The 57,671-nt window shown below is 71.8% G+C and carries 42 protein-coding genes (1 of these 42 running past the window's edge); 25 read left to right on the forward strand and 17 right to left on the reverse strand.

What is annotated here, in order from left to right:
• The first annotated feature begins 295 nt into the window (after positions 1–295).
• Together ACS04_RS01855 and glxA are read left to right on the forward strand one after the other, a co-directional pair.
• Positions 296–2,131 carry a glycosyltransferase family 2 protein gene (locus tag ACS04_RS01855; RefSeq protein ID WP_078864349.1) on the forward strand — a complete coding sequence of 612 codons (1,836 nt, stop codon included), beginning with the start codon at positions 296–298 and terminating at the stop codon, positions 2,129–2,131.
• A 3-nt stretch (positions 2,132–2,134) separates the two neighbouring features.
• Positions 2,135–4,174, forward strand: a complete 2,040-nt coding sequence (glxA, locus tag ACS04_RS01860) for a radical copper oxidase GlxA (RefSeq protein ID WP_078864350.1) — start codon at positions 2,135–2,137, stop codon at positions 4,172–4,174.
• 20 nt (positions 4,175–4,194) lie between these two features.
• On the opposite strand, the gene ACS04_RS01865 is transcribed toward glxA, so the two are convergent.
• Positions 4,195–5,217, reverse strand: a complete 1,023-nt coding sequence (locus ACS04_RS01865) for a glycoside hydrolase family 6 protein (protein ID WP_048474687.1) — start codon at positions 5,215–5,217, stop codon at positions 4,195–4,197.
• Between the two features lie 62 nt (positions 5,218–5,279).
• Positions 5,280–6,314: an ArsR/SmtB family transcription factor gene (locus tag ACS04_RS01870; protein WP_048474688.1), complete on the reverse strand. Its 1,035-nt coding sequence runs from the start codon at positions 6,312–6,314 to the stop codon at positions 5,280–5,282.
• A 129-nt stretch (positions 6,315–6,443) separates the two neighbouring features.
• Here ACS04_RS01870 and ACS04_RS01875 point away from each other — a divergent pair, with 129 nt between their 5' ends.
• The 4 genes from ACS04_RS01875 to icmA all read left to right on the forward strand — a co-directional run bounded on the left by ACS04_RS01875 (position 6,444) and on the right by icmA (position 10,412).
• A complete protein-coding gene (locus tag ACS04_RS01875) occupies positions 6,444–7,685 on the forward strand; it encodes an MFS transporter (RefSeq protein WP_048474689.1) in 1,242 nt (413 codons plus the stop codon).
• A 43-nt stretch (positions 7,686–7,728) separates the two neighbouring features.
• A complete protein-coding gene (locus ACS04_RS01880; protein ID WP_048474690.1) occupies positions 7,729–8,235 on the forward strand; it encodes a MarR family winged helix-turn-helix transcriptional regulator in 507 nt (168 codons plus the stop codon).
• A 60-nt stretch (positions 8,236–8,295) separates the two neighbouring features.
• Positions 8,296–8,625, forward strand: coding sequence for a DUF3817 domain-containing protein (locus ACS04_RS01885; protein WP_048474691.1), 330 nt, complete (start codon positions 8,296–8,298; stop codon positions 8,623–8,625).
• A gap of 86 nt (positions 8,626–8,711) precedes the next feature.
• Positions 8,712–10,412 carry a coenzyme B12-dependent isobutyryl-CoA mutase large subunit gene (gene icmA, locus ACS04_RS01890; RefSeq protein WP_030153820.1) on the forward strand — a complete coding sequence of 567 codons (1,701 nt, stop codon included), beginning with the start codon at positions 8,712–8,714 and terminating at the stop codon, positions 10,410–10,412.
• 60 nt (positions 10,413–10,472) lie between these two features.
• On the opposite strand, the gene ACS04_RS01895 is transcribed toward icmA, so the two are convergent.
• The gene (locus ACS04_RS01895; RefSeq protein ID WP_048474756.1) at positions 10,473–11,099 is read right to left on the reverse strand and encodes a TetR/AcrR family transcriptional regulator; all 627 of its coding nucleotides are present in this window, start codon (positions 11,097–11,099) and stop codon (positions 10,473–10,475) included.
• A gap of 242 nt (positions 11,100–11,341) precedes the next feature.
• Here ACS04_RS01895 and ACS04_RS01900 point away from each other — a divergent pair, with 242 nt between their 5' ends.
• From ACS04_RS01900 to ACS04_RS01925, 6 genes are all read left to right on the forward strand, one after another.
• Positions 11,342–12,349, forward strand: coding sequence for a tetratricopeptide repeat protein (locus ACS04_RS01900; RefSeq protein WP_078864351.1), 1,008 nt, complete (start codon positions 11,342–11,344; stop codon positions 12,347–12,349).
• A 571-nt stretch (positions 12,350–12,920) separates the two neighbouring features.
• On the forward strand, positions 12,921–13,571 hold the full coding sequence (locus ACS04_RS01905) for a DUF6230 family protein (RefSeq protein ID WP_048474692.1): 651 nt from the start codon (positions 12,921–12,923) through the stop codon (positions 13,569–13,571).
• Positions 13,572–13,678: 107 nt separating this feature from the next.
• Positions 13,679–14,218, forward strand: a complete 540-nt coding sequence (locus tag ACS04_RS01910; protein WP_048474693.1) for a DUF6114 domain-containing protein — start codon at positions 13,679–13,681, stop codon at positions 14,216–14,218.
• Positions 14,208–15,506: a hypothetical protein gene (locus ACS04_RS01915; RefSeq protein WP_048474694.1), complete on the forward strand. Its 1,299-nt coding sequence runs from the start codon at positions 14,208–14,210 to the stop codon at positions 15,504–15,506. Before ACS04_RS01910 ends, ACS04_RS01915 begins: the two co-directional genes overlap by 11 nt.
• Before the next feature lie 196 nt (positions 15,507–15,702).
• Entirely contained in the window at positions 15,703–16,452 is a 750-nt protein-coding gene (locus tag ACS04_RS01920; RefSeq protein ID WP_048474695.1) for an RNase A-like domain-containing protein, read from the forward strand.
• 5 nt (positions 16,453–16,457) lie between these two features.
• Positions 16,458–17,114 carry a hypothetical protein gene (locus tag ACS04_RS01925; RefSeq protein ID WP_048474696.1) on the forward strand — a complete coding sequence of 219 codons (657 nt, stop codon included), beginning with the start codon at positions 16,458–16,460 and terminating at the stop codon, positions 17,112–17,114.
• Positions 17,115–17,208: 94 nt separating this feature from the next.
• Here ACS04_RS01925 and pyk read toward each other — a convergent pair whose 3' ends face one another.
• From pyk to pta, 3 genes are all read right to left on the reverse strand, one after another.
• Positions 17,209–18,639, reverse strand: a complete 1,431-nt coding sequence (gene pyk, locus ACS04_RS01930) for a pyruvate kinase (protein WP_048474697.1) — start codon at positions 18,637–18,639, stop codon at positions 17,209–17,211.
• A gap of 62 nt (positions 18,640–18,701) precedes the next feature.
• Complete coding sequence (locus ACS04_RS01935) at positions 18,702–19,919, reverse strand: acetate kinase (protein ID WP_048474698.1); 1,218 nt, start codon at positions 19,917–19,919, stop codon at positions 18,702–18,704.
• 50 nt (positions 19,920–19,969) lie between these two features.
• Positions 19,970–22,081 (reverse strand): phosphate acetyltransferase, encoded by a 2,112-nt coding sequence (pta, locus tag ACS04_RS01940; RefSeq protein WP_048474699.1) that lies wholly within the window; start codon positions 22,079–22,081, stop codon positions 19,970–19,972.
• Positions 22,082–22,392: 311 nt separating this feature from the next.
• Between pta and ACS04_RS01945 the strand changes: the two genes are divergently transcribed.
• Both ACS04_RS01945 and ACS04_RS01950 read left to right on the forward strand, forming a co-directional pair.
• On the forward strand, positions 22,393–23,418 hold the full coding sequence (locus ACS04_RS01945; protein ID WP_048474700.1) for an ATP-dependent 6-phosphofructokinase: 1,026 nt from the start codon (positions 22,393–22,395) through the stop codon (positions 23,416–23,418).
• Between the two features lie 304 nt (positions 23,419–23,722).
• Positions 23,723–25,741, forward strand: coding sequence for a hypothetical protein (locus ACS04_RS01950; RefSeq protein WP_048474701.1), 2,019 nt, complete (start codon positions 23,723–23,725; stop codon positions 25,739–25,741).
• Between the two features lie 17 nt (positions 25,742–25,758).
• Here the strand turns inward: ACS04_RS01950 and ACS04_RS01955 are convergent, their stop codons facing one another.
• Positions 25,759–26,445 carry a helix-turn-helix domain-containing protein gene (locus ACS04_RS01955; protein WP_398023065.1) on the reverse strand — a complete coding sequence of 229 codons (687 nt, stop codon included), beginning with the start codon at positions 26,443–26,445 and terminating at the stop codon, positions 25,759–25,761.
• A gap of 426 nt (positions 26,446–26,871) precedes the next feature.
• Here ACS04_RS01955 and ACS04_RS01960 point away from each other — a divergent pair, with 426 nt between their 5' ends.
• The gene (locus tag ACS04_RS01960; protein ID WP_048474703.1) at positions 26,872–27,285 is read left to right on the forward strand and encodes a MerR family transcriptional regulator; all 414 of its coding nucleotides are present in this window, start codon (positions 26,872–26,874) and stop codon (positions 27,283–27,285) included.
• Positions 27,282–27,665, forward strand: coding sequence for a thioredoxin (gene trxA, locus ACS04_RS01965; RefSeq protein ID WP_048474704.1), 384 nt, complete (start codon positions 27,282–27,284; stop codon positions 27,663–27,665). The genes ACS04_RS01960 and trxA overlap by 4 nt, the downstream gene beginning before the upstream one ends.
• Here the strand turns inward: trxA and glgB are convergent.
• The 4 genes from glgB to ACS04_RS01985 all read right to left on the reverse strand — a co-directional run bounded on the left by glgB (position 27,655) and on the right by ACS04_RS01985 (position 35,266).
• The gene (gene glgB, locus ACS04_RS01970) at positions 27,655–29,964 is read right to left on the reverse strand and encodes a 1,4-alpha-glucan branching enzyme (RefSeq protein WP_078864353.1); all 2,310 of its coding nucleotides are present in this window, start codon (positions 29,962–29,964) and stop codon (positions 27,655–27,657) included. The two genes, trxA and glgB, sit on opposite strands and share 11 nt — an antisense overlap.
• On the reverse strand, positions 29,961–31,427 hold the full coding sequence (locus ACS04_RS01975) for a maltokinase N-terminal cap-like domain-containing protein (RefSeq protein ID WP_048474705.1): 1,467 nt from the start codon (positions 31,425–31,427) through the stop codon (positions 29,961–29,963). Before ACS04_RS01975 ends, glgB begins: the two co-directional genes overlap by 4 nt.
• Positions 31,428–31,580: 153 nt before the next feature.
• Positions 31,581–33,275, reverse strand: coding sequence for a maltose alpha-D-glucosyltransferase (gene treS, locus ACS04_RS01980; protein WP_048474706.1), 1,695 nt, complete (start codon positions 33,273–33,275; stop codon positions 31,581–31,583).
• On the reverse strand, positions 33,272–35,266 hold the full coding sequence (locus tag ACS04_RS01985) for an alpha-1,4-glucan--maltose-1-phosphate maltosyltransferase (RefSeq protein WP_048474707.1): 1,995 nt from the start codon (positions 35,264–35,266) through the stop codon (positions 33,272–33,274). Before ACS04_RS01985 ends, treS begins: the two co-directional genes overlap by 4 nt.
• Positions 35,267–36,128: 862 nt before the next feature.
• On the opposite strand from ACS04_RS01985, the gene glgP reads away from it, so the two are divergent.
• Complete coding sequence (glgP, locus tag ACS04_RS01990; RefSeq protein WP_048474708.1) at positions 36,129–38,783, forward strand: alpha-glucan family phosphorylase; 2,655 nt, start codon at positions 36,129–36,131, stop codon at positions 38,781–38,783.
• Between the two features lie 58 nt (positions 38,784–38,841).
• Here glgP and ACS04_RS01995 read toward each other — a convergent pair whose 3' ends face one another.
• Positions 38,842–39,864 (reverse strand): Lrp/AsnC family transcriptional regulator, encoded by a 1,023-nt coding sequence (locus ACS04_RS01995; protein ID WP_245236243.1) that lies wholly within the window; start codon positions 39,862–39,864, stop codon positions 38,842–38,844.
• 162 nt (positions 39,865–40,026) lie between these two features.
• On the opposite strand from ACS04_RS01995, the gene ACS04_RS02000 reads away from it, so the two are divergent.
• Both ACS04_RS02000 and ACS04_RS02005 read left to right on the forward strand, forming a co-directional pair.
• Complete coding sequence (locus tag ACS04_RS02000; RefSeq protein ID WP_078864354.1) at positions 40,027–41,604, forward strand: MFS transporter; 1,578 nt, start codon at positions 40,027–40,029, stop codon at positions 41,602–41,604.
• A 164-nt stretch (positions 41,605–41,768) separates the two neighbouring features.
• The gene (locus tag ACS04_RS02005) at positions 41,769–42,212 is read left to right on the forward strand and encodes a hypothetical protein (RefSeq protein ID WP_048474709.1); all 444 of its coding nucleotides are present in this window, start codon (positions 41,769–41,771) and stop codon (positions 42,210–42,212) included.
• Between the two features lie 923 nt (positions 42,213–43,135).
• On the opposite strand, the gene ACS04_RS02010 is transcribed toward ACS04_RS02005, so the two are convergent.
• The gene (locus ACS04_RS02010) at positions 43,136–45,403 is read right to left on the reverse strand and encodes a M4 family metallopeptidase (protein WP_048474710.1); all 2,268 of its coding nucleotides are present in this window, start codon (positions 45,401–45,403) and stop codon (positions 43,136–43,138) included.
• Between the two features lie 380 nt (positions 45,404–45,783).
• Here ACS04_RS02010 and ACS04_RS02015 point away from each other — a divergent pair, with 380 nt between their 5' ends.
• Positions 45,784–47,271, forward strand: coding sequence for a sugar transferase (locus tag ACS04_RS02015; protein WP_078864355.1), 1,488 nt, complete (start codon positions 45,784–45,786; stop codon positions 47,269–47,271).
• Between the two features lie 20 nt (positions 47,272–47,291).
• Here ACS04_RS02015 and ACS04_RS02020 read toward each other — a convergent pair whose 3' ends face one another.
• Positions 47,292–48,236 carry a GDP-L-fucose synthase family protein gene (locus ACS04_RS02020; protein WP_048474762.1) on the reverse strand — a complete coding sequence of 315 codons (945 nt, stop codon included), beginning with the start codon at positions 48,234–48,236 and terminating at the stop codon, positions 47,292–47,294.
• A gap of 217 nt (positions 48,237–48,453) precedes the next feature.
• On the opposite strand from ACS04_RS02020, the gene gmd reads away from it, so the two are divergent.
• The 4 genes from gmd to ACS04_RS02040 all read left to right on the forward strand — a co-directional run bounded on the left by gmd (position 48,454) and on the right by ACS04_RS02040 (position 53,607).
• Positions 48,454–49,467, forward strand: coding sequence for a GDP-mannose 4,6-dehydratase (gene gmd / locus ACS04_RS02025; RefSeq protein WP_048474711.1), 1,014 nt, complete (start codon positions 48,454–48,456; stop codon positions 49,465–49,467).
• Positions 49,468–49,712: 245 nt separating this feature from the next.
• Positions 49,713–52,490: a CBM96 family carbohydrate-binding protein gene (locus tag ACS04_RS02030; protein WP_048474712.1), complete on the forward strand. Its 2,778-nt coding sequence runs from the start codon at positions 49,713–49,715 to the stop codon at positions 52,488–52,490.
• Between the two features lie 104 nt (positions 52,491–52,594).
• Complete coding sequence (locus ACS04_RS02035; protein ID WP_048474713.1) at positions 52,595–53,272, forward strand: hypothetical protein; 678 nt, start codon at positions 52,595–52,597, stop codon at positions 53,270–53,272.
• A 122-nt stretch (positions 53,273–53,394) separates the two neighbouring features.
• Positions 53,395–53,607 (forward strand): DUF6458 family protein, encoded by a 213-nt coding sequence (locus ACS04_RS02040; RefSeq protein ID WP_048474714.1) that lies wholly within the window; start codon positions 53,395–53,397, stop codon positions 53,605–53,607.
• A 54-nt stretch (positions 53,608–53,661) separates the two neighbouring features.
• Here ACS04_RS02040 and ACS04_RS02045 read toward each other — a convergent pair whose 3' ends face one another.
• Positions 53,662–54,777 (reverse strand): glycosyltransferase, encoded by a 1,116-nt coding sequence (locus ACS04_RS02045; protein ID WP_048474715.1) that lies wholly within the window; start codon positions 54,775–54,777, stop codon positions 53,662–53,664.
• Positions 54,774–55,313: a WcaF family extracellular polysaccharide biosynthesis acetyltransferase gene (locus ACS04_RS02050; RefSeq protein ID WP_048474716.1), complete on the reverse strand. Its 540-nt coding sequence runs from the start codon at positions 55,311–55,313 to the stop codon at positions 54,774–54,776. The genes ACS04_RS02045 and ACS04_RS02050 overlap by 4 nt, the downstream gene beginning before the upstream one ends.
• 115 nt (positions 55,314–55,428) lie before the next feature.
• On the opposite strand from ACS04_RS02050, the gene ACS04_RS02055 reads away from it, so the two are divergent.
• Positions 55,429–56,949, forward strand: coding sequence for a hypothetical protein (locus ACS04_RS02055; RefSeq protein WP_398023054.1), 1,521 nt, complete (start codon positions 55,429–55,431; stop codon positions 56,947–56,949).
• Positions 56,950–56,983: 34 nt separating this feature from the next.
• Here the strand turns inward: ACS04_RS02055 and ACS04_RS02060 are convergent, their stop codons facing one another.
• Positions 56,984–57,671, reverse strand: the 3' portion of a protein-coding gene (locus ACS04_RS02060; RefSeq protein ID WP_048474717.1) for an MATE family efflux transporter. The gene runs 539 nt beyond the window's last position; only the last 688 of its 1,227 coding nucleotides appear in the window; its start codon lies beyond the right edge, outside the window — the gene reads right to left on this strand; the stop codon is at positions 56,984–56,986.

A 57,671-nucleotide genomic window follows, 5' to 3' on the forward strand; every position in this document is an offset into this window, starting at 1 on the left:
GACAAGCGCGGCTACGTCTACCTCGGAACCGTTACCGCAGCCGCGCTCGTCATCTGGCTCCGCTCGTGATCGCCAGGACACCGCCTAGTCGGGCGCGGTCCTGACCTCGCGCGAGCGCAGCCCGGGCCTGGTCCGCTCCCCGGCCCCGGTCCGCTCCCGGCTCCCGCCACCCGGACGGCCCTGTCCGACAGGCGGGCCCGCGCAACCCCCCGTTCGGCCGAGTCCCGTTCGACATGTCCAGGTTTGTCAACTTTCGTGGTGATGACAAACCTGGGCTTCGAGCGCTGGAGGGGCCGTGCGGCCGGAAGGCTTCGACTACGAGACCCACAGCCGGCTCGCCGGCCCGTTCGCGGAGCCGGACCGCACCGCCGCCGCCCCCTACCGGGTGGGCTACCGCTCCCTGTTGGCGCGCGAGCAGCTCGGCACCCGAATACGCGCCGTCCTCCTGATGGCCCTGGCCCCCCTCGCCGCGGCCGGACTGCTGCTCTACCTCCTGTGGCCCACGCACCGGACCGTCCGCGAGGGCGGCGAGCGCTGGCTGGTCCACCTCGACGCCGTGATGCTCGGATCCATCGCGCTGATCATGCTCTTCATGCTGGTCAACGTCCTGTCGGTGGCCCACGCCACGATGGTCGCGCGCGATCCCGTACCGGTGCCGCCCGAACCCGGCACCAAGGTCGCCTTCCTGACCACCTGCGTCCCCGGCAAAGAGCCGCTCGCCATGGTGCGGGCCACCCTGCTGGGAGCCGTCGCCCTGCGCCACGACGGCCCGCTCGACGTATGGCTGCTCGACGAGGGGGACGACCCCGAGGTCCGGGCCCTGTGCGCGGAACTCGGCGTACGGCACTTCACCCGCAAGGGCGTCGCCGGCTGGAACACCCGCGAGGGCCCCCACCGGGAGCGGACCAAGCACGGCAACTACAACGCCTGGCTGGCCGCGCACGGCGACGACTACGAGTTCCTCGCCTCCGTCGACACCGACCACGTCCCGCTGCCGAACTTCCTGGAGCGGATGCTCGGCTACTTCCGCGACCCGGACATCGCCTTCGTCGTCGGCCCGCAGGTGTACGGCAACTACACCGGCGCCGTCACCAAGGCCGCCGAATCCCAGCAGTACCTCTTCCACGCGCTCATCCAGCGCGCCGGCAACCGCTACGGCGCCCCCATGTTCGTCGGCACCAACAACGCCGTGCGGATCAGCGCCCTGCGGCAGATCGGCGGGCTCTGCGACTCCCTCACCGAGGACATGGCCACCGGCTTCGAGCTGCACCGCCGGCGCAATCCGGCCACCGGCCGCTTCTGGAGGTCCGTCTACACCCCCGACGTGCTCGCCGTCGGCGAGGGACCGGCCTCGTGGACCGACTTCTTCACGCAGCAGCTGCGCTGGTCGCGGGGGACCTACGAGACCCTCCTGCGGCAGTACTGGAAAGGCCTCTTCCGGATGCCCCCGGGGCGGGCCCTCAACTACACGCTGATGCTCGTCTACTACCCGATGACGGCCGTCAACTGGTTCCTCGGCGTCCTCAGCTGCGTCCTGTTCCTGTGGTTCGGCGCCTCCGGCACCCAGGTCTCCTCCGAGGTCTGGCTCATGCTCTACACCGACGCCGCCGCCCTCCAGGTGGGGCTGTACCTGTGGAACCGCCGGCACAACGTCTCGCCCCACGAGCCCGACGGCTCCGGCGGCCTGGCCGGCATGGCGATGTCCGCCATCTGCGCCCCCGTCTACCTCGCCTCGCTGACCTCGGCCCTGCTGCGCACCCGGGGCGCCTTCGTCGTCACCCCCAAGGGCGGCGGCGCCAGCCCCGACCGGCCCGCGACCTTCCGGATCCACCTCGGCTGGGCCGCCGTCCTGGTCCTCTCCCTCGCGGCCTCGGTCCGCCTCGGCCACACGCACGCCGCCATGCGCACCTGGGCGGTGCTCGCCCTGCTCATCGCCCTCGCGCCGGTGATGGTGTGGACGGGGACCCTGCTGCGCGGGCGCCGCGCCCGGACCGCCGCCCGTGCCCGGACCGCAGCCTCCGCCCGGACCGCCGCCCACGCCCGGGCCGCCGGATCCCCGGTCCTCGGGCTCGGCCACGGGCCGGGCGAGGAGTCGGAGCCGGCGTTCGCCACGCCGACGGGAGGGAACTGACCCATGGCCCAGCGGCCTTCGAAGCAGTTCAAGAACACCGTGCTGGGCACCGGGGCCGTGGTGCTGCTGGCCGCGCTCAACGCCCCCGCCGCGCTCTCCTTCGCGCAGGAGCGCTACCACGCGTACAAGATCGGGCAGTCCAGCTACAAGATCCAGTACGGCTCGTGGGCGCAGGTCCGCCTCCCCGAGGAGTACCGGATCAACGCGATGCACGCGGCCCTGCTGCACACCGGCAAGGTGCTGCTGATCGCGGGCTCCGGCAACAACCAGAAGAAGTTCGACAAGGGCACCTTCGACACCGTCCTGTGGGACCCGCGGGACGACAGTTTCAAGAAGATCCCGACCCCCGAGGACTTCTTCTGCTCCGGTCACAGCCAACTGCCGGACGGGCGCCTGCTGGTGGCCGGCGGCACCGCCCGGTACGAGGTCCTCGACGGCAAGGTGACCCGCGCGGGCGGCGGCATGCGGGTCAAGAACGAGAGCCCCGACAAGGTGGCCCGGCTCAAGAAGGGCACCCGGTTCCGGTCCCCGTCCGGAGTGGAGTACGTGTCGAAGTTCGACGTCACCGTGCCGAAGGCCAAGCGCGAGTTCGAGATCACGTACGGGAGGAAGGGACACCTGAAGCCCTGGCAGAGCAAGGTGGTCGCCTCCGAGGCGCGGGTCTTCGTCGAGGCGGTCAAGACGGGCGCCGCGGGACTGACCACCGAGGCCGCGCAATACCGCGTCCTCGGCCTCGAGGGGAAGGACGCCGACAACGTCTACGGGCTCGCGGAGCGCCTCAGCGTCGAGAAGCAGGACTTCCAGGGCATCAGATCGGCGTACGAGTTCGACCCGCGGGCCGAGAAGTACGTACCCGTCGACCCGATGAAGGACGCCCGCTGGTACCCGACGCTGGTGGCCCTCCAGGACGGGCGGGTCCTCGCGGTCTCCGGGCTCAACGACGTGGGCGACGTGGTCCCCGGCGACAACGAGTACTACGACCCGAGGACGAAGAAGTGGACCCGCGGCCCCTTCCGCTACTTCCCGACCTACCCCGCGCTCTTCCTCGTGCGGGGCGGCAAGCTGCTCTACACCGGGTCCAACGCGGGCTACGGCCCGGCGGACAAGGGGCGCGAGCCCGGCGTGTGGGACCCGGCGGCCAACACGTTCACGAAGGTGGCGGGGCTGGCGGACCCCGACCGGCTGGAGACCTCCTCCTCGGTCCTGCTGCCGCCCGCCCAGGACCAGCGGGTGATGGTGCTGGGCGGCGGCGGGGTCGGCGAGTCGAAGCTGTCGTCGAGCCGGACGGCGATCGTGGACCTCAAGGAGGACAACCCCGTCTTCCGTTCCTCCGCGCGGCTGCCGCAGGGCACCCGGTACCTGAGCAGCGTGCTGCTGCCGGACGACTCCGTGTTCACCACCGGCGGCTCCCGCGACTACCGGGGCCGCGGCGCCAGCGACGTGCACAAGGCGCAGTTCTACCACCCGCGCACCGACTCCTTCGTGGCCGCCGCCGATCCGGCGGTGGGCCGCAACTACCACTCCGAGGCACTGCTGCTGCCCGACGGGCGGATCGCGACCTTCGGCTCCGACCCGCTGTTCGCGGACAAGGACAACACCCGGCTCGGCACGTTCGAGCACCGGCTGGAGGTGTACTCGCCGCCCTACCTGTACCGCGACCCGGCGCTGCGGCCGGCCTTGGGCGCCGGGCCCGCCGAGGTGGGACCGGACGGCCGGGCCACCTTCGCGACGGCGCACCCGGAGCGGATCCGGCGGGCCCGCCTGATGCGGCCGAGCGCGGTCACGCACACCACGGACGTGGAGCAGCGCTCGATCGAGCTCGGGCTGACGCGCGGGAGCGGATCGGTGACGGTCGACGTGCCGAAGGACCCGTCGCTGGTGCCGCCGGGCTGGTACATGCTGTTCGCGACGGATGCGGAGGGCACGCCCTCGCAGGCCCGGTGGATCCGGGTGCCCGGGCCGGAGCGGCGGCCAGGTCAGGAGCAGGAGCAGGAGCAGGATCAGGGGCGGCCGCCGGGTCAGGAGCCGGGGCCGGACTCGTAGCGGGGGCGCGGACGGGGCGGCTACCGCGCGGCGCGGCTCGCCAGCCCCAGTGCGTACTGCGGCCACCAGCGGCCCGCCGCCGGGCCGCCGCGGCAGGGCCCGTCGGACTCCCCGGGCCGTTTGATCCACAGGTACGCGTCGACGAGCGGGTCGCCCGTCCGGTCGGTGGGCGCGATGCCGAGGGCGCGGCCCGGCGGATTGCACCAGGACTCGTGGCCGCCGCCCGGGAGCGGCCCCAGCCCGTTGCGGCTGGTGTCGAGGACGAAGTGCTTGCCGTGGGCGGCCGCGGAGATCCGGGCGCCGTACTCCCGGCCGGCCGCGTCGGGCTGGAAGTTGGAGACGTTGAGGGAGAAGCCGTCGGCCTGCCCGAGCCCGGCCTTGAAGAGGGGCTCGACCAGCTTCATCGGGTCCGGGATCCAGGCCGGATGGCCGGCGTCCAGGTAGACCTTGGTGTTCCGGTTCCTCTTCAGCCGGGTGACGGCCTCCGAGAGCAGCCGGAAGCGCTCCTCGTGGTGGGCGGCCCGGGTGCAGCCGTCCACGATGTGCGGAACGGCGTCCGGTTCCAGGACCACCACCGCCCTGGCATCGCCCACGGCGTCGGCGAAGGCGCCGATCCAGTTGCGGTACGCGGTGGCGTCCGCGGCCCCGCCCGCCGAGTGCAGGCCGCAGTCGCGGTGGGGGATGTTGTACGCGGCGAGGAGGAGGACCCGGCCCGCCGCCCTGGCGCCCTTCGCGGCCCGGCGGATCGCGGGACCCGGGTCGTCGCCCGGCCCCCACAGGGCCATGGGCCGTTCCGAGATCCGGCGCAGCGCCTGCGCCTCGGCGTGGCGGCCCTGCGCCTCCCAGGCGGCGACCTGCCGGGCCGCGTCGCTGCCCGGGTCCACCCAGTACGGGGATCCGGCGGGTGCGGCCTCCGCCGGCGCGGCCTCGGCGGGCGCGCGTGCGGGGGCGGGCTCCTCGCTCCCGCAGCCGGGGGCCGCGGCGATCAGCAGCGCGACGCCGAGCGCGGCGGCGAGGGATCTGGGGCGGGGGCGGCCTGGCATCCGGGTTCCTCGAAGGGTCGGCACGCGGGATCACGACCGGCACATCGTGACATGACGGTCAATCACCCCGGTTCTGCGACACCGGACCTGCCTGCGTCCGGGGCGGACCCGCCCGTCGCCAGGGCGATGGCGAGCGGGGTGCGCTCGTACAGGATCCGGTGCCCGTGCCGGGCGGAGATCAGCAGGCCCGCGCCGTGCAGGGCCTTCAGGTGCGCCGAGACCGTGGCCGGTGCCAGGCCCAGCCGGTGGGCCAGCGCCGTGGTGGAAGCCGGCTCGTCGAGCGCGCACAGCACATCGGCCCGGCCCCGGCCCAGCAGCCGCGCCAGCGCCCGCGGGGTCGGACCCGCCGAAGCCGTCCACAGCGCGCCGACGCCGCGGGCCGGGTACACCAGCGTCGGCTGCCAGGGCGGGTCGTAGCCGCCGACCACCTCCGGCCACACGAACGCGCTCGGCATCAGGAGCAGGCCCTGCCCGTCGAGGGAGCGGTCGTGTCGGGTGGGGCGGTCGATGGTGAGCGTCCCGTCCGACCAGCGCAGATCCGGGTGCAGACCGTCGAAGAGCGCCTCCAGGCCGCCCGCGGCGAGCCGCCGCGAGTGGAACACGATGTCGGCCTCCAGGAGGGACCGCAGCCGGGGCCAGTGCGGGGCGATCAGCGCCGCCCAGGCCTGCTCGTAGAGGTCGGCCAGCTCCCCTACGGCGCGCACCGGATCGGCGAGCATCCGCCGCCCGAGGTCGCTCTCGGCGGCGCCGGGCGTGCAGACGAGGGCGCGCCGCAGATCCTCCCGCACGGCCTCCGGATCGGCGGCGGCCGCCGCCGAGCGGACCCGGGCCAGCTCCTCGTCGAAGGTGACGGCGGGACCGAGCGGGGGCGGGCTCAGGAAGTCGGGGTTGTGGCCGGTCTGCGGCATCAGGAGCCACAGGGGGCGCAGGTCGAGGCCGTCGGCGGCGGCGCCGATGCGGCGCAGCCAGGGCAGGTGGTACTGCTGGCGGGCCGGCCGCAGCAGGGTCCGTACCGCTTCCTGGGTCTCCCAGCGGGGCGAGAGGGAGAACCGGCAGCGGAGCAGGTCCCCGGCTCCGAACCGGAAGTGGAACGCCATGTCCCTCCGGGGGGTGTGGGGCGGGTGTCAGGCCTGAGGTGATCCGGCGCACCGGTAATCCGGCGCAGGGTGATTCGGCGCAGGACGAATCACTGCCGTCCTCCCACGGTAGCCCCGCACGCTCGCCCCATGTCCATCACCGTCAACGAGGCCCCGGCCCCCGGCGGATACCGGGGCGTGTTCCGGGTCCGGGAGTTCCGGACCGTGTTCGCCGCACACCTGCTGTCCGTCCTCGGCGTGGTCGTCGCCGAGATCGCCCTCACCGTCCTCGTCTTCCGCACCACCGGCTCCCCCCTGATGAGCGCGCTCACCTTCGCGCTCGGCTTCCTCCCGTACGCCCTCGGCGGCACCCTGCTCGCCGGGATCGCCGACCGCCGGCCCGCCCGCCGGGTCCTCGTCGGCTGCGATCTCCTGTGCGCCGCCTGCGCGGCGGCCATGGTGCTGCCCGTCACCCCCGTCGCCGGGCTGCTCGCCCTGCGGTGCGCCATGGCCTTCGTCGCCCCGCTGTTCCAGGGCACGCGCAACGCCTCCCTGGCCGACATCCTCGGCCCCGGCGACGTCTACGTCCTCGGCCGCTCCCTCATGCGCATGGTGGCCCAGAGCGCCCAGCTCATCGGCTTCGGCCTCGGCGGGCTGCTGCTCACCGTCCTCGCACCGCGCGCCGCCATCGCGCTGACCGCAGCCGGATTCCTCTGCTCGGCCCTGCTGCTGCGCTTCGGCACCCGCTCCCGCCCCGCCCGCGCCGCCGCCGGCCGCACCTCCCCGCTCGCCGGGGCCCGGGCCGTCCTCGGCGACCGCCGGCTGCGCGCCCTGACCCTGCTGCTCTGGCTGCCGCCCGTCTTCGTCATCGCCCCCGAGGCGCTGCTCGTCCCGTACGCGGACGGCATCGGCGCCGGCACCGCCGCCCTGGGAGTGATGATGTGCGCGCTGCCCATCGGCACCATCGCGGGTGAACTGTGGGCCGGCTCGGTGCTGGGCCCGCGGGCCCGCTCCCGGCTCGTGGTCCCGCTCGCGGCCGCCGGGCTGCTGCCGCTGCTCGCGTACGCCTTCCGGCCCGGGACGGCGGCGGTGCTCGCGGTCCTGCTGCTCGCCGGGCTGGCGCACGCGTACACCCTCGGCCTCGACCAGTGGTACGTCGAGGCCGTCCCCGACGCGCTGCGAGGCCGGGCGATGACCCTGCTGAGCACCGGGCTGATGACCCTCCAGGGCATCGGCATGGCCCTGGCCGGGCTGGCCGCCGAGTTCCTGCCGGTGCACGTGGTCGTCGCGGGCGCGGGCGTGCTCGGTACCGCGGTGGTCCTGCTGCTCCTCGCCGAACTGCGCTCCGCGGGACCGCGGGAGGACCGGCCGCGGATGCCGACCGAAGAATGAGACGGGGCCCGCCGCCAAATGACCGCCCGGTAGGGTCGGGTGCGTGTCCAAGCCGCTCAGCCTCCCCTTCGACCCCATCGCCCGCGCCGACGAGCTCTGGCAGCGCCGCTGGGGGCCGGTGCCCTCGATGGCCGCCATCACCTCGATCATGCGCGCGCACCAGATCCTGCTCGGCGAGGTCGACGCGGTGGTCAAGCCGTACGGTCTGACCTTCGCGCGGTACGAGGCGCTGGTGCTGCTCACCTTCTCCAAGGCCGGTGAGCTGCCGATGTCGAAGATCGGCGAGCGGCTGATGGTCCACCCGACCTCGGTGACGAACACGGTGGACCGGCTGGTGCGCTCCGGGCTCGTGGCCAAGCGGCCCAACCCGAACGACGGCCGCGGCACGCTCGCGTCCATCACGGACAAGGGCCGCGAGGTGGTCGAAGCGGCGACCAAGGACCTGATGGCCGTCGACTTCGGGCTGCGCGCCTACGACGCCGAGGAATGCCAGGAGATCTTCGCGCTCCTGCGCCCCCTGCGGATCGCCGCCGCGGACTTCGAGGAGTAGCGCGGGCGCCCGCCGGGCCCCCGTCAAGATCGAGCAAAACGGACGGTTAGGCTCATCGGCATGAAGAAGAGCGTGCTGACCCGCTACCGGGTCATGGCCTACCTGACCGCGGTCATGCTGTTGATCCTCTGCACCTGCATGGTTTTCAAGTACGGCTTCGACACCGGCGCCGACCTGACCCTCGCGGTCTCGCAGGTGCACGGCGTGCTGTTCATGATCTACCTGGTGTTCGCCTTCGACCTCGGGTCCAAGGCCCGCTGGCCGTTCCCGAAGCTGCTGTGGGTGCTGGTCTCCGGCACGATCCCGCTGGCCGCCTTCTTCGTGGAGCGCAAGGTCCGCGCCGAGATCGAGCCGCTGGTCGAGGGCGCCCTGGCGCCCGCCGACGCCTAGAGCGCGGCCCGCGTCCGGCTGCCCCGGGGATACTCCCCGGGGTTTCCCATCGACATTTACTAGGACGTCCTAGTAAATTCATGGGTATGGACGCTGACGCCATCGAGGAGGGCCGCCGCCGCTGGCAGGCCCGTTACGACAAGGCCCGCAAGCGCGAGGCCGATTTCACCACGCTCTCCGGGGATGACGTCGATCCCGTCTACGGGCCCCGCCCCGGCGACGCGTACGAGGGATTCGAGCGCATCGGCTGGCCGGGGGAGTACCCGTACACCCGCGGCCTGCACGCCACCGGGTACCGCGGCCGGACCTGGACCATCCGCCAGTTCGCCGGCTTCGGCAACGCGGAGCAGACCAACGAGCGCTACAAGATGATCCTGGCCGCCGGCGGCGGCGGACTCTCCGTGGCCTTCGACATGCCGACCCTCATGGGCCGCGACTCCGACGACCCGCGCTCGCTCGGCGAGGTCGGCCACTGCGGGGTCGCCATAGACTCCGCCGCCGACATGGAGGTCCTGTTCCAGGACATCCCGCTGGGCGACGTGACCACCTCGATGACGATCTCGGGCCCGGCCGTGCCCGCCTTCTGCATGTACCTGGTCGCCGCCGAACGCCAGGGCGTGGACCCGGCCGTGCTCAACGGCACCCTCCAGACGGACATCTTCAAGGAGTACATCGCCCAGAAGGAGTGGCTCTTCGAACCCGAGCCGCACCTGCGCCTCATCGGCGACCTCATGGAGTACTGCGCCAAGGGCATCCCCGCGTACAAGCCGCTGTCCGTCTCCGGCTACCACATCCGCGAGGCCGGGGCGACGGCCGCGCAGGAGCTCGCGTACACCCTCGCCGACGGTTTCGGCTACGTGGAGCTCGGCCTGTCCCGCGGTCTTGACGTGGACCACTTCGCCTCCGGCCTCTCCTTCTTCTTCGACGCGCACCTCGACTTCTTCGAGGAGATCGCCAAGTTCCGCGCCGCCCGCCGGATCTGGGCCCGCTGGATGAAGGAGGTGTACGGGGCGCAAAGCGAGAAGTCGATGTGGCTGCGCTTCCACACCCAGACGGCCGGCGTCTCGCTGACCGCCCAGCAGCCGTACAACAACGTCGTCCGCACGGCGGTCGAGGCCCTCGCGGCCGTCCTCGGCGGCACCAACTCGCTGCACACCAACGCCCTCGACGAGACCCTCGCGCTCCCCAGCGAGCAGGCCGCCGAGATCGCCCTGCGCACGCAGCAGGTGCTGATGGAGGAGACCGGCGTGGCCAACGTGGCCGACCCGCTGGGCGGTTCCTGGTACGTGGAGCAGCTCACCGACCGCATCGAGGCGGACGCCGAGAAGATCTTCGACCAGATCAAGGAGCGCGGACTGCGCGCCCACCCGGACGGGCAGCACCCGATCGGACCGATCACCTCGGGCATCCTGCGCGGCATCGAGGACGGCTGGTTCACCGGGGAGATCGCCGAGTCGGCCTTCCAGTACCAGCGCTCCCTGGAGAAGGGCGACAAGCGGGTCGTCGGCGTCAACGTGCACCACGGGTCGGTGACCGGGGACCTGGAGATCCTGCGCGTCAGCCACGAGGTGGAGCGCGTACAGGTGGAGCACCTGGCGGCCCGCAAGGCGCGGCGCGACGACGCGAAGGTCAAGTCCTCGCTGGACGCGATGCTGGCCGCGGCCCGCGACGGGTCGAACATGATCCCGGCGATGCTGGACGCGGTGCGCGCCGAGGCCACGCTCGGGGAGATCTGCAACGTGCTGCGGGACGAGTGGGGCACGTACACGGAACCGCCGGGCTTCTGAACCGCCGGCCCGGAGGCCGGTCGCGGCGCCCTGAGGGGCCCGCGACCGGCCTCCGGCGTGTCAGGCGGGGGCGGGGCCCTGGAGGCCGTGCATCAGGAGGGCCGTGAAGGTGGCCACCCAGAGCTCGTCCACCGGCTCGGAGCTGACCAGGGCCCGGTGCACGACCGTGCCCGCGATCACGTCGAAGATCAGGTCGGTGGTGCGGCAGGCGAGTTCCTCGTCCTCCTCGTACGGAAGTTCGCCGCGGGCCTGGGCCCGTTCGCGACCCAGTACGACGAGACGTTTCTGCCGGTCCACGATCGCCGACCGGATCCGGTCGCGCAGGGCCTCGTCGCGGGTGGACTCGGCGACGACCGCCATCAGGGCCGTACGGGCCTCCGGCCGCCGCAGCAGCGCCGCGAACTGCAGGACCACGTCCTCTATGTCGGCTTCGAGGGAGCCGCGGTCCGGCAGTTCGAGGGAGTCGAAGAGTTCCGCGACGGCGTCCACGACCAGCTCGTTCTTGCCCGCCCAGCGGCGGTAGAGGGTGGTCTTGGCGACCCCGGCCCGGGTGGAGACGTCCCCCATCGTCAGCTTCGACCAGCCCAGCTCGACCAGCGCGTCGCGCGTCGCGGCGAGGATCGCGGCGTCCGCGGCGGCGCTGCGGGGGCGGCCGGTGCGTCCGGTCGGGGGGCTGGCGTTGCGCATGGCCGAGACCATACCCGTCGGTAGCCAAGGCGGCGGGCCCCGAAATGCTGTGGTTCAGATCACGGGGCGCGCAGGGGCGCGGGGAGTTACGCTACGGCTCGTAGCGTAAGAGCGACGACCACGCGAAGAGCTACCGGCGCCAGGTGGGGACCCGGCGCCAACACCGCACCACCGAGGGTACTCAAGAAGGCATTTCGGCCGATCTTTTTCGTCGGCGCGCGCACACGGGGGAGGATGTACGCATGCAGCCCAGAAACATGTCCATGAGCGGCGTCGTCGACCTCGCCGCGGTGAAGGCGGCCGGCGAGGCCAAGGCGAAGGCCGAGCAGGCCCGCGCCGAAGCAGCCCGGCAGGCCGCCCAGGGCGGCGCGCCCGCGTCCGCCGGCGCCGTGCCGCCGTCCGCGCTCGTGATCGACGTCGACGAGGCCGGCTTCGAACGCGACGTCCTCCAGCTCTCCGCCGAGGTCCCGGTCATCCTGGACTTCTGGGCCGAGTGGTGCGAGCCCTGCAAGCAGCTCAGCCCGCTCTTGGAGCGCCTGACGGTCGAGGCGAACGGCCGCCTCCTGCTGGCCAAGGTCGACGTCGACTCCAACCAGATGCTCATGCAGCAGTTCGGCATCCAGGGCATTCCCGCCGTGTTCGCCGTGGTCGCCGGCCAGGTGCTCCCGCTGTTCCAGGGCGTGGCACCCGAGCAGGAGATCCGCGCGACCCTCGCCCAGCTGGTGCAGGTCGCCGAGGAGCGCTTCGGGATCATCGGCATCGAGGTGGACCCGAACGCCGGAGGCGTCCCCGCGGGCGCCCCGGCCGACGGTGCGCACGAGGCCCCGGCGGGCCCGTACGACGCGCTGCTCGAAGCGGCCGTCGACGCGCTGGACGCCGGGGACCTCGGCGGAGCGGTGCAGGCGTACAAGAACGTACTGGCCGACGACCCGGCCAACACCGAGGCCAAGCTGGGCCTGGCCCAGGCCGAGCTGCTCGCCCGGGTCAAGGACATGAACCCGCAGGCCGTGCGCACCGCGGCGGCCGAGGACCCGAAGGACACGGCGGCCCAGATCGCCGCGGCGGACCTGGACCTGGCCGGCGGTCACGTGGAGGACGCCTTCGGGCGCCTCGTGGACACGGTGCGGGTGACGGCGGGCGCGGACCGGGACGCGGCGCGGGTCCGGCTGCTGGAGCTTTTCGAGGTCATCGGGGCCGATGACCCGCGGGTGGCGGCGGCCCGTACGGCGCTCGCGCGGGTGCTCTTCTAGCCCCGGGCCCCCACCCGACGATTTGTTGACACGTAGATAAACAGCAGCCGCACTTTGCCAAAACTTGGTAATTGCGGCTGCTGTTACTCGCAGTAAGTGGAACCCCGTGAACTGTCCGGTGTGTTCGTAAATCCACCGCTGTGTCGTGGCCCATGGTGACACCCAGCGTCGTCACCCGATGGCGCCGGGTCGATCCCCGGTTATCTTCCCGTTACCCGCCAGTAACGAACCCCCTTGTGCCCCGGCCTGTAATGGACCACGATCGGCGACGCTCGGTCCTTCCCGCAGTCCCGCTCACCGGAGCCGCGTGGAGGGTCCCCACCGGGCCGGCCGGCGCCAGGGGTGCCGGCCGCGGGACAGGGGGGTCTTCGCCGCACCGGCGGAGCCTGTCCTCCTGGTTGCGCGAACGCGTGACCCAGTGGTTGTCGCTCGGGGGTGAACGCCGGTGTACCGGACGCGGCTCGGCCGCGGCTCGGCCGCCTGCGCTCCTTCCCGAGGACGTAGCACTTCTCCCATCCCAGGACGGGTACGGCCCGGACCGGAGATGTACGTCCGAGAAGGAGGAACGAATATGAGTTCTCAGGTTCGTGGCGGGACCAGATGGAAGCGCTTCGCGCTCGTCATGGTGCCGAGCATCGCGGCCACCGCCGCGGTCGGTGTGGGTCTGGCGCAGGGTGCCCTCGCGGCGTCCTTCAGCGTCTCCGGCCAGGACTTCAAGGTCTCGGCCGACAAGCTCGACGGTGACGACCTGCTCCAGTACGGCAGCGTCGCCAAGGGCAAGGGCCTGGACGGCAAGGACGCGGCGCACCCGGTCACCATCTCCGGGTTCCGCCACGCCGAGATCACCAACATGTGCCAGTCGCTGGTGACCCCGATTCCCGGCCTCGGCAACATCACGATGCAGCTGCGGACGGGCAACAAGGGCAAGCCGGCCGTCGCGGACAACATCTACCTGGATGTCGCCGAGCTCGACACCGACGCCACCTTCAGCGACCTGGACATCGGTGTCGCGGTCGGCGCGGCCAAGGACGACACGCACCCCACCGCGCCGCAGGCCGGCACGGTGGCGAACGGCTCGCTGTTCTCGCAGCGCGCCAAGAAGGCCGTTCTGACCAACGTGCGTCAGAAGGCTTGGGCGACGACGGCGGGCACCTTCACGCTGCCCGACCTCAAGCTGCGCCTGCTCAGCGGCGACCAGCCGTGCTACCAGGACGAGAAGTAGTCCGTCCCGGGGCGTGACCGGTGGAGGCGGGTGGCGGCCGTGGCCGCCGCCCGTCCCGCCGGGCTCCCCGAGTTCTCCGTACCACCGTTTCCAGGGAGCTGTTGTCCATGAACCCCCAGGCCCCGGTTCGCGCCGCAGACGACGCATGGCTCACCGCGGTGTACCACCGCTTCCACGCCTGGAGTGGTGGCCGGCCCTTCTGGGCGGGCCTCTTCACTCTCATCGGGGGCGTTCCCATCGCGTACTTCCCGTACGCGGACCTCCGGCTGGGCAACGTCACCATCGCCATGGCGACGACCGCGGGCTCGGGCTCGCTGATCATCGGCGTCCTGCTGATCACGCTCGGCCTCGCCCTCTGGTTCCAGCAGGGCATCCGGGTCTTCGCGGGGGTGGCGTCCATCCTGCTCGCGCTGGTCTCCCTGCCGGTGTCCAACCTGGGCGGCTTCTTCCTCGGCTTCCTGTTCGCGCTGATCGGCGGAGCCCTCGCCCTCGCGTGGGTGCCGGGCAAGCCGGACGGTGCGGAGCCCGCGAAGGCGGAGCAGTCCACGGAGGGCCCCCTGGGGGTCCCCGGTCCCCGCGACACGGAAACGGCTTACGCGACAGACACGACTGCCCATGCCGATGGCGGGAGGAACAGTGCGGGGTGACGAGACGCAGCGGGCCGTGACCCCGAGCGCAGAGTCCCGTGAACGAAGGGGCCCGCGGCACGCCGCGCCCCGGAAGTCGCTGCTGAACAAGATCCAGATACCCGTCGGCAAGACGATGGCGCTGGCGGCCATGCCGACCGCGGTCTTCGTCGGGATGGGCATGGCGCCGAAGCTGGCGCTCGCCGACGAGGAGATCCCCTTCGCGCCCGGCCCGTGCGTGACGCGGTCCGACGCACCCGCGGAGTCGGCTTCTCCCAGCCCGTCGGTCTCCACGTCCCCCTCGCCGGGTTCCTCGCCCTCCGCGAGCCCCTCGCCGGGTGTGTCGAAGGCACCGAAGACGGCCCCGAAGCCGGATGCCGGCAAGTCGGCGGGCTCCTCCACCGCGTCGAAGCAGACGGCCCCCGCGGCCCCCGCCGGACCGGCCGCCGCGCCGTCCCCGTCCAAGACCCCGAACCCGCTGGACCCGCTGGGCATCGGCGACAAGGTCAAGGGCATCGTCGACGGCATCACCACCCCGATCCTGGGCGCGCACCCGTCGGCCACCCCGACCCCCACGCCCACGCCGACGCCGACGCCGACCAAGTCCGCGCCGACGACGAAGCCGGACCCGAAGACGGACCCCGCGCCCGACCCGAAGACGGACCCCAAGCCGGACCCGGCCGCGGACGCGATCCGCGACGCCGCGAAGAAGGCCGGGGTCGACGTCAAGGAGCTGTCCGAAGACGTCAAGGGCACCGAGAAGACCCCGAAGGACGAAACGGGCAAGGCGGACGAGACGAAGGACGCGGACGGGAAGCAACCCTTCCCCTGCCCGACGTACGACGCCAAGGCGCTGGCCGACGCCGAACTGGAGCCGGGCATCCCGCTCCTGCCGGACGAGCCCTGGTACCTGGACAGCTCGCTGCTCACCCTCTACGGCCTGGACTACCACGGCATCGTCGAGGTGAAGACGGCGGGCGGCAAGACGAAGAAGGTCCTGAAGTTCACGGCGGACTCGCTGGACATCAAGGACCTGTACCAGACGGTCGGCAAGAGCGGGAACGTCGCCCACCTGAAGTCCCGCCCGGGCTCCACCTCCAAGATCCGCGGCGGCACGGTGACGATGTACACCGAGAGCCTCAAGGGGAACCTCTTCGGCCTGATCCCGATCGAGTTCACCCCGAACAGCCCGCCGCCCCTGAACGTCCCGTTCGCCTTCTTCTCGAACGTGAAGGTCGTCCAGGCCGGCCAGTTCGGCGGCACCCTCACGGTCCCGGGCCTGCACAACTACGTCGGCCCGCCGGAGTAGGAGTCCGAGAACCGGAGACTTGCAGACATCGGAAGCCCCGCTTCTCGGAAATGAGAGGCGGGGCTTCTATTTGTCGCGAATCAACCCTTTGTCTTTACCGAAGTTAAGAATTTCATTAAAGTGATCTTGCCGCTGCCATAGGCGCGGCGCGTTGGGTGTCCAGGGGGGAAGCCCGAGTCCTCGGTGTGCCTGCGGCATGCCCGCGCTCGTGACTTTCGCTTTCCAGCATGATGCCGGCCGTCTGCTGAGCGTCGAGGTGGCGGGCTCCGGCACCCTGAGCACGACACCCGGGCACAAGTTCTTCGTCGTAGGACGCGGCTGGACTGTGGCCGCCGACCTGCGAATGGGCGACCAGCTGCGGGAACCGGACAGCTCGGTCCGCCTGGTCACCTCACTGAGCGAGCTCGGGATGCCCAGTCCGCTCAGAGTGCACGACATCACGGTCGATGGACTCCATAGCTTCTTCGTGCGTACATCGGGAGCCGGCCCACGGGACGTCCTGGTCCACAATTGCCTGAACCTCAGGCTGCATGAGGGAGACCGTGGGGCCCATACCATCAGGGACCATGTGGACCTCACACCCCAGAAGGCGGTCGCCAAGGCGAAGAAGGACCTCGAGGACCACCCGAACACCAGCCGGGGCGAGTCCTCCCTGTGGACGGACTTCGATACTGCGCAGCAGTCTGTGGACGCAGCGTTCAGGAAGTGGCACTCCTCCGAGGCGCATAGGAAGCAACTGCAGAAATGGATGCAGAAGACTCCAGTGGACTCGGACAGTGCCGCGCATTTACTGTCGATCACGGTGCGGCTGGACACCCCTGGCTCGCTCGGGAAGATCTACAAGGCCAATGGGGACGTGCGTGACGCGGGTAACACGGTGACCATCGTATTGAAGAGGTCCGCGCACAAGGGGTACATGGTCTACACCGCCTACCCGGTGGATTGACGCCGATGAGAGATGACCGGAAGCAGTTTTACATCGACTTCGGCCTCAGCGGTTTGACGAGGATAGTCGACGCCGGATGGGCTCCTGGCACGACCCTGCTGGAAATCGTGGCGGCCGCCGCGGACTGGGGTGGCGGAGCCTACGCCCCCACCCTCCTGGAGGATGCTTTGCGCGTACTGGAGTCCGGCCTCTCCCCGAGGGAGGTGGACATCCTGTGGTGCGCAGCCTCGAAGCGGTCCTACCGGCCCGAGTTCTTCGGTATCGACGGGAGGGCGTGGCTACGGCAGGTCGTGGACGTCTCCGTGGAGCGGATCCGGCAGGACGACCCGTCTTTCAGGGTCGCCCCAGCGGGAACCGCCCCGGCGGCGTCCTTCGCGGCCGACGTGCTGGCCGAGGTCGCGTCGGTTGCCGACGCACTGCGCTCCGTCGAGGGGCACCCGCACTACAGGGTGCCTGACGTGGTGCTCACGCTGGAGAAAACTGTGATGGACGTCGATCCGGATCTGGGGTTCAGGATGCTCCTGAGGGTCCTGAAGGCGTACCAGATCACGATCGGCGAAGCCCGGCTCGCGCGCTACCGGGACCTTGGCGAGAGGCTTGGTTACGACGAGTGTGTCGTCGAGGACGGGGGGATCGACGTCGGGCCGGATCCTGCGGACTGACCCGGCCCCGCCACGCACCGAGGGCGGCACTCCGGGCCCCGTGAGGGGTCCGGAGTGCCGCCCTCGGTCTCTGTGCGGCAGAGGCGCGGTGGCGTCAGGCCTGGGTCTGGCCGCCCAGGTGGTGGACGCGGACCATGTTGGTCGTGCCCGGGACGCCGGGGGGCGAGCCGGCGGTGATGACCATCGTGTCGCCGGCGTTGTGGCGGCCGAGCTTCAGCAGCTCGCCGTCGACCAGGTCGACCATCGCGTCGGTGGTGTCCACGTGCGGGACGATGTAGGACTCGACGCCCCAGCTCAGCGTGAGCTGGTTGCGGGTGTTGACGTCGGTGGTGAAGGCCAGGATCGGCTGGCTCACGCGGTAGCGCGACAGCCGGCGGGCGGTGTCACCGGACTGCGTGAAGGCGATGAGCGCCTTGCCGTCGAGGAAGTCCGCGATCTCGCAGGCCGCGCGGGCGACGGAGCCGCCCTGGGTACGGGGCTTCTTGCCCGGCACCAGCGGCTGGAGGCCCTTGGAGAGGAGCTCCTCCTCGGCCGCCGTGACGATCTTCGACATCGTCTTGACGGTCTCGATCGGGTAGGCGCCGACCGAGGACTCGGCCGACAGCATGACCGCGTCCGCGCCGTCGAGGATCGCGTTGGCGACGTCCGAGGCCTCCGCGCGCGTCGGGCGGGAGTTGGTGATCATCGACTCCATCATCTGGGTCGCGACGATCACCGGCTTCGCGTTGCGGCGGCACATCTCGATGAGCCGCTTCTGGACCATCGGGACCTTCTCGAGCGGGTACTCGACGGCCAGGTCGCCGCGGGCCACCATGACCGCGTCGAACGCGTCGACCACGGCCGCCATGTTCTCGACGGCCTGCGGCTTCTCCACCTTGGCGATGACGGGGACCCGGCGGCCCTCCTCGTCCATGACCTTGTGGACGTCCTTGACGTCGTTGGCGTCGCGGACGAAGGACAGGGCGACCATGTCGCAGCCCATCCGCAGGGCGAAGCGGAGGTCGTCGACGTCCTTCTCCGACAGTGCGGGGACGTTGACGGCGGCACCCGGAAGGTTGATGCCCTTGTGGTCCGAGATGACACCGCCCTCGACGACGATGGTCTTGACCCGCGGGCCCTCGACCCCGGTCACCCGGAGCTCGACGTTCCCGTCGTTGATCAGGATCTGGTCGCCCTTGGAGACGTCGCCCGGCAGGCCCTTGTAGGTGGTGCCGCAGATGGACTTGTCGCCCGGGACGTCCTCGGTGGTGATGGTGAACTCGTCACCGCGCACCAGCTCGACGGGGCCCTCGGCGAAGGTCTCCAGACGGATCTTGGGGCCCTGGAGGTCGGCGAGGACGCCGACCGCGCGCCCGGTGTCCTCGGAGACCTTCCGGACGCGGTCGTACCGCTCCTGGTGTTCTGCCTGGGATCCGTGGCTGAAGTTGAATCGGGCCACGTTCATGCCTGCCTCGATGAGAGCTTTCAGCTGCTCATACGAGTCGACGGCGGGGCCCAGCGTGCAGACGATTTTGGAACGGCGCATGAAGCGGATCCTATCCGTTTGTTTCGTAGCGGAATATTCCGTCTGGTGGAAAGTCCAAGTGACTAACGGGTAACCAAGGCGTACGCCTGGGTGGCGATCTCCAGTTCCTCATCCGTCGGAACCACGGCCACCGCCACCCGCGCGTAATCCGGCGACACCAGCCGCGGCAGCGAAGAGCGCACGGCGTTGGCCTCCAGGTCCAGTGCGAGCCCCAGCTCCGCGAGGCCGTCGACGGCAGCTTCCCGGACCTGGTGCGCGTTCTCGCCGACCCCCGCCGTGAACGCCACCGCGTCCACCCGGCCGAGCACCGCCGAGTAGGCGCCGATGTACTTCTTCAGGCGGTGGACGTACGCCGCGAAGGCGAGCCGCGCCGACTCCTCGCCCTCGCCCGCCCGCCGCAGCACCTCGCGCATGTCGTTGTCGCCGCACAGGCCCAGCAGACCGCTCTTCTTGTTCAGGAGCGAATCGATCTCATCCACCGAGAAGCCGCCCACCCGCGCCAGGTGGAGGACGACCGCCGGATCCAGGTCGCCCGAACGGGTACCCATGACCAGACCCTCCAGCGGGGTCAGCCCCATCGACGTCTCCTCGCACACCCCGCCGCGGACTGCCGAGGCCGAGGCCCCGTTGCCCAGGTGCAGCACGATCACGTTCACGTCCTCCACCGGCCGGCCGAGCAGCGCGGCCGTCGCCCGCGACACGTAGGCGTGGGAGGTGCCGTGGAACCCGTACCGCCGGATGGCGTACTTCTCCGCCGTCGCGGCGTCGATCGCGTACCGGGCCACGTGCTCCGGCATCGTCGAGTGGAAGGCCGTGTCGAAGACCGCCACCTGAGGGATGTCCGGGCGCAGCGAGCGGGCCACCTCGATGCCCGTCACGTTCGCCGGGTTGTGCAGCGGGGCGAGCGGGATCAGGTTCCGGATCTCCGCCAGCACCTCGTCGTCGATCACCGCCGGCTGCGTGAACCGGGTCCCGCCGTGCACCACCCGGTGCCCGACGGCCGCCAGTTCGGGGGAGTCCAGGCCCAGCCCGTCGGCGGCGAGCTCCGCAGCGACGGCCCGGAGCGCGGTGGCGTGGTCCGCGATCGCGCCGGGCCGCTCGCGCTTTCCGCCGCCCGCGCCCGGACCGGTCAGCGGCTCGTGCACCAGGCGCGAGCCCTCCTCCCCGATCCGTTCCACCAGGCCGACGGCCAGGCGGGTGGAGTCCGCCATGTCGAGCAGCTGGTACTTCACCGACGAGGAGCCGGAGTTGAGGACGAGTACGCGTGATGCGGTGGTCACGATGGGCGTCTTTCCTTCGGGGGCTGGGGTGGCCGGGGCGGTACGGGGGGTCAGGCGGTCGGCGGCTGCGCGGGCCGGACGCCCCGCGTGCCCTGCGAGCCCTGCGCCTGGATGGCGGTGATCGCCACGGTGGTGACGATGTCCTGCACCAGCGCGCCGCGCGAGAGGTCGTTGACCGGCTTGCGCAGGCCCTGGAGCACCGGGCCGACCGCGACGGCGCCCGCCGAGCGCTGCACGGCCTTGTACGTGTTGTTGCCCGTGTTGAGGTCGGGGAAGATCAGCACGCTCGCGCGGCCGGCCACCTCCGACCCGGGCAGCTTGGTCGCGGCGACCGAGGGCTCGACGGCGGCGTCGTACTGGATCGGCCCCTCGATCAGCAGATCGGGACGCCGGTCGCGGACGATCCCGGTGGCCTTGCGGACCTTGTCCACGTCCACGCCGGTGCCCGAGGTGCCCGTCGAGTACGAGAGCATCGCGATCCTCGGTTCCACCCCGAAGGCGGCCGCGGTCGCCGCCGACTGCACGGCGATGTCGGCGAGCTGCTCGGCGCCCGGGTCCGGGTTGACCGCGCAGTCCCCGTAGACGAGCACCCGGTCGGCCAGGCACATGAAGAAGACCGAGGAGACGATCGAGGCCTCGGGCTTCGTCTTGATGATCTCGAACGCGGGCCGGATGGTCGCGGCGGTGGAGTGCACCGAGCCCGAGACCATGCCGTCGGCGAACCCCTCCTGGACCATCAGGGTGCCGAAGTAGTTGACGTCGGTGACCACGTCCAGCGCCAGCTCCACGGTCATGCCCTTGTGGGCGCGGGCCCGGGCGTAGTACTCGGCGAACCGTTCCCGCAGCGGGGAGGCCGCCGGGTCGATGAGCTGGGCGCCGGAGATGTCGATGCCCAGGTCGGCCGCCTTCTTCAGGATCGCCTGCTCCTCGCCCAGCAGGGTCAGGTCACAGACCCCGCGGCGCAGCACCACGTCGGCGGCGCGCAGCACGCGCTCCTCCGTGCCCTCGGGGAGCACCACGCGGCGGCGCTCGGAGCGGGCCCGCTCCAGCAGCTCGTGCTCGAACATCATCGGCGTGACCCGCTCGGAGCGGGCCACCGACAGCAGGTCGCGCAGCTCGGCGGTGTCCACGTGCCGCTCGAACAGGCCGAGGGCGGTCTCCAGCTTGCGGGGGGTCGCGGAGTTCAAGCGGCTCTGCAGCGAGAACAGTTCGGCGGCGGTCGGGAAGCTGTTGCCGGCCACCGAGACCACGGGGGTCCCCGGCGCCAGCTTCGAGGCCAGGGTCAGGATGTCCGGGCCCGGACGCTCGTTCAGGGTCAGCAGCACGCCGGCGATCGGCGGGGTTCCCGAGGCGTGCGCGGCCAGCGCCCCGATGACCAGGTCGGCGCGGTCCCCGGGGGTGACCACCAGGCAGCCGGGCGTCAGGGCGCCCAGGAAGTTCGGCAGCATGGCGCCGCCGAAGACGAAGTCCACCGCGTCGCGGGCCAGTCCGGCCTCGTCCCCGAGGAGCACCTCGCCGCCGAGCGCCCGGGTGATCTGGGCGACGGTCGGGGCGGAGAGCGACTTGTCGTCCGGCAGCACGTAGCAGGGCACGGGCAGCCGGGCGGCCAGCCGCTCGGCTATCCCGTCCCGGTCCTCGGCGACCACCCGGTTGACCACCATCGCGACGACGTGGCAGCCGAGGCTCTGGTACGCGCGGAAGGCGCTCTGGGCCTCGGCGCGCACCGACTCCGCGGGGTGCCTGGTGCCGCCGACGACGGGCACCACGACGGCCCCCAGTTCGTTGGCGAGGCGGGCGTTGAGCGCCAGCTCGTCGGGGAGGTTCGTGTCGGCGTAGTCGGTGCCGAGGACGAGCATGACCTCGTAGTCGCGGGCCACCCGGTGGTAGCGGTCCACCAGCTGGGACACCAGCTCGTCGATGCCCTTCTCGGCCAGGATGGCGGAGGCCTCGTGGTACTCCATGCCGTAGGCCGCCCGCGGGTCCTGCTCGATCCGGTAGCGGGCCTTCAGGAGGTCGAAGAGCCGGTCCGGTGCGTCGTGGAGCAACGGCCGGTAGACGCCGACCCGCGCCGTCTGGCGGGTCAGCAGCTCCATGATCCCCAGCTCGACGACCTGGCGGCCGTCGCCCCGCTCGATACCGGTCACGTACACGCTGCGCGTCACGCGTGGTCTCCGTCTCATCGTGTGGATGCCGTGAATGCCGTACATGCAGTGGATGCAGTGGCTTTTTCCCCGTTAGGGTGGGCCTGACCTCTTGACAATACCTTGGCGGCCAAGTACAGCGCCCGCCGGGAAAGGCCCGTTCCGGGGGGTCGAAGGGCCTGGTGGGTGGAGCGCCGCGGACAGCGCCGGACCCCCGGCCCGTGGAACAATCGGACAGGCCCCACCCTGACGAACACGACGCCTTTCAGATGTACGGCTGTCCGCCCGCACGCGTACGGCCCGGTACGACCAGGAGCAGGAGACACAGCACGATGCGTATCGGAGTTCTCACCGCAGGCGGCGACTGCCCGGGCCTGAACGCTGTCATCCGTTCGGTCGTGCACCGCGCCGTGGTCGGACACGGGGACGAGGTCATCGGCTTCGAGGACGGCTTCAAGGGCCTCCTGGACGGGCACCACCGCCCCCTCGACATCAACGCCGTCAGCGGCATCCTCGCCCGCGGCGGCACCATCCTCGGCTCGGCCCGCATGGAGCGCGCGCGGCTGCACGAAGCCGCCGAGAACGCCCAGGAGTTGGCGCTGCGCTACGGCATCGACGCCCTGATCCCGATCGGCGGCGAGGGCACCCTCACGGCCGCCCGGATGCTGTCGGACGCCGGGATGCCGGTCGTCGGCGTGCCGAAGACCATCGACAACGACATCTCCTCCACCGACCGCACCTTCGGCTTCGACACCGCCGTCATGGTCGCCACCGAGGCCATCGACCGCCTCAAGACCACCGCCGAATCGCACCAGCGCGTGATGGTCGTCGAGGTCATGGGCCGGCACGCGGGTTGGATCGCCCTGGAGTCCGGCATGGCCGGCGGGGCGCACGGGATCTGCCTGCCGGAGCGCCGCTTCGAGGTGGACGCCCTGGTGAAGATGGTGGAGGAACGATTCTCCCGAGGGAAGAAGTTCGCCGTCATCTGCGTCGCCGAGGGCGCGCACCCGGCCGAGGGCTCCATGCCGTACGAGAAGGGCGCCATCGACCAGTACGGCCACGAGCGCTTCGCCGGCATCGGCAACCGCCTGGCCGTCGAGCTGGAGCACCGCCTCGGCAAGGAGGCCCGCCCGGTCATCCTCGGCCACGTCCAGCGCGGCGGCGTCCCCACCGCCTACGACCGCGTCCTGGCGACCCGCTTCGGCTGGCACGCGGTGGAGGCCGTCCACCGCGGCGACTTCGGCAACATGACCGCCCTGCGCGGCACCGACATCGTGATGGCCCCGCTGGCCCAGGCCGTCACCGAACTGAAGACGGTCCCGGAGGACCGCATGTACGAGGCCGAGTCGGTCTTCTGACCCACCCCGGGGCCGCGCCTGACGTCACATTCACTGCCGGCCGGACGTCCTACCCCGCCGGGACCTGCGCCCGCCCCGGCGGGACCTGCGTCCTGAACCGCGGAGCCGAACGGCCTCCGGTCCCCGCTGCCCCGTCGCGCCCCGCAGATCCGCGCTCCGGGGCCTTCTGCCGCGCCCGTACCCGGCGGATATGATTTTCGCCCCGGGGGTCCGGGGTGGGGGGCCGAGCCGTGTGGACGGACCGGGCCGTTGTGTCCGGCCCCGTCATCCGTTCCCACCGCTCGATGGAAGGCGCCCGTCTCCCGTGGCCATCCGCTCTGCCGCCCCGACAACCGAGCCCGTCGACATCCGGGCGCAGCGCCCGGCCGGGGACGGCGCCGGCAGCGGGAGGCGGTGGCCCGTCCTCGGCGCGGCCGTGGCGCTGTCCTGGGCGCTGCCGCTCCTGCTCCACACGCTCTCCCTCGACGTGGTGCTCCTCCCCGTCCTGGTGCTCGCCATCGCCTCCCTGATCCGCGTCGGCGGGGGGCTCCTCGACCGCCTGGTGGTCGCGGTCTTCCTGCTCTGCGGGGCGGTGATGGCCTTCGGCCTGCTCTTCTCCGTCTGGCCGTGGGGCCTGGCACCCGTCCCCGGAACGGGCCTCCTGCTGAGCGTCCTGTCCGTCACCGGCTGGCTCGCCGGCCGCAGGCCCCGGATCCCGCTGCGCCTGCGCGGCTCGGACGCTCTCGTACTCGGCACGGTGGCCGTGGTCTGGCGGTACTTCCACCACCCGCTGGCCGGCAAGTCGACTGCCGACCGGCTGGCGTACTTCGCCACGTCCGAGGACCGGATGGGCCACTTCTCGTACTTCGACGGCATCCACCACCTCGGCGGCTACGCCTTCCTCCACCAGGAGGCCGCCAAGGCGTACATGATGACCCCGTCCGAGGCGGTCTACCCGCAGGGCTACCACTTCCTGCTGGCCTGGACCGACGTCCTGGTCAAGTCCTCGACCGACGGCGGCTCCGGCCTCGACATGACGCACCGCTACCTCCTGTACGTCCTGGCGGGCTACGCCCTGCTCTGCGGGACGCTCGTCTGGGCCGCCCGCTGGATCGGCGGCCCGCGCCTGCGGGGCTGGCGCACGGCGGCGGTCTGCGCGACCGTGGCCGCGGTGATGATGTCCGGCTCGATGGCGCAACTGGTCGCGTGGGGCTTCGACTCCGAGACCTTCGGACTGCTCTTCCTCGCCGTCGCGCTGGCACTGCTCGTGCGGCCGGCGATGGCCCGCGCCGAGTTCGTCCTCGTCGCAGTGGCGGCCCTGGTCTGCGTGACCTTCGTCTACAACCTCTACGGCGTCCTCGTCGGCCTCACCGTGGTCGCCGTCCTGGTCGTCCACCGGAGGCGCTTCGCCCCGCACCGCCGCCTGGTCATCGGTGCGCTGGCGGCCGGCACCCTGATCGCGGGACTGCCCAGTGCCCTCTCGGTCCTCGCCGAGCTGGACGTCTCGAAGACGTCCAACCTCGCCGGACCGATGGTCATCCCCGACCGTCCCGTGTTCATCGGCTGCGGACTGCTCGCCCTGGCGGCCGCGTCCCTGCCGCCGAACCGCAGGACGGGCACGGGGCAGATGGTCCTGGCCCTCGTCCTCGGTGCCACCGCGGTGATCGGCCTCTTCGGCGCCTGGCAGAAGCACACCATCGGCTACTACTCGTACTACTTCGAGAAGCTGACCGCCGCCGGGCTCGTGATCGCCCTGGTCTCGCTGGGCGTGGTCGGGCTGATGCTCCAGCCCGCCGCGCGCACGACGGGCTCTGCGCTGCGCCGCAGGGCCGGCCTGCTGCTGCGGTCCGGCATCGCGACGGCCGCCGCGCTCGCACTCTTCGGCCACGTCCAATGGGGCGTGCCGTCCGGGTGGGGTCACCCTTCGGCCTGGTACGACAGCCAGATGGTCAAGTGGGCCCGGGGCGAGCACGAGAACGACATCGGCCCGGCGGCCAAGACGCTGGCCGGGCGCGATATGAAGGGTGTCGACTCTCCCGTGATCGCCCTCTACGGGGACGACAGCTACCTGAACCTGCGGGCGACGTTCCTCGCGCAGCTCCTCTCCCACCGGGCGGGCGCGATGGTCGGGCTCTACGAGGTGTACCACGTCAAGATCGGCGGCCCGGCCGCCGTCGACGAGAAGGAGTACCAGGCGTCGCTGGGCCGGCTGAAGGGTGCGATCGCGTCGTGCCCGACCCCGCCGACCGTCCTGGTCGGAGACCGGAGGGCGGCCGACCGGCTCAGGCAGGACCTCGGCCGCGCGGGCAGCGCCGCGACCGTGGTGTTCGCGCCGCTGAAGTAGGCGCGGCCCGGTTCACGTCACTGGCGGGGGCCGGTGGCGTAGGACCAGAAGTGGGCCACGATGTCGGTCAGGAACTGGCGGCCCGCGTCGCCCGTGCCGGCCTCGCCCGCGGCGCCGCCCCAGCTCAACGTGGCCACCATCTTCGACTGGTAGTCCCCGTGGAGCCGTTCCAGGACCGGCTCCAGGTGCTGCTTCGGCACGGGCAGCAGCTTGGCCAGCGGCTTCACGTACGCCTGCCAGCGCGTGGTCACCGCGTTGCGCAGCAGCTCGGCGAGCTCGTCCTGTTTGCCGGTCGCCGCCACGAACTGGGCCAGCGACAGCCCGAGCACCTGCGCCAGGGCCACGGACTGCCGCTCGTTGCCCTTCCAGCGTCCGGTGTCCTCCATCTTCTGGTAGGCGGCCGTCTCCAGCCCGATCCGCCGGGACAGCTCGTCCGCGGCCATGCCGCGGGCCATCCGGTGCTCCCGCAGGGTCACCGGTTCGGCGAGCAGTTCGCCGGGGGCGCACCACAGGACACCGGCCAGCGCCGTGAGCTCGGCGGAACTCGGGGATATCTCGCCGCGCTCCCAGGCCATCACGGTCTCGGGCTCGACGATCAGTCCGTACTGGGCGCGCAGGCCATAGGCGACATGACCGGGAGCCATGCCCAGGGCTGCGCGGAGGCGGCGCGCGGCGGGGGCATTGAAGGGAGGGCTGGAGTGCACAGGGCACACCGTAGGAGTGCCCAAGGGGTGGCGACTACAGACCGTTCAAACAAGCCCGGAAACCGTAGGAACGTCCTAGGGAGTTCCCCTCCGGATGCGAGCTTCGCGGCGACTGTCCGGTAATCCGGACAGCACGAGATCCACTTCTCAGCGTACGGTCCCGGCCGACCGCGCGAAACCCCTGTGCACGATGTTCACCGATCTCCCGCACCCCCTCCTGAACCGGCGTCCCGCCCGGCTGAACCGGCGCCCCGCCCGGCGCGTGATCCAGGTGGGAGCCCTCGCCCACGGGGGTGGCGAGGGCCCCGTCCCGCACCCCGGCCCCGTCCCGCACCCCGGCCCCGTCCCGCACCCGGCGCCGCCCCGCACCCCGGCCCCGCCCCCGCTCCTTGCCTTGACGTCGGCGTCAAGGATTACGGTCGGGGCATGCGCATCGGCGAACTGGCGGAGCGGGCCGGGACCAGCACGCGGACCCTGCGGTACTACGAGTCGCGCGGACTGCTGCCCGCGCGGCGCGCCGGCAACGGCTACCGCACGTACGACGAGGACGACCTGCGGCTGCTGCGCCAGATCCGCATGCTCCAGGACTTCGGCTTCGAGCTGGAGGAGACCCGCCCGTTCGTCGACTGCCTGCGCGCCGGCCATCCCGCCGGGGACTCCTGTCCCGCCTCCCTGGCCGTCTACCGGCGCAAGCTGGCCGAACTCGACGGGCTGATCGGCCAGCTGGCCGACGTACGGGAGCAGGTCGCGCGGCAGCTCGCCGCCGCCGAGGACGCCGCCGGGGAGGCGGCGTCGCCACGCTGTGAAATGACCGGACCGCAGGAGAGGGGAACCACATGATCCACGCCCAGGGTGTCGCCGAGGTGACCGACCAGGACTTCGAGGCGCAGGTGCTCGCCGAGCGGGGGCGGCCCGTCCTCGTGGAGTTCACCGCCGACTGGTGCGGCCCGTGCCGGCAGCTCGCGCCCGTACTGTCCGCCATCGCCGCCGAGGAGGCCGAGCGCCTCAAGGTCGTGCAGATCGACGCGGACCGCAACCCCGCCACCGTCGTGCGGTACGGGGTGCTGTCCATGCCGACCCTGCTCGTCTTCCGCGACGGCGAGCCCGTCAAGCAGATGGTCGGGGCCCGCGCCAAGCGCAAGCTCCTTCAGGAGCTCGAAGAGGTCACCGGCGCGGCCGCCACGGGCCGCGCCGCCACCACAGCCGCCGTCACGGCCTGAACCAGAGCGTCGCCAGCGGCGGAAGCGTCATCCGCAGACTCGCCGGGCGGCCCTGCGCGGCCACGCGCTCGGGCCGCAGTGGCTGAAGGTGGCGCACCCCGCTGCCGCCGTACTGCTCCAGGTCCGTGTTGAGGACCTCCCGCCACCACGGCACCTCCTGCGGCACGCCGATCCGGTACGCGTGCCGCACCACCGGCGAGAAGTTCGACACGCACAGCAGCGGCGAGCCGTCCTGCGCGTACCGCAGGAACGCGAAGACGTTGTCCTCCGCCGCGTCCGCCTCCACCCACGCGAAGCCCTCCGGCACGGTGTCCCGCTCCCACAGGGCGGGCGCCGCCGTGTACGTGCGGTTCAGATCGCGCACCAGGTCGCGCACCCCGCGGTGGTCGGCGGCCGCCGTGTAGGAGGAGTCCAGGAGCCACCAGTCCGGCCCGTGCGCCTCCGACCACTCCGAACCCTGCGCGAACTCCTGCCCCATGAAGAGCAGCTGCTTGCCGGGATGGGCCCACATGAAGCCCAGGTACGCACGGTGTATGGCCCGCTGCTGCCACCAGTCCCCGGGGATCTTCGACACCAGCGAGCCCTTGCCGTGCACCACCTCGTCGTGCGAGATCGGCAGCACGTAGTTCTCGCTGTACGCGTAGATCATCCCGAACGTCATGTCGTGGTGGTGGTACTTGCGGTGCACCGGGTCCTTGGTGGCGTAGCGCAGGGTGTCGTGCATCCAGCCCATGTTCCACTTCAGCCCGAAGCCGAGCCCGCCCCCGTCCGTCGGCCGGGTCACGCCTGCCCAGGCCGTGGACTCCTCCGCGATCGTCACCACGCCCGGACAGCGCCGGTACACCGTCGCGTTCATCTCCTGGAGGAAGCCGACCGCGTCCAGGTTCTCCCGGCCCCCGTGCTCGTTGGGCGTCCACTCGCCCTCACGGCGCGAGTAGTCGAGGTAGAGCATCGAGGCCACGGCGTCCACGCGCAGGCCGTCCACGTGGAACTCCTCGCACCAGTACACGGCGTTCGCGACGAGGAAGTTGCGGACCTCCTTGCGGCCGTAGTCGAACTCCAGCGTGCCCCAGTCCGGGTGCGCGGCCCGCCGCGGGTCGTGGTGCTCGTACAGGGGCCGCCCGTCGAACTCCGCGAGCGCCCACTCGTCGCGCGGGAAGTGCGCGGGCACCCAGTCGACGATCACCCCGATCCCGGCCTGGTGCAGGGCGTCCACGAGGAACCGAAAGTCGTCCGGACCGCCCATCCGCGAGGTCGGCGCGTAGAACCCGGTGACCTGGTAGCCCCACGACCCCCCGAAGGGGTGCTCGGCGACCGGCATCAGCTCCACGTGCGTGAAGCCCAGCTCCTGGACGTACGGGGGCAGCTGCTCGGCCAGCTGCCGGTACGAGAGCCCCGGCCGCCAGGAGGCCAGGTGCAGCTCGTACACCGAGAACGGGGCCTGGTGCACCGGCCGGTCCCCGCGCCGCGCCATCCACTGCGCGTCCTGCCACTCGTAGTGCGAGGCGGTGACGACCGAGGCGGTGGCCGGCGGGACCTCCGCCGCGCGGGCCATCGGGTCCGCGCGCAGGGTGTGGCTGCCGTCGGGCCGCGTGATGTCGTACTTGTACAGCGCGCCCTCGCCCACCCCCGGCAGGAACAGCTCCCACACGCCGCTCGACCCCAGCGAGCGCATGGGGTGGGCGACCGAGTCCCAGTACGAGAAGTCCCCGGTGACCCGGACCCCCTGGGCGTTCGGCGCCCACACGGTGAACCGGGTGCCGGCCACGCCCTGGTGCTCCATCGGCCGGGCCCCGAGCGCGTTCCACAGCTCCTCGTGCCGGCCCTCGCCGATCAGGTGCAGGTCCAGCTCGCCGAGGGCGGGCAGGAACCGGTACGGGTCGTGCACCTCGATCTCGTCGCTGTCGTACGCGACCAGCAGCCGGTAGTCCGGTACCCCGCCCAGCGGCAGCAGCCCCGAGAACAGCCCGTCGCCGTCGTCGTGGAGCGCGGCCCGCAGCCCCTTCGCGACGACCGTGACCGACTTGGCGTAGGGCCGCAGCACGCGGAAGACCACTCCGTCCCGGCGCGTCCGGGCGCCCAGCACCCCGTGGGGATCGTGGTGGCGGCCCTCCAGCAGCCGGGCCCGTTCCTCGGCGCCGAGCGCGGGCGCCGGCCGTACCCCGTGCGCGGGAGCCCTCCGGGCGCGCGGTGCCGTGGCCTTGCGCGGCGCCGGGTCGGCCGGAGCCGGGGCCGGCTCCGGAGCCGGGGCCGGGGAAACGGGCGGGGTGGTCGACGGTGACTGACGGGCGGGGCTCACGTGTGCGGCCTCCTAGGCGGCTGCGGGCGGGGGTGGGGAGAGAGGGAGGGGAAGCCTTCGCCGGGGGCGGGACCGGCCCCCGGGGAGGCGGTGCCCGGCTGCGCCCGGCCGAATCCCCGGTCCGAACCGGCGGCGAGCCTGCGGATGGCCGCCATGGGGACGTGCAGCCAGTCGGGGCGGTGCCGGGACTCGTATCGCGCCTCGTACACCGCCTTGTCGGTCTCGTAGGCGCGCAGCAGGACGCGGTCCTCGCGGGGGTCCCGGCCAGTCGTGCGGGCGTACCCCTCGCAGAACGCGGTCCGGCAGGCGTCCGCCCAGGCGGGCGCGAACGGGCGGTGGGAGCGGGCCGCGTAGTCGAACGAGCGCAGCATGCCGGCGATGTCGCGGACGGCGGGTTCGGGGCGGCGCCGGTCGGCCAGCGGCCGGGCCGGCTCGCCCTCGAAGTCGATCAGCGCCCAGATCCCGTCGGCGGTGCGCAGGGTCTGGCCCAGGTGCAGGTCCCCGTGGATCCGCTGGGCGGGTACCCCGGCCCCGCGGGAGGCGGCCAGCGCGTCGAAGGCCCCGCGCAGTCCCGCCTCGTAGGGCCGCAGCGCGGGCACCTCGCGGGCGGTGGCCGCCAGCCGGGCCGTCATCCCGGAGGCGAGCCGGGCGGTCTGCTCCGGGCCCAGCGCGACGGTGGGCAGGGCGGCGGCCAGGGCGCTGTGCACCTCGGCGGTGGCCCGGCCCAGCGCGTGCGCCTCGGCGGTGAAGTCGTCCCCCGAGCGCAGCCGGCCGAGGGCGAGCTGCCAGCCGTCGTCGGAGCCGCGCAGGTAGGGCTGGAGCACGCCCAGGGTCAACGGTTCTCCACCCGCGAGCACCGCCTCGTACCAGGCGACCGGCGCCGGGACGCGGGCGCATCCGGCGGCCGCCAGCGCTCTGGGCAGTTCCAGGTCCGGGTTGACGCCGGGGCCGACCCGGCGGAACACCTTGAGGATGTACGAATCCCCGTAGATCAGCGAGGAGTTGGTCTGCTCCCCCGACAGCGGCCGGGGGGTGAGCGCCGCCGGGATCAGCGCCATCGGATCGCGGTCGAAGCGCAGCGGCCCGAGGGTGCCGGGAGCGCGCAACCGTTCCAGCAGCAGCGCCGCCAGCCTCGGATCGCCCAGCCCCTCGTAGACGCACTGGCCGGCGTACGGGCCCTGCTCGGGCCGTCCGATCAGCGCGGGCGCCAGGGCCGGCGGCAGGGCGGGGCGCACGCCGAGCAGCAGCTGGTAGCAGTCGCCGTCGACGTCCAGGAGCAGGTGGACGAGGCCTGGGGAGGACCCCGGTGGCAAGAGATCGGCCGCCGAGATCATCCGGAGCCGGCCGATGCGCCGTCCTTTGCCGGCGAACCAGCGCTGGAGCGGCAGCCAGTCCCGGAGCATCGGCTCCAGTGGACTGAGTCCGGTCGTGCTCGTCGTCCCGGCGGATGCAGCCTCCGACATGGCGTCGCGTCCTTTCCCCGGGCCGTCACAGAATGCGGAGAGTGTCCCGGATCGCGTCAGTTGCTTCTCCGGTGGTGCACGAGTGTCGGGTCAGGATGATCCGTACAGGGGCGGGCGATTGACCCATTCGCGCGCCCACCCCGTACTCGGCGGCTACTCGCCCAGCAGGCGGAACCAGTAGAAGCCGTGCCCCGCGAGCGTGAGCAGGTACGGCCATTCGCCGATCGGCGGGAAGCGCACGTCACCCGTGAGCTCCACCGGGACCCGCCCGTTGAACGACCGGAGATCCAGCTCGGTGGGCTGCGCGAAACGCGAGAAGTTGTGCACGCACAGCACCAGGTCGTCCCCGTACTCGCGCAGGAAGGCCAGTACCGCCGGGTTGGACGAAGGCAGTTCGGTGTACGAGCCGAGGCCGAAGGCCGGGTTCGCCTTGCGTACCTCGATCAGTCTGCGGGTCCAGTGCAGCAGCGACGAGGGCGATGCCATCGCGGCCTCGACGTTGGTGACCTGGTACCCGTGGACCGGGTCCATGATGACCGGCAGGTTGAGCCTGCCCGGATCGCACGAGGAGAAACCGGCGTTGCGGTCCGGGGTCCACTGCATCGGGGTGCGGACCCCGTCGCGGTCGCCGAGCCAGATGTTGTCGCCCATGCCGATCTCGTCGCCGTAGTAGAGCACCGGCGAGCCGGGCAGCGACAGCAGCAGGGCAGTGAACAGCTCCATCTGGTTGCGGTCGTTGTCGAGGAGCGGGGCGAGCCGGCGCCGGATGCCGATGTTGGCCCGCATCCGCGGGTCCTTGGCGTACTCGGCGTACATGTAGTCGCGCTCTTCGTCGGTGACCATTTCGAGGGTGAGCTCGTCGTGGTTGCGCAGGAAGATGCCCCACTGGCAGCGGTCCGGGATCGCCGGGGTCTTGGCCAGGATTTCGGAGACGGGGTAGCGCGACTCTCTTCGCACGGCCATGAAGATGCGCGGCATGACGGGGAAGTGGAAGGCCATGTGGCATTCGTCCCCGCCCTTGGCGAAGTCCCCGAAGTAGTCGACGACGTCCTCGGGCCACTGGTTGGCCTCGGCGAGCAGCACCGTGTCGGGGTAGTGCGCGTCGATCTCGGCCCTGACCCGCTTGAGCAGCTGGTGGGTGCGCGGCAGGTTCTCGCAGTTGGTGCCCTCCTCGGCGTAGAGGTAGGGCACGGCGTCGAGCCGGAAACCGTCGATGCCGAGGTCCAGCCAGAAGCGCAGCGCCGAGATGATCTCCTCCACGACGGCCGGGTTCTCGTAGTTGAGGTCCGGCTGGTGCGAGAAGAAGCGGTGCCAGTAGTACTGCTTGCGGACCGGGTCGTAGGTCCAGTTGGAGGTCTCGGTGTCGATGAAGATGATGCGGGCGTCCTGGTACTGCTTGTCGTTGTCGGCCCACATGTAGTAGTCGCCGTACGGACCGTCCGGGTCCTTGCGGGACTGCTGGAACCACTCGTGCTGGTCGCTCGTGTGGTTCATGACGAAGTCGATGATCACCCGCATGCCGCGCTGGTGCGCGGCGTCCACGAACTCCACGAAGTCGGCGAGGTCGCCGAACTCGGGCAGCACGGACGTGTAGTCCGCGACGTCGTAGCCCCCGTCGCGGAGCGGCGAGGCGAAGAACGGCGGCAGCCAGAGGCAGTCGACGCCCAGCCACTGCAGGTAGTCGAGCTTGGCGGTGAGCCCCTTCAGGTCCCCTACGCCGTCACCGTTGCTGTCGTGGAAGGACCGTACGAGCACCTCGTAGAAGACCGCACGCTTGAACCAGTCGGGGTCGCGGTCCTTCGCGGGGGTGTCCTCGAACGTGTCGTGGACGGGATCGTTGATCATCATGTGGTGGGTGACCCTCCGGTGGGCGGGGACGGTCGCAGAGCCGTCAGTACGTGCGCGGGCGTGCGGCCCGGCTCCAGACGTACGTAGTTGGCGCTGCCCCAGTGGTAGGTCTCGCCGGTGAGCTCGTCGCGCACCGCGAGGGACCCGTGCCAGTCGAGGCCGAGTGCCGGCATGTCCAACGAGACCGTCGCCTCCTGGGTGTGGTGCGGATCGAGGTTGACGACCACCAGTACGGAATTGGCGCCCGCGTGCTTCGAATAGGCGATCACCTGTTCGTTGTCGGTCGTGTGGAAGTGGAGGTCGCGCAGCTGCTGGAGCGCCGGGTTGCGGCGGCGCAGCCGGTTCAGCGAGGTGATCAGCGGGGCGATCGTGCGGCCCTCGCGGTCGGCGGCCGCCCAGTCGCGCGGCCGGAACTCGTACTTCTCGGAGTTCAGGTACTCCTCGCTGCCCTCCCGGACCGGGGTGTTCTCGCACAGCTCGTAGCCGGCGTAGACGCCCCAGGTGGGGGAGAGGGTGGCGGCGAGGACGGCGCGCACCTCGAAGGCCGGCCGGCCGCCGTGCTGGAGGTACGCGTGGAGGATGTCGGGCGTGTTGACGAAGAGATTCGGCCGCATGACGGAGGCCGAACGGGTGTCCGTGAGCTCGGTCAGGTATTCGGTCAGCTCGGCCTTCGTGTTGCGCCAGGTGAAGTACGTGTAGGACTGCTGGAAGCCGATCGCGGCGAGCGCGCGCATCATGGCGGGCCGGGTGAAGGCCTCCGCCAGGAAGATCACGTCGGGGTCGGACTTGTTGATGTCCGCGATCACCTTCTCCCAGAAGACGACCGGCTTGGTGTGCGGATTGTCCACCCGGAAGATCCGGACCCCGTGGTCCATCCAGTACCGCAGGATGCGGACCGTCTCCCGGACGAGCCCGGCCATGTCGGTGTCGAAGTGGATCGGGTAGATGTCCTGGTACTTCTTCGGCGGGTTCTCGGCGTACGCGATCGTCCCGTCGGCCCGGTGGCGGAACCACTCGGGGTGCTTCTCCACCCAGGGGTGGTCCGGGGAGCACTGGAGCGCGAAGTCGAGCGCGACCTCCATGCGCAGCTCGCGGGCGCGGGCGACGAAGGCGTCGAAGTCCTCGATGGTGCCGAGGTCGGGGTGGACGGCGTCGTGGCCGCCTTCGGTGGATCCGATGGCCCACGGCACCCCCGGATCCCAACTGCCTGCGGAGAGCGTGTTGTTCGGTCCCTTGCGGTACGTGCTCCCGATGGGGTGGATGGGGGGCAGGTACACCACGTCGAAGCCCATCGAGGCGATGGCCGGCAGCCGCTCGGCGGCGGTGCGCAGCGTTCCGCTGACGGGTTCCGCGCCGGGCTCGACGACGGCGCCCTCGGAGCGGGGGAACATCTCGTACCAGGAGCCGAAGAGGGCCCGCTTGCGCTCCACGACCAGCGGCAGGGCCTTGGAGGCGGTGACCAGCTCCCGGTACGGGCGCCGGGCGAGGGCCTCCTGCACCGGGGCCGCGAGGGCGGCGGAGTACCGCAGCTCCACGGGGCGGTCCTCGTCGCGCATGGCCTCGGCGGCGGCCAGGACGTGCGCGCGGCCGTCCTTCTTGGGGATGCGGGAGCCGGCCCGCTCGTAGAGCTCGGCGCCTTCGAGCAGGGTGAGCCCGGGGTCGATGCCGGCCGGGATCTTGATGGCGGCGTGGGCCTGCCAGGTGCCGACCGGGTCGCTCCACGCCTCGACGGTGTACGTCCACCTCCCCTCGGTGTCGGCGCAGACCCGGGCGCCCCAGCGGTCGGTACCGGGCGCCAGCTCCCGCATCGGCACGGGGGGCCGAAGCCGCCCGCTGGGGTCGCGGAGCACGACATGGGCGGCGACGGCGTCGTGGCCTTCGCGGAAAACGGTGGCGGAGATCTCGAAGACCTCCTCCACGACCGCCTTGGCGGGTCTGGCGCCGCAGTCGACGGCAGGGCGGACGTCCAGAACGGGAATACGACCGATCATGATGGGATCACCTGGGGGCAGTTCGCAGGGCTCGGTGACAACAGTCCAGCCGGGACACCGGCTGGTCGTGCACGCTCTGTTCGCTCTGTTTCTAGCCGCTCGGAAGACGGCTGGGCTGCGGGCATGGCCGCTCCTGTCCGCGTTCACTCGGGTGGCGGGAGAGGTGGTGGGGCGGGGTGCCGTGCGGGTACGCGGGGAGCCCTGCCCACTCTCGCCCCGCTCAATCAGTGCGCTCGGTTAACTACTCGTACGTAGTCGCGCGGCCCGTACCAAGGTGTTGGCCGACATCCGCCGAGGCTCAGTCAAGTCGGTTGGGACTAACGGATGTACGTCCTGACGACCCTTGTCCCACAGGCATCACGATCCTCACCCGTGACCGGTGATTTGGGAGCGTGAGGGCGGTATATCCGGAGTGACGAATCCCTTCTGAGGAGGGGTCAGAGGACCCTTCCGTGTGTCTTCCACGTGACGTTCCCGCCGTCGGAATGTCCTGAATCCACCTCCCTTTTTTCGGAGGGAACCCTCCTGCCGCGTGCCACTCGTACGGGGTGCTCGCTCACCGCCCGCCCGTCACCCTTCCCGGCGTTCCGGGCGGGCCGGGCCCTTCGGCCCCCGCTGCGGACGGCCGCCGCCCGGGCGCGCCGGCCTCCACCGCGAACGGCTGGGCCGGCATCCACCGCGAAGAGCCGCACCGGGCCCCGGACCACCCGATCGGCCGCACCCCCGCGCGCGGCGGGGGGTCCGGTGCACGAGGCGCTGTGGCAGGCGGGGCCCCGGTGAAGCTAGCCTTCCCGGGGTGATGCGCGGACGCACAGCGTGGTGCGTCCGCTTCGATCCGCAATCGCCTGCGAAGGTAGAACGTGTGAAGGCTATCCGTCGATTCACCGTGCGCCCCGTCCTCCCGGAACCATTGCTTCCGCTTGCCGATCTCGCGCGAAATCTGCGCTGGTCGTGGCATACCGAGACCCGTGAACTCTTCCAATCCGTCGACCCAGAGGGCTGGCAGGCCGCCGGCGGCGATCCCGTCCGGCTGCTCGGCGCGGTCTCCGGACCCCGGCTGGAGGAACTGGCCTCAGACCGGCGGTTCCTGCGCCGCCTCGCCGTCGTCGCCGCCGACCTCGACGACTACGTCCACGGCGGGAGGTGGTACCAGAGTCACGAGGACCATGCCGAGCTGCCCGCCGGGATCGCCTACTTCTCACCCGAGTTCGGGATCACCGCCGCCCTGCCGCAGTACTCCGGCGGCCTCGGCATCCTGGCCGGGGACCACCTCAAGGCCGCCAGCGACCTCGGCGTCCCGCTCATCGGCGTGGGACTGCTGTACCGCCACGGCTACTTCCGCCAGTCCCTCTCCCGGGACGGCTGGCAGCAGGAGCACTATCCCGTCCTCGACCCCAACGAACTGCCCGTCTCCCTGCTGCGCGACGGCGAGGGGGCACCGGCCCGGGTGAGCCTGAGCCTGCCGGGCGGCCGCGCCCTGCACGCGCACATCTGGCAGGCCCGCGTCGGCCGCGTACCGCTGCTGCTCCTCGACTCCGACGTCGAGGACAACGACGCCGGCGCCCGCGAGGTGACCGACCGGCTCTACGGCGGCGGCAGCGACCACCGCCTCCTCCAGGAGATGCTGCTCGGCATCGGCGGCGTGCGCGCGGTGCGCGCGTACTGCGGGATCACCGGGCACCCCGACCCCGAGGTGTTCCACACCAACGAGGGGCACGCCGGCTTCCTCGGGCTCGAACGCATAAGGGAACTGGAAGGGGAGCAGGGGCTCGGCTTCGAGGCCGCCGTCGAGGCGGTGCGCGCCGGGACGGTGTTCACGACGCACACGCCGGTGCCCGCCGGCATCGACCGCTTCGACCGGTCCCTGGTCGCCCGGCACTTCGGGCCCGGCGCGGAGCTGGCCGCCCTGCCGGTCGACCGGATCCTGGAACTGGGCGCCGAGTCCTATCCCGGCGGCGACCCCGGGGTCTTCAACATGGCGGTGATGGGGCTGCGCCTGGCCCAGCGGGCCAACGGGGTCTCGACCCTGCACGGCGCCGTCAGCCGCGGCATGTTCGCCGGCCTGTGGCCGGGCTTCGACCCGGCCGACGTGCCGATCACCTCCGTGACCAACGGCGTGCACGCCCCGACCTGGGTGGCCCCCGAGGTGGTCCGCCTGGGCGCGCGCCAGATCGGCGCCGGGCGCACCGAGGACGCGCTGTCGGTGGGAGGATCCCAGCGCTGGGACGCGGTCGCCGACATCGGCGACCAGGACATCTGGGACCTGCGGAGGGTGTTGCGCGAGCAGCTGGTGCAGGAGGTGCGCGACCGGCTGCGGGCCTCCTGGCTCCAGCGCGGGGCCGCGGAGGCCGAACTCGGCTGGGTGGACTCCGTTCTCGACCCGGACGTGCTCACCATCGGCTTCGCCCGGCGCGTGCCCTCGTACAAGCGGCTCACGCTGATGTTGCGCGACCCCGAGCGGCTGCGCGCGCTGCTGCTCGACCCGGACCGGCCCGTGCAGATCGTCGTCGCGGGCAAGGCCCACCCGGCCGACGACGGGGGCAAGCGGCTGGTCCAGGAGCTGGTGCGCTTCTCCGACGATCCGCGGGTGCGCCACCGGATCGTCTTCCTGCCCGACTACGGCATGGCCATGGCGCAGAAGCTCTACCCGGGCTGCGACGTCTGGCTGAACAACCCGCTGCGGCCGCTGGAGGCCTGCGGGACCAGCGGGATGAAGGCGGCGCTCAACGGCTGCCTCAACCTGTCCGTGCTGGACGGCTGGTGGGACGAATGGTTCGAACCGGACTTCGGCTGGGCCATTCCCACGGCCGACGGGCTCGGCACGGACGAGGACCGGCGCGACGACCTGGAGGCCGGAGCCCTCTACGAGTTGATCGAGGACCGGGTCGCCCCCCGGTTCTACGACCGGGCGGGCCGCAGCGGGCTGCCGGTGCGGTGGATCGAGATGGTCCGTCGCACCCTCGTCTCGCTGGGGCCCAAGGTGCTCGCGGGCCGCATGGTGCGCGAGTACGTGGAGCGGCTGTACGCCCCGGCCGCCCGCGCCCACCGGGCCCTCACCGCGGACGCGGCGCGGGACCTGGCCTGGTGGAAGGGGCGGGTCCGGGCGGCCTGGCCGCGGGTCACCGTCGAGCACGTGGAGGCTCTGGCGGCGGCCCCGGTGGGCGGTACGGCCGAGCTCGGGGCCACCCTCACCCTGCGGGTGCGCGTCGCGCTGGACGCCCTCACGCCCGAGGACGTGGAGGTCCAGGCCGTCGCCGGGCGGGTGGATCCGCAGGACGTGATCCAGGGCGGGCGCTCCTTCCCGCTCAAGCCCACCGCCGGGCCCGACCTGGAGGGGCGCTGGATGTACGAGGGCCCGCTCGCCCTCGACCGTACGGGGCCCTACGGCTACACCGTACGGATCCTGCCCGCGCACCCGATGCTGGCGACCCCGGCCGAACTGGGGCTGGTCGCGGCCCCGGTGGAGACCGACGCGGCCGGTGACGCGGGCGCGGGCGGCGGCGTGCTGCTGCGCTAGCGGCGGCCGGGGCCTTCGGGGCTCCGGCCGGGAGCCTTCGGGGCTCCCCGGGCAGAGGTCAGGGGGCGGGCGGCGGATCGACCAGCCGCCCGCCCTCGACCAGCATCCCGGCCCGCTTGATGTTGCGCAGGGTCGGGATCACCTCCACGTGCCGTATGCCGGGGACCGCGCCGATCCGCTCGGTCAGGTAGGTGTAAAGCGCGTCGGTGTCCCGGCACACCACCGCGGCCATCAGGTTGGCCGTCCCCGTCACCGCGGCCGCGAACGGCACCTCCGGATGGCCGGCCAGCGCGGCCCCCGCCTCCGCCAGCCGGGCCGGGGCCGCGGTCAGCAGGAGCGTCGCCTCGGCGTCGAAGCCCAGGGCCGAGGGGACGAGCTCCAGGTCGAAGTAGAGCGCGCGGAGCTCCCGCAGCCGGTCCAGGCGCCGGCGCGCGGTGGACTCCGACAGACCGGAGGCCCGGGCCAGCTCCGGATAGCCGGCCCGGCCGTCCTGCGCCAGCACCGCGAGCATCGCCTGCTCGGCCTCGTCCAGGGCGTACCGCTCCTGCTCCTGCCCGTGCACCACGGGCGGCCTGGCCGTGGCCTGCCCCAGCGCCTCGACCTGGTCGGGCCGCAGCACGTCCAGGCCGCACCACCCCGACGGGCCGCCGTAGTACACCCGCAGGATGGTGTGGGCGCTGACCCCGGTCACCCGGCGGGTGCGCGGGAGCTTGTCCAGCAGCAGCCCGTCGCGGTCCTGCCGGGTCCTGGCCTTGGTCAGGCAGTTGATCTCGGTGCCGCCGGAGCCGAGCTTCACCCAGGAGATGTCCGGCCGCCGGGCCAGCGCCCCGGCCACCGAGAGCGCGGCGTCCGGCGCGCACTGCACCCGCAGCCAGGATTCGAAGAGCCCGACGCGATTGCCCAGCGGGAGCCCGATCACCCGGAGCAGCCCCGAGGTCCGCAGCCGGCGGTAGCGGCGCACCACCGTCTGGTCGGAGACCTCCAGCACCTCGGCGATCTTGCTGAAGGCGGCCCGCCCGTCGATCATCAGGGCCTCCATCAGGCCCCGGTCGAGCTCGTCCGGCTGTACGGGTGTCGTCATGGTTTCCATCATGACAGGACGCGTGATGGGGGAAATCCGGCAGGCGCAGGGGTCTGGGTGGGGGCTCGGTCGCCCGGCTGGGATTTTGGAACCACCGCCTTCCCCCTGAACAACCCTCTCGTCCATCCCCTGCCGGACCTCCGGGTCCCGAGGAGTTCCTCCATGCGTAAATGGCTCCCGCTCACCGCGGTGTGCCTCGGGGCGTTCATGCTCCTGGTCGACGTCACGATCGTGATGGTCGCCCTGCCCGACATGGCCGCCGACATGCACACCTCCTTCTCCGGTCTCCAGTGGGTCATCGACGGCTACGCCCTGGCCCTCGCCGCGCTCCTGCTCGGCGCCGGTTCCCTCGCCGACCGGATCGGCCGCCGCCGGGTCTACCTCGCGGGGCTCGGGATCTTCGCCGCCGCCTCGCTCGCCTGCGGGCTGGCCGGCGGCCCGGCCGCGCTGATCGCGTTCCGCGCCGTCCAGGGCATCGGCGGCGCCGCGATGTTCGCGACCACCATGGCCCTGCTGAGCAGTGCCTACCAGGGCCGCGACCGCGGGGTCGCCTTCGGCGTCTGGGGCGCGGTCAACGGCGCCGCCGCCGCGGCCGGCCCGATCCTGGGCGGCCTGCTCACGCAGCACTTCGGCTGGCGCTGGATCTTCTTCATCAACCTCCCCGTCTGCGCCCTGGCCGTGTACGTGACCTGCCGGTCGGTCGCCGAGTCCCGCGACCCCCGCGCCAAGGGCCTCGACCTGCCCGGCATGGCCGCCTTCACCACGGGGGCCGCGGCCGTCACGTACGCGCTGATCCGCGTCGGCGAGGACGGCTGGACCGGAGCCCCCACCCTCGCCCTGTTCGGCCTCGGCGTGGCCGCCTTCGCCGCCTTCGTCCTCGTCGAACTGCGCAGCCCCCGCCCGATGCTGGACCTCTCGCTGTTCCGCAGCCGCTCCTTCGTCGGCGTGATGGCCGGGGCTCTGCTGCTGTCCGGGGCTGCCTTCTCGTACCTGATGTACGTCTCCCTGTGGCTGCAGTCCGCGCAGGGGATGGGGCCGGTCTCCGCCGGCCTGGTGCTGGTGCCGCTGAGCATCTCCTCGTTCGCCGTCTCCGCGGCGGCCGGGCGGCTGCTGCACGGGGCTCCGGCGCGGCTGACCATCGGCGGCGGGCTGCTGCTGATCGGAGCGGGCGCGCTGCTCCAGGCCTGGATGACGGACGCGGGCGACGGCTGGTCCGTCCTGGTCCCGGGACTGGTGGTGACCGGGCTCGGCGTGGGCATGGCGACCCCGGCCCTGGCGGCCGCCGCGATGGGCGCCGTGGCCCCGGCCCGGGCGGGCATGGCCGGCGGCGCCCTGAACACCGCGCGGCAGCTGGGCATGGCGCTCGGTGTCGCGGTGCTCGGCGCGGTCTTCCAGGCCGGGCTGCGGGACGGGCTCGGCGGCTCCGGCCAGGGGCGCGGCGCGGCCGAGGCGCTGGCCTCGGGGCGGGCCGGTCAGCTGCTGGCGTCGGGTCCGGCGGCCAGGGTCTGGGTGGAGCGGGCCTTCGCGAGCGGGCTGCGGGAGACGTTCCTGGTCTCGGGGCTGATGGGGCTGGCGGGCGCGCTGCTGGTGCTGGTGCTCGTCCGTACGAAGGAGCAGGCTCCCGCGCAGGCGCAGATGCCGGCGCAGAGCCATGCCGTGGCGCCGGCCGGGGCGGCGGCGGCCCCGGTTCCCCGTCCGGCCACCGGGGGCTCCTCGGCATCCGAACGCGCATCCGCGTAGGGGGCGGCGGGCGGGGCCGTGCGGGTGAAAGTGGTCGGGCCGGCAGGGTGAACCTTCGCACGTGCAGGGCATGGCGCAGCGCGTCGGCGTGGAATACCGCTCTCGCCCCTGCCTGCCGGGTGCCACCGGCGCGGCACCCTGTGCCCACAGAAACGGACTGCCCCATGCGTCTTCGCCAGACCGCCGTCGCGTTCCTCGGCGCCCTCACCCTCGTCCTGCCCGCCGCCGGCCCCTCGCTGGCCGGAGGCCACGACGACCTCGGCCGCCTGCAATACATCATCGACAACGACGAGCGTGCGCAGATCCGCCCGGCGGACAACGACACGTGCTACGAACTGACGGGCACTTCGCGCGGCCGCCCGGCCACGGCCGTGCACAACGGCACCGAGTCGCGGGCCCTGCTCTACCCGGACTTCGGCTGCGGCGGCCGGGTGGAACGAGAGCTCCAGCCCGGCGACACGGTGTACGACGTCGACGTCCGCTCGGTGACGTTCGTGCCGGTCCGCAGCCACCACGACGACTGCCACGACGGCTTCCGCCGGGGCGGTTGCGGCGATGAGCGCTGGGACGACGACGACCTCCGCTCCGCCTTCCGCAACCACGGCTGACCTCAGGGTCCGCCGACCACGGGGGGCCCGCCCCCCCCGGGAAGGCCGGGCCCCACGGTCGTCAGCGCGCTCCGGGCGCCGGCCACCGCACCACGTCCGCCGCCGTGTAAGGGGACGCGTCCGGGGAGAGCCTCGGCAGGAACGACAGGTCCTTGCCGATCGTCACCAGCGGTGGTTCCGCCCGCCCGCCCGGCCGCCGCTGTGCCAGGCCGATCGTGGCCAGCAGGCCGTTGCACAGGCACAGCCGCCCCCGCGTGTCGCACCGTCAGGGTGCCGGCGTGCGCCCGGTCCAGGAGCTCCTCGCGCAGCGCACGCGCGATCCCCGACTCCGCGATCCGCGTCACACAGGGTTCGCAGCGCGCCAGCCGGTCGGCGAGGGCAGGGATCTGACCGGGGACTCCCGCGCCCACGAGCACGTGGTCGACGCCTGCCAGGATCGCGCCGAACATCGCCGGGGCGGTGGCGAGCTGGATCTTCTCCAGACAGTTGACTCCGACGACACCATCGTGTTCCCTCCTTGGCGAGCCAGACCTCGGCGAAGTTTCCGAGGACGGTGAGGACTTCCGCCGGAGCGCCGCCGGCGGCGCGCAGCCGCGGGGTGGTCCGCATCCGGGCACCAGGATCCTCGCCGAGGCCGTCCGGGCGGAAGTGGCAGTCGAGCGCTGTCTGCGCGAGTTCCGGGAGCGGGAAGGCGGCCGGCGCGCGGCGTGCGTGCCCGCCGGGCGGCGGGTCGCCCAGCCCCCACGGTTGCGTAGGTCCGGTGCGCGGGGGCCGTCGACGGCGGCCGAAGGTCCCCGCTCGCAGGGGCGCAGGTCCCGTACGGCAGGGGCGCATGGAACAGGGCCGCCCGGGAGGGTCTCTCCCGGACGGCCCCGCGTTTTCAGTGGGTCAGCCGTGTGGCCTCACCCGCCTGCCCCGGTGGGTCAGAAGGTGAGCTTCCAGCTGTCGATCTTGCCGGTGTCCAGCGTGGCGGCGTCACGGACCCGGAGCTTCCAGGTGCCCTGGGCGACCTCGGAGGAGGCGTTCACCGTGAACTGCTGGATGATGTTGTCCGCGCTGCCGCCGGTGCGGTTGCGCAGGTTGTAGACGGAGCCGTCGGGGGCGACGAGGTCGACCACCAGGTCACCGACGTAGGTGTGGATGATGTTCACGTCCACCTTGAGGGCGCTCGGGGCGTTGCCCGTGCGGGTCACGACGATCGGGGACTCGACGGTCGAGTTGTCGGCGATCGCGTAGTCGTTCGTGTTCTCGAACACGTTCTGCTGGGACGTGCCGACGGTCCAGGTGAAGGACGTCGTGCCCGTCTTGCTCTGCGAGTCGGTCACCGTCACGGTCACGTTGGACGTGCCCGCGGTGGTGGCCGTGCCCGAGATCAGACCGGTCGAGGAGTTGATCGACAGGCCGGCCGGCAGGCCGGTCGCCGCGTAGCTGAGCGCGCCCGGGTTGGTGCTGGTCGCCTGGACCTGGAGGCTCACAGCGGTGTTGACCTGGGTGGTCTGGTTGGCGATCGGGGTCACCGAGACGCCGGAGACGATGCGCGCGCCGACGTTGATGCCGGCCCAGGCGTTGGCCACGTTGTTGTACGTGGTCGAGCCCTGGCCGTACAGGTCGGCGGCGGCCTGGAGGGTCGCCGTACGGGCGGCCGCGTAGTTGGTGTTCGACTTGAAGTAGCCCACCGTCAGCGCGCGGAACCAGATCTTCGCGGCGGCGTCACGGCCGATCGCGGTGACCGGGAGGTTGTCCGAGGTCGGCGAGTTGTAGCTCACGCCGTTGATGACCTTGGCGCCGGAGCCCTCGGACATCAGGTAGTAGACGTGGTTGGCCGGGCCCGAGGAGTAGTGGACGTCGATGCTGCCGATGCCCGAGTACCACGCGTCCTTGGAGCCGCCGTCCTTGCTCGGCTTGTCCATGTAGCGCAGCGGGGTGCCGTCACCGTTGATGTCGATCTTCTCGCCGACCAGGTAGTCGCCGACGTCCTGCGGGTTGTTGGCGTAGAACTCGACGTTCGCCGCCATGATGTCGGAGGTCGCCTCGTTCAGACCGCCGGGCTCACCGCTGTAGGTCATGTTGCCGGTGACCGAGGTGAGGCCGTGGGTCATCTCGTGGGCGGCCACGTCGATGGACGTCAGCGGGTGCGTGTTGCTCGTACCGTCGCCGTACGTCATGCAGAAGCAGGAGTCGTCCCAGAACGCGTTCACGTACGCGTTGCCGTAGTGGACCCGGCTGTACGGGGCCACGCCGTCGTTGCGCAGGCCGTTGCGGCCGTGCACGTTCTTGTAGTAGTCCCACGTCAGCTGTGCGCCGTAGTGCGCGTCGGCACCGGCGGTCGCGCGGTTGGACGCGGCGCCGTTGCCCCACACGTCGGTCGTGTTGGTGAAGAGGCTGCCGGTGCCGGAGCTGCCGCCGTTGAGGTCGTACGTCTTGTGGTTGCCGCGCCCGGCGTCGGTCAGCGTGTAGTTGCTGCCCGACTGGGAGGTGCCCAGCGTGACCTGACCGCTGTACATGGTGTTGCCGGTGCCGGTCTCGATGGCCTGCCACTGGGTGATCTTCGCGCCGGTCTTGGCGTCGGTGACCACGTGCAGTTCGCTCGGGGTGCCGTCGTCCTGGAGGCCGCCGACGACGGTCTCCCAAGCGAGGACGGGGGCGCCTTCGGCGGCCCAGATCACCTTGCGGGCGCTCTTGGACGCCTTGGCGTCCTTGGAGCCGGCGGCGTTGGCCGCGGAGACGGCCTGGCCCTCGGCACCCGCCGGGGTCACGGTCGCCGTGGTGTCCGCGACCTTGATCTCGTGGTTGGTGGCCTTGGTGATGCTCTTGGTGACGCCGCCCTTGGCGTGGACCGTCAGGTCGCCGCCGAGCACGGGGAGTCCGCCGTAGGTGCGCTCGTACGTGGTGTGCGTGGTGCCGTCGGCGTCCTTGACGACATCGCGTACGACCAGCTTCTCCTGCTCGCCGAGGCCGAGGGCCTTGGCCGCCTGGACGGTGGTCGAGTTGGCGTCGGCTATGAGCGTCGCACGCTCGGACGCGCTGAGACTGACGGCGGCCGCGCCCGGGTTGGGCTGAACCGCGTTGCGTGCCTGCGACGCGGTGGCGTCGGCGGAGGCGGTGCCGGCCTGGATGCCGACGGCGAGCAGTGCGGCGGCGGCGACGAGGGCGCCGGCCGCGCTGGCACGCCTGTGGGGGGTGTGACTCAACGCAGACTCCTTCTGCAAGGGAGTTCCGGACGGCTGGGTGGGCCTCCGGGCAGTGCAGGCTGGTGCGTAGAACGGATCGAAGAGTGCCAGCTGTCGGCACTGATGTCAGGGTCGCGTCAAAAGGTTGGCTGGAAACGGTTCGTTGACCGATGTGACGCATCCGGTATCCGGACCATTCACCTTCGTGTGCGAAAGAGGGGTTCGATATCTGGAACGGTTGGTACCGGTTGCTAACACTTGCGCAACAAGAGGTCTCGTTCGCGCAATCGGCATTTGTCGTACGGGCGTTTGTCGTACTGTTTCCCGGTGCGCCAGTTGTCCGAAGCCAGGGGAAGCCACGGGCACGCGCCACTGTCATAGACCACGTGCCAGGGGGGCCCATGAGGCATGTCCATTTTCCTGCGCAAAGACTGGCCGGAGCGGCGGCTGCGGCGGCGGGGCTCGCAGCGGCCCCGGTGAGGCGGATCGGCGACAAGGCCCGCTGGTACCTGCCCGCCGCCGTCACGGCCGACTTCATCGGCGCCGCGGTCCCCGTGGGGCTGGTCTTCCATGCGGCGCAGCAGGTCCGGCCGGTGTACTGCGCCCTCGGCGCGGCGCTGGCGTGGACCGGCGTGCAGGCGGTGCGCCGCCGCTACGCCGCCCGCGCGCTCGGAGAATCGCGCGGAGTGCTGCCCGTGCTGCACGACTGGCTGATTCTCATCGGTGTCCTGGCCGTCGCCCGTGTGGTGACCGGCGAGAGCACCCCGCGGCTGTCCGCGCTCGGCGCTCTGCTCCCCGCCCTCCTCGTCACCGTGGCCTGCCACAAACTGACCTACCGCCACCTGTCGGCGGCCCGCCGCGAGGCGCACGCCGTCAGCCGGGTCCTGGTGGTCGGCGAGCCCGGCGCGGCCGGGGCCGTCATCGAGCACCTGGCCGCGCGCACCGACCACCCGTACGTGGTGGTCGGCGTGGTGCCGGTCGGCGCCGGCCCGCTCGAAGGCGGGGTGCCCGTCGCGGCCCGGCTCGACGAGCGCGCGCCCGAGGCCCCGAACGCGGACTCCGCCGCCGTGCTCGGCGCCGTCCGCAGCCACCACGCCGACCTGGTCCTGGTCGCCCCCGGCGCCCGGATCACCGGGGCGCGGCTGCGCAAGGTCGCCTGGGCGCTGCACGACGCGGGGCTGGAACTCGCCGTCTTCCCCGGGCTCGTCGAGGTATCCGTCAAGCGGCTGGAAACCCTGTCCGCGGGCGGGCTCGCCGTGCTGAGGGTGGCGCCGCCGGTGAGCCGGGGCGTACAGACCCTGCTCAAGTCGGTCCTCGACCGGGCCGGGGCCGGCATCGGCCTGCTCCTGCTCTCGCCGGTCTTCCTCGGCATCGTCCTGGCGATCCGGCTCGGCTCGCGCGGCCCGGCGTTCTACCGCCAGCAGCGCATCGGGCGCGACGGGGTCCCGTTCACCATGTGGAAGTTCCGCACCATGGTCGTCGACGCGGACCGGCTGAAGGACGAGCTGTCCGGGGCCAACGAGAACGACGGCCTGATGTTCAAGATCCGCCGCGACCCCCGGGTGACGCGGGTGGGCCGGCTGCTGCGCCGCACCTCCATGGACGAACTGCCCCAGCTGCTGAACGTGCTGGGCGGTCAGATGTCACTGGTCGGCCCGCGCCCGCCGCTGCCGGAGGAGGTGGCCCGGTACGACGAGGTCGAGCTGCGCCGGCTCACCGTCCGGCCGGGCATGACCGGGCTGTGGCAGATCAGCGGACGCTCCGACCTCTCCTGGGACGAAACGATCCAGCTCGACCTCCAGTACGTGGACAACTGGTCCTTCACCAGCGACGTCGACGTCATGGGCCGTACCCTCCGCGCCGTCGTCGACGGCCGCGGAGCGTACTAGGAGGTCCTCGGTACGTGTGCTCAGCCCTGCTCGCGCCACCACCGGTAGGTGGCGGCGATCCCGTCCCGCAGCCCGATCTCCGGCTTCCAGCCCAGCGAGGTCAGGCGCGTGACGTCCAGGAGCTTGCGCGGCGTGCCGTCGGGCTTGGACGTGTCCCAGGCGAGCCGGCCGCGGAAGCCGGTCACCTCGGCGACCGTCTCGGCGAGGGCCTTGATGGTCAGGTCCTCGCCGCAGCCGATGTTGACCGGCTCGTCCCCGTCGTAGCCGCCGAGCAGCACCGCGCACGCGGCCGCCAGGTCGTCCACGTGCAGGAACTCGCGGCGCGGGGTGCCGCTGCCCCACAGCGTCACCTCCTCGCGGCCCTCGGCGGAGGCCTCGTGGAAGCGCCGGATCAGGGCGGGCAGCACGTGCGAGCTCTCCAGGTCGAAGTTGTCGCCCGGGCCGTAGAGGTTCGTCGGCATCGCCGAGATGTACGAGGCCCCGTACTGCTTGCGGTACGACTGCACCTGGACGATGCCGGCGATCTTCGCCAGGGCGTACGCCTCGTTGGTCGGCTCCAGCGGCCCCGTCAGCAGGGCGTCCTCGCTGATGGGCTGCGGGGCCAGCTTCGGGTAGATGCAGGAGGAGCCCAGGAACAGCAGCCGGCCGACCCCGGCGGCGTGCGCGCCGCCGATGACGCTGAGCTGGATCTTGAGGTTGTCCTCCAGGAACTGCACCGGATACGTGCTGTTGGCCATGATCCCGCCGACCTTGGCGGCCGCCAGCACGACGGCGTCGGGGCGGACGTCCTTCAGGTACGCACCCGTGGCGGCCGCGTCGCGCAGGTCGAGGTCGGCGCGGCCCCGGGTGAGCACCTCGTGGCCGTCGGCCGTGAGCCGGCGGGCGACCGCGGAGCCCACGAGGCCGCGGTGGCCCGCGACGAAGACGCGGGCGTTCGGGGGCAGGAGCGGCAGCGAACTTGTCATACCGCCGATGATGCCAGCCCGCGTCCGCGAGGAGCGGGCGAGGTCCGCCCCCGCCGCCGGCGCCCGCCCCGGCAGGCCCGGGCCCGCGACGGTCCGGCGCGCCGGAATCCGCCCGAAGGGGGGCGGTGCGGGGCCGTGTACGGTACGCATCCAGCCCCTCGGGCCCCGAGGCCCCGCCTCACCAGAACAGACCGCTACGACCCCCAGGGGGACCCAGATGGGCAAGACCGCACTGATAACCGGCGTCACCGGGCAGGACGGCTCGTACCTCTCCGAGCTGCTGCTCTCCAAGGGCTACACGGTGCACGGCCTGGTGCGGCGCTCCTCCAGCTTCAACACCGAGCGGATCGACCACATCTACCAGGACCCGCAGACCGCCAACCGGTCCTTCGTCCTGCACCACGCCGACCTTTCCGACGGCGTGGCGCTCGTGAACCTGCTCCGCGAGATCCGGCCCGACGAGGTCTACAACCTCGGCGCCCAGTCGCACGTCCGCGTCTCCTTCGACGCGCCCCTCTACACGGGTGACGTGACCGGCCTCGGCGCCCTGCGGCTTCTGGAGGCCATCCGCGCCAGCGGTGTGGACACCCGGATCTACCAGGCCTCGTCCTCGGAGATGTTCGGCGCCACCCCGCCCCCGCAGAACGAGAAGACCCCGTTCCACCCGCGCAGCCCGTACGGCGCCGCGAAGGTGTTCGCGTACTGGACCACGGTGAACTACCGCGAGGCGTACGACATGTTCGCCGTCAACGGGATCCTGTTCAACCACGAGTCCCCGCGGCGCGGCGAGACCTTCGTGACCCGCAAGATCACCCGCGCGGTCGCCCGGATCAAGGCCGGTCTCCAGGACCACCTCTACCTCGGCAACCTCGACGCGGTGCGCGACTGGGGCTACGCGCCCGAGTACGTGGACGCCATGTGGCGGATGCTCCAGCAGGACGAGCCGACCGACTACGTCGTCGCCACGGGCGTGGCCGCCACGGTCCGGGAGTTCGTGGAGTCCTCCTTCGCCCACGCCGGCCTCGACTGGGCGGAGCACGTGCGCTACGACCCCAAGTACGAGCGCCCGAGCGAGGTCGACGCCCTCATCGGCGACGCCTCCAAGGCCAACGAACTGCTTGGCTGGAAGCCGACGGTGCTCGTGGCCGAGCTGGCGCAGATCATGGTCGACGCGGACATCCGGCAGGTCGAGGACCAGCTGGCGGGCGCGACGATCCGGATCGACCGCTGAAGGCCTTATCTTTCCCTTACGATTTGCCGTGTCCCGGTCATCTCCACTGGTACCGCTGAGTGTGACCGGGGCAAACCCGCCGTATGTCCGCTGCGCCCCCTCCAACCTGAACCGTTCATTCCAAGTTGGTATGCAAAGGGTCAAGGGGGGTGACCAGGTTCTCGCTGGAGCCCTAGTCTGCGCCAGTACATATGGCTGTTCGGATAGTTCCAGCCATCAAACCGGGCGATTGCCCTGGGGGGCTCATGCGTAGATCCAGAGGGCTGACTGCTGCCCTCGTCCTGTCACTGGCCGGCGCCGGCACCGGCATAGGTCTGGTGCTGATGCCCGAGGCGTCCGCCATCACGCCTCCCGTGGCATTCACCGCCGACGAACTGCCCACCTGGCAGCCCAACGGCATCGTCTTCGCGACGGCCGAGGCGAACGGCACGGTCTTCGCCGGCGGCACCTTCTCCGCCGTCCGCCCGCCCGACGGGGCCAGCGGCGCGGAGCAGGAAGCGGTCAACTTCGTCGCGCTCGACGCCGCGACGGGCAATCCGACCTCGTGCAAGCTCGCCTTCACCACCGGCGACGGCAGCGCGACGGTGCGTGCCCTGGAAGTCTCCAAGGACAAGAAGACCCTGTACGCGGGCGGCTACTTCGGCGCCGTCAACGGCACCCCGGTCTCCAGCATGGCCGCGATCGACATCGCGACCTGCACCCCCAAGGCCGCCTTCCACCCGGGCTTCCCCGCCACCGTGCGCGGACTCGCCGTCACCGACGACACCGTGTACGCGGCCGGCGACTTCGGCACCGTCGAGGGCCAGACCCGCGAGCGGTTCGCCGCCGTGGACGCGGGCTCCGGCGCCCTGAAGCCCTTCACCGCCAACGCCGACGAGCCGGGCCGCGCGATCGAGGTCACCCCGGACGGCAAGAACGTCCTGCTGGGCGGCGACTTCTTCGACATCAACGGCAAGAGCACGCACGCCCTGGCCGTCGTCAACGCCACCACGGGCGCGGTCGCCAAGACGTACAGCAACATCCCGTCGAACTCGGTGGTCAAGGACATCGCCACCGACGCGACCGGCTTCTACACCGGCAACGAGGGCTCGGGCGGCGGCGTCTTCGACGGCCGCATCGGCCTGAACCTCAGCGACTTCAGCGAGAAGTGGCGCGACCGCTGCCTCGGCGCGACCCAGGCCGTCCTGCCCTACGACGGCGTGCTCTACAGCGCCTCGCACGCGCACGACTGCTCGCTGGAGGGCCAGTTCCCCGACGGCAAGCGCAACTTCTTCAACGCGCAGCTGACCAACTACGAAGGCGCCGCCCCCGCGCCCGTGGACGGTTTCGTGCGCAGCCCGCGCAAGCTCGGCTGGCACCCCACCGCCAACGACGGCATCGGCGAGGGCATCGGCCCGCGCACGCTGACCATCGCCGAGAAGAGCGGCGTCAAGTACCTGTGGTCCGGCGGTGAGTTCACCACCATCAACGGCAAGCCGCAGCAGGCGCTCACCCGCTTCGCCTCCACCGGCGACGTCGGCGCCCCGACCACCCCGGTCGCGAGCGCCGGCAGCGTCAAGCCGGACGAGGTCCAGGTCCGCTGGCGCACCAGCTACGACGCCGATGACAGCAAGCTGACGTACCGCATCTACCGCAACGGCTCCTCCAGCCCCATCGCCACCGTCACCGCCGAGTCCCTGGAGTGGCTGCGCCCGCAGGCCTCCTGGACCGACACCACGGTCAAGGCCGGCCAGTCGTACACCTACCGCGTGACGGCCACCGACGCGGCGGGCAACACCAGCGCCCTGTCGGCCAACGCCGCGGTCACGGTCCCCAGCTCGGTCCAGTCCTACCCGGACCAGGTCCGCGCCGACGGCGCCACCCTGTACTGGCGCTACGACGACGTCGTCAGCCCGTACGTGGCCGACTCCTCGGTCGCCGGCAACACCAGCGGCGTCCAGCTCAACGCCCCGGCCCTGCGCCAGGCGCCCGGCGCGATCAGCGGCGCCAGCACGGCGATGGGCTTCAACGGCACCAGCCAGCAGGTCTACAGCGACCACCGCCAGACGGTGGGCAGCGCCTACTCGATCGAGACGTGGTTCAAGACCAACACCACGCGCGGCGGCAAGCTGGTCGGCTTCGGCAGCAACACGGACCGCTCCAGCGGCTCGTACGACAAGCAGATCTACATGACCAACAGCGGTCGCCTGGTCTTCGGCATCAGCAACGGTTCGGCGCGCACCATCAGCACCGGCCTGTTCGACACGTACAACGACAACAAGTGGCACCACGTCGTCGGCACCCTGGGTGCGAGCGGCATGGAGCTGATCGTCGACGGCCAGAGCAAGGGCACGCAGAGCGTCTCCAACCCGGTCTCCTACGAGGGCTTCTGGCACGTCGGCGGGGACAACCTCAGCGGCTGGCCGACCAAGCCGACGAGCAACTTCTTCGCCGGCCAGCTCGACGAGACGGCCATCTACCCGAAGGCGCTCACCGCGGCCCAGGCCAAGAAGCACTACGACCTGGCCAAGGCGCCCTCCGACACGGTCTCCAAGGTCTCCGCGACCGAGGACACCTACGTCAACCAGGGCGCCCCGAGCGCCGCCAACGGCGCGGCCACCTCGCTGGCCGTGCGCGGCACCTCGGAGTACCAGACGTACCTGCGCTTCAACCTGCCGGCCGCGCCGGCCGGGCAGGTCCTGAAGTCCGCCTCGCTCCAGATCAAGACGTCGACGCAGGCGAACGCCGGTACGACCGACAAGATCTCCGTGGTCCCGGTCACCGGTACCTGGAGCGGCGCGACCACCACCTTCAACGCCAAGCCCGCACTCGGCGCCACCGAGCTCGGCTCGTTCGCGAGCGTGCCGGACGGCTCGGCGATCCAGAGCACCGCGCTGGACACCGCCGCGCTCACCCCGGTGCTGGGCACCGGCTACAGCATGGCCCTGACGAGCACGGGCACCGACCCGCTGTGGATCTGGTCCATGGAGGCGACTGCCGCGGACGCCGCTCCGCAGCTGGTCCTCACGTTCGGCCCGAAGTAAGTATCCGCCTGACGGACGCGGGGCCCGGCACGCACGACCGCCGGGCCCCGCGCTCCACCCCCGAGTTCCGCCGGTCAACCGGCACGTGACACAGGAGCCCAGAGATGTACCGACGCTCCGCCGCGGCTGCTGTTCTGCTGGCCGCGGCTCTGACCCTGACCGCCTGCGGCTCGGGCGGCGAAGGCAAGGCCGACGCAGAGGCGGCGAAGCCGAAGCCGCCGGCCGTGTCGTCGGTCCCGGATCCGGCGGACGCCCCGGCCGCGCCCGCCTCGCCCGACGCGAAGCCGACCGGTCCGGTCCTGCCGGACTCGAAGCTCATCCCGAAGACGGGCAGCTTCAAGGCGAACGAGAAGCAGTACCTGAGCGGGCGCGTCCCGGAGAAGATGGACCCGGCGGCCGTCCTGCAGACCGGCCAGGAGTCCTGCCAGCGGGTGGAGCGCACCGCGAAGCGCGACAAGGACGCGGCGACCGGGGCCATCGTCGCCGGGGAGATCCCGGGGGCGAAGGACGCGATCACGTACCTGTGCCCGGAGCAGAAGCCGATCCTGGACGCGGCGTCGAAGGGCTTCCCCGACGGGACCCGCACCTCGCCCGCGGCGGGTACGTACCGGGCGCTGACCCAGGCCACGAACTGCACCTGGGAGGCGAAGGGCAAGGACGGCGCGGTCCTGGCCTCGGGCCCCGAAGCCCCCGTGAAGGCGGGCGACAAGATCACGGCCGCGATCCCGGCGGGCACGGCCACGTTCACGTCGGCGGGCTGCTACGCCTGGATCCCCGCCTGACGGCCCCCGCACAGGACGAGACGCCGCCCCCAGCCCGAACTCCGGGCCGGGGGCGGCGTTTTCGCGTGCGCATCCCGGGTAGCCGCGCGGTCAGACGAACCACGACTGCGGAGGCGAATGACATGGGAGGCATCGGCGGCTGCATCGCGCTGATCGTGGTGGGGGCCATCCTCACCTTCGCGACGGACTGGAAGATGGACAGCGTCAATCTCGACGTCGTCGGGCTGATCATGATGGCGGCGGGCGCGATCGGCCTCGCCGTGTACGCGAGCGTCTTCAAGCGCCGGCGCGCGGCGGCCCTGCCGGTGGTGGACGAGACCCACCGGGAACTGTGACCGGCAGGGTCCGCGGGACTGCCCCCACGGACTTCTGAGGACGCCTCCGGCCCGTCAGCGCAGGACCTTTCCGTAGACGGACAGGAGGGTGTCCAGGACGGCGTCCATGGAGAACGCGGCCGCGGCCAGTTCGCGGGCCGCCGCGCCGGCCTTGGCATTGGTCCCGGGGTCCAGGAGGTCGAGGACGGCCGCCGCGACACCCGCCGGACCCGGCGTGACCGCCCGCCCGGCGCCCGCGGACGCGATGTCGCTGGCCAGGCCGTTGGAGTGCGTGACCACCGTGGGGACGCCGACCGACAGGGCTTCCAGCACCGACATCGGGAACGGCTCGTCCACCGAGGGCAGGACGTAGACGTGCGCCCGGCGCAGCTCCGCCTGGACCTCGGCGGTGGACAGCGCGCCCGGCACCGTGAACCGCCCCTCCAGTCCCAGCTCCGAGACGCGCACCCGCACCGCCCCCAGTTCTCCCTCGTCCGGGCCGGCCACCACGAAGTGGGCCTGCGGGTGCACCGCAAGGACCGCCGGGGCCGCGTCCACGAAGTCCACCGGGCGCTTGCGGGCCTGCAGGCGCGCCGAGTAGAGGATGCGCGGGGGACCGGCCGGAGCCGGCCGCTCCGCCTGCGCGGGCGTGCCGTTCACCAGGCGGACGGCGCCCGCCAGCGGGCCGCCCACCACCGCGTCCAGGGCCTCGCGTTCATGCGGGGTCAGGTACAGCACCGCGTCCGCGCCGCGCAGCAGCCTGCGTACGGCCACCGCGTCGAGCACCTTGGCCAGCAGCTTCCCGCTCGGGTCCACCATCCCGTGGGTCTGGAGCACCAGCGGCTTGCCGGCCCGCAGCGCGGCGAGGGCCACCGGCAGGGTCACGAGGTCCCGCGCCAGGTGGACGTGGACCACGTCCGCGTCCCGGACCAGCCGGCCCGCCGAGGCCAGCAGGGCCGGCGAGGTCATCCCGCTGAAGCCCAGTGGCAGGATGCGGCGGGCCGGGAACAGCTTCGCCGGAACTCCCTCCACCGAGGTCGGCCACGGGTCCGGGAAGCCCTCGCCGAGCGCCAGCAGCCGCGCCTCGTGGCCGCGGGCCCGCAGCCCCCCGGCCAGGTTGAGCGCGACCCGGACCGGGCCGCCGAACGCGTGGGAGGGGGAGTGGAGCGTGACGGCGTGCAGGACTCTCACTTGGGCTCCTCGACCGGGCGGCGCTGCCCGTCCATCGTCTGCAGCGTCAGTGCAGGAAGGTTTCTGTGCACCACGGATCCGGCACCCGCCACCGCGCAGCGGCCCACCGTGACCCCGGCCAGCACGGTCGCCCGTACGGCCACCCACGCACCGTCCTCGATGACGATCGGGGCGTTGCGGTAGCGGAAGTCGGCGGCCCGGTGGTCGTGCGAACCGGTGCAGAGCAAGGCCTCCTGCGAGACGCAGACGTTCGCCCCGATGGTCACCGGCTCCAGGTTCAGCAGCCAGGCGCCCTCGCCGATCCACGTGTGGTCGCCCACGGTGAGCTTCCACGGCCACAGCACCCGTACCCGGTGCCGGATCAGCACCCCCTCGCCGATCTGCGCGCCGAACGCGCGCAGCAGCGCCACCCGCAGCCGGGCCGGGCAGAACCACGCCATGAACAGCGTGTTCATCACGGCGAACCAGAGCGCCTGCGTCAGCAGGCCGCGCCCTTTGTCGTATCCGGCCAGCGTGAAGGCAGGAAGATCACGCAACTGTCGCCCCTCATCGTGCGCCGCGGGCTCGTCGCCCTCCGCGGGAGCGCCTCCCCGGGCGCCGCCCGCTCAGATTAGACTGCGCGCGGACCAGGCACATCGGGCGGGGGCAGCAGTGGCAACGGACATACGCAAGCCCTCGGCGACCACGCCGGTCCTGCCCGTCCCCGAACCGGACGACGCCCACCGGTGGGGCCGGGTCACCACCCCGCGCACCCTGCTCTCCCGCGCGCTGTCGGTCCCCCTCATCCTCGGCTTCACCGTCTTCCTGCCGCTGATCGTCGCCGTCCAGCACGGCGACGGGCAGCGTGACGCGGCCTTCTGGCTCCAGCTCCTGCTCACCATGTACGCGGGCGCCCGGCTCTCCGCGATGGTCCTGACCAGCCGGCGCAAGCTGCTCCAGGGCTCCTTCTGGCTCTTCGTCTACATGGCGATGGGCGTGGCCCCGCTCGCGCAGGCCGTCCTGGGCCGGGTCCCGACCCCCGTGGTCGGCCCCCGCTCCGACCTCACCGTCGCCATCGGCCTGGTCCTGCTCGGCTGCACGGCGTTCGACGTCGGCGTCCTGCTCGCCCGCCACCGGCCGACCGGGCGGGCCGGCGGATCCCAGAAGGAGCCGCGGCCGGTCATGGCCCACCGGCGCCGCCTCCAACTGCTCACCGGGCTCGCCTTCCTGTGCAGCGCCGCGTTCATCATGAAGCTCGGCGGTCCGGCGGTGTTCTTCTCCAGCCGCCAGGAGATCATCGCGGGCATCGAGGAGGCGGGCGTCTCCAACGGCGACGGCCAGGCCGGGCAGGCCCTGCTGCGCGGCTTCGGCACCGTCCCGGCGCTCCTCGCCCTGCTGCTGTACACGCGCTGGCTGATCACCTCGACGTACGCCCGCCGCAAGGTGTCGGTCATCGTCACCTGGGGGGCGCTGGCCCTGCTCAACCTGGTGGTCAACAACCCGATCTCGAACCCGCGGTACTGGTTCCTCACGGTCATGTTCGCGCTGCTGTTCACCGTCTTCCCGGTGAGCGCCGCGATGTACCGGGTGGCGCTGTCGATGGCCGTCGTGATCGCCCTGCTCGTGTTCCCGTTCGCGGACCGCTTCCGCTACGACGAGAAGAACTACAAGCCGGTCGAGACCACGTCGTTCCTGGAGCCGATGGCGCTGAAGGACTACGACCAGATCGGCATGTTCGCGAACACCATCACGTACTCGAACTCCGGGCCCGGGCACCTGTACGGGCGCCAGATCGCCGGATCCCTCTTCTTCGCGGTGCCGCGTTCGGTCTGGCCGGGCAAGCCGAAGGACACGGGCGTGATGGTCGGCGAGTGGATGGGGACGGTCAACACCAACCTCTCCTCCCCGATCTGGGCCGAGCTGTGGCTGGACTTCGGCCCGCTGGGCATGGGCGCGGGGCTCCTGGCCACGGGGTACGCGGCGGCCCGCGTGGACCGCCGCTACGCGAAGCGCGCCACGCGGCGCTCGCCACCGGGCAGCCTGATCTCGGTGGTGGTCCCGCTGGTGGCGGGCTACTCGTTCATCCTGCTCCGCGGCCCCCTGCTCCAGGCCTCCGGCCGGGTGGCGATCGCAGCCCTCTGCCTGGCGCTGGTGGCGACGTACCGCGAGGACAAGTCCACCGTCCTGCGCTAGGCCGTGTCTTTCGGACCAGGGCGGATCGGGCGGGTCAGGCGGCCGTCGTGACGCCCGACTCGCGCGCGCGGGAGGCCGGGAGGCGCGAGACGCGCAGCCACGCCGCCCCGGCCTTCAGGGCCGAGCCGGCCGCCAGGCCCCAGGCGGCGCCCGCCACCCCCGCCAGCGCGTACCCGCCGAGCAGCAGGGCCACCGACAGCAGCGAGAAGACCACCTGGAGGGAGAGCGTCGCCCTCGGGTTGAGGACGCGCAGGGTGAGCAGGGCGCACGTGCCGAGCCCCATCACCGCGTACTGGGCCCCGGTGGCCGGGAGCAGGGCGCAGGCCGCGGCCCAGGTGTCGCCCAGCAGTTGCCGGCCCACGCGCGCGGGCAGCGCGTACAGGACCGCACCCCAGCCCGCGCCCAGCAGCGCCAGCACACCGCCCATGGCCACCGTCAGCCGGACCACGCCCCGCTTGCCGGACGCGCGCCCCACCACCGGCGGGCCGAACGCGTTCGCCGAGTTGAACAGGACGTTCAGCGGGCCGAACAAGGTCGTGGCACCCCGCAGCGCGCCCACCGCCAACGGGGTCGCGAACAGGCCGAGCCCCAGCACCGCCAGCTGGCTGGAACCGTTGCCCACCGCGAACTCGACCACGAACCGCTGACCGAGGTGCCCGCGCCGCAGGTACGGCCGCAGATCGGCCGCCGAGCCCCGGACGTACGGGCGCAGCAGCGCCAGG

Origin of the sequence: Streptomyces roseus, assembly GCF_001044425.1 — a bacterium.
In the GTDB taxonomy this organism is placed as follows: Bacteria; Actinomycetota; Actinomycetes; order Streptomycetales; family Streptomycetaceae; genus Streptomyces; species Streptomyces roseus.

Coding starts and splice junctions, on each gene's coding strand:
- glxA (WP_078864350.1), top strand. CDS start 2,135: ATGGCCCAGCGGCCTTCGAAGCAGTTCAAGAACACCGTGCTGGGCACC.
- ACS04_RS01865 (WP_048474687.1), bottom strand. CDS start 5,217: ATGCCAGGCCGCCCCCGCCCCAGATCCCTCGCCGCCGCGCTCGGCGTC.
- ACS04_RS01870 (WP_048474688.1), bottom strand. CDS start 6,314: ATGGCGTTCCACTTCCGGTTCGGAGCCGGGGACCTGCTCCGCTGCCGG.
- ACS04_RS01875 (WP_048474689.1), top strand. CDS start 6,444: ATGTCCATCACCGTCAACGAGGCCCCGGCCCCCGGCGGATACCGGGGC.
- ACS04_RS01885 (WP_048474691.1), top strand. CDS start 8,296: ATGAAGAAGAGCGTGCTGACCCGCTACCGGGTCATGGCCTACCTGACC.
- icmA (WP_030153820.1), top strand. CDS start 8,712: ATGGACGCTGACGCCATCGAGGAGGGCCGCCGCCGCTGGCAGGCCCGT.
- ACS04_RS01895 (WP_048474756.1), bottom strand. CDS start 11,099: ATGCGCAACGCCAGCCCCCCGACCGGACGCACCGGCCGCCCCCGCAGC.
- ACS04_RS01900 (WP_078864351.1), top strand. CDS start 11,342: ATGCAGCCCAGAAACATGTCCATGAGCGGCGTCGTCGACCTCGCCGCG.
- ACS04_RS01905 (WP_048474692.1), top strand. CDS start 12,921: ATGAGTTCTCAGGTTCGTGGCGGGACCAGATGGAAGCGCTTCGCGCTC.
- ACS04_RS01910 (WP_048474693.1), top strand. CDS start 13,679: ATGAACCCCCAGGCCCCGGTTCGCGCCGCAGACGACGCATGGCTCACC.
- ACS04_RS01920 (WP_048474695.1), top strand. CDS start 15,703: ATGCCCGCGCTCGTGACTTTCGCTTTCCAGCATGATGCCGGCCGTCTG.
- ACS04_RS01925 (WP_048474696.1), top strand. CDS start 16,458: ATGAGAGATGACCGGAAGCAGTTTTACATCGACTTCGGCCTCAGCGGT.
- pyk (WP_048474697.1), bottom strand. CDS start 18,639: ATGCGCCGTTCCAAAATCGTCTGCACGCTGGGCCCCGCCGTCGACTCG.
- ACS04_RS01945 (WP_048474700.1), top strand. CDS start 22,393: ATGCGTATCGGAGTTCTCACCGCAGGCGGCGACTGCCCGGGCCTGAAC.
- ACS04_RS01960 (WP_048474703.1), top strand. CDS start 26,872: ATGCGCATCGGCGAACTGGCGGAGCGGGCCGGGACCAGCACGCGGACC.
- trxA (WP_048474704.1), top strand. CDS start 27,282: ATGATCCACGCCCAGGGTGTCGCCGAGGTGACCGACCAGGACTTCGAG.
- ACS04_RS01975 (WP_048474705.1), bottom strand. CDS start 31,427: ATGTCGGAGGCTGCATCCGCCGGGACGACGAGCACGACCGGACTCAGT.
- treS (WP_048474706.1), bottom strand. CDS start 33,275: ATGATGATCAACGATCCCGTCCACGACACGTTCGAGGACACCCCCGCG.
- ACS04_RS01985 (WP_048474707.1), bottom strand. CDS start 35,266: ATGATCGGTCGTATTCCCGTTCTGGACGTCCGCCCTGCCGTCGACTGC.
- ACS04_RS01995 (WP_245236243.1), bottom strand. CDS start 39,864: ATGACGACACCCGTACAGCCGGACGAGCTCGACCGGGGCCTGATGGAG.
- ACS04_RS02000 (WP_078864354.1), top strand. CDS start 40,027: ATGCGTAAATGGCTCCCGCTCACCGCGGTGTGCCTCGGGGCGTTCATG.
- ACS04_RS02005 (WP_048474709.1), top strand. CDS start 41,769: ATGCGTCTTCGCCAGACCGCCGTCGCGTTCCTCGGCGCCCTCACCCTC.
- ACS04_RS02015 (WP_078864355.1), top strand. CDS start 45,784: ATGAGGCATGTCCATTTTCCTGCGCAAAGACTGGCCGGAGCGGCGGCT.
- ACS04_RS02020 (WP_048474762.1), bottom strand. CDS start 48,236: ATGACAAGTTCGCTGCCGCTCCTGCCCCCGAACGCCCGCGTCTTCGTC.
- gmd (WP_048474711.1), top strand. CDS start 48,454: ATGGGCAAGACCGCACTGATAACCGGCGTCACCGGGCAGGACGGCTCG.
- ACS04_RS02030 (WP_048474712.1), top strand. CDS start 49,713: ATGCGTAGATCCAGAGGGCTGACTGCTGCCCTCGTCCTGTCACTGGCC.
- ACS04_RS02035 (WP_048474713.1), top strand. CDS start 52,595: ATGTACCGACGCTCCGCCGCGGCTGCTGTTCTGCTGGCCGCGGCTCTG.
- ACS04_RS02040 (WP_048474714.1), top strand. CDS start 53,395: ATGGGAGGCATCGGCGGCTGCATCGCGCTGATCGTGGTGGGGGCCATC.